Origin of the sequence: Streptomyces actuosus (assembly GCF_016921115.1) — a bacterium.
In the GTDB taxonomy this organism is placed as follows: Bacteria; Actinomycetota; Actinomycetes; order Streptomycetales; family Streptomycetaceae; genus Streptomyces; species Streptomyces actuosus_A.
Genome location: NZ_JAFFZS010000033.1, coordinates 1 through 57,213 on the forward strand (window position 1 = coordinate 1; position 57,213 = coordinate 57,213).

At 71.9% G+C, this 57,213-nt stretch carries 51 protein-coding genes and 2 pseudogenes; 29 read left to right on the plus strand and 24 right to left on the minus strand.

Translation table 11 applies throughout. From position 1 onward, the window contains the following. Positions 1-137 precede the first annotated feature (137 nt). A pseudogene (locus tag JS756_RS28920) lies at positions 138-278 on the plus strand (PadR family transcriptional regulator); the annotation flags it as partial. A 131-nt stretch (positions 279-409) separates the two neighbouring features. Here the strand turns inward: JS756_RS28920 and gad are convergent. Both gad and JS756_RS28930 read right to left on the minus strand, forming a co-directional pair. After that, positions 410-1,822 (minus strand): glutamate decarboxylase, encoded by a 1,413-nt coding sequence (gad, locus tag JS756_RS28925; protein WP_205386195.1) that lies wholly within the window; start codon positions 1,820-1,822, stop codon positions 410-412. 273 nt (positions 1,823-2,095) lie between these two features. Continuing rightward, positions 2,096-2,461: a YbjQ family protein gene (locus JS756_RS28930; protein WP_205386196.1), complete on the minus strand. Its 366-nt coding sequence runs from the start codon at positions 2,459-2,461 to the stop codon at positions 2,096-2,098. 132 nt (positions 2,462-2,593) lie between these two features. On the opposite strand from JS756_RS28930, the gene JS756_RS28935 reads away from it, so the two are divergent. Continuing rightward, the gene (locus JS756_RS28935; protein ID WP_205386197.1) at positions 2,594-3,724 is read left to right on the plus strand and encodes a DedA family protein; all 1,131 of its coding nucleotides are present in this window, start codon (positions 2,594-2,596) and stop codon (positions 3,722-3,724) included. 121 nt (positions 3,725-3,845) lie between these two features. Here the strand turns inward: JS756_RS28935 and JS756_RS28940 are convergent, their stop codons facing one another. Further along, positions 3,846-5,507, minus strand: coding sequence for a threonine/serine exporter family protein (locus JS756_RS28940; RefSeq protein WP_205386198.1), 1,662 nt, complete (start codon positions 5,505-5,507; stop codon positions 3,846-3,848). Between the two features lie 173 nt (positions 5,508-5,680). Further along, positions 5,681-6,172 (minus strand): inorganic diphosphatase, encoded by a 492-nt coding sequence (locus tag JS756_RS28945; RefSeq protein ID WP_205386260.1) that lies wholly within the window; start codon positions 6,170-6,172, stop codon positions 5,681-5,683. Positions 6,173-6,251: 79 nt separating this feature from the next. On the opposite strand from JS756_RS28945, the gene dacB reads away from it, so the two are divergent. From dacB to folE, 6 genes are all read left to right on the plus strand, one after another. After that, entirely contained in the window at positions 6,252-7,856 is a 1,605-nt protein-coding gene (gene dacB, locus JS756_RS28950) for a D-alanyl-D-alanine carboxypeptidase/D-alanyl-D-alanine endopeptidase (protein WP_205386199.1), read from the plus strand. A 437-nt stretch (positions 7,857-8,293) separates the two neighbouring features. Continuing rightward, on the plus strand, positions 8,294-9,418 hold the full coding sequence (locus JS756_RS28955; protein ID WP_205386200.1) for a zinc-dependent metalloprotease: 1,125 nt from the start codon (positions 8,294-8,296) through the stop codon (positions 9,416-9,418). Positions 9,419-9,611: 193 nt separating this feature from the next. Further along, complete coding sequence (gene tilS / locus JS756_RS28960; RefSeq protein WP_205386201.1) at positions 9,612-10,655, plus strand: tRNA lysidine(34) synthetase TilS; 1,044 nt, start codon at positions 9,612-9,614, stop codon at positions 10,653-10,655. Positions 10,656-10,732: 77 nt separating this feature from the next. Continuing rightward, positions 10,733-11,293: a hypoxanthine phosphoribosyltransferase gene (gene hpt, locus JS756_RS28965; RefSeq protein WP_205386261.1), complete on the plus strand. Its 561-nt coding sequence runs from the start codon at positions 10,733-10,735 to the stop codon at positions 11,291-11,293. Between the two features lie 184 nt (positions 11,294-11,477). Continuing rightward, positions 11,478-13,517 carry an ATP-dependent zinc metalloprotease FtsH gene (ftsH, locus tag JS756_RS28970; protein ID WP_205386202.1) on the plus strand — a complete coding sequence of 680 codons (2,040 nt, stop codon included), beginning with the start codon at positions 11,478-11,480 and terminating at the stop codon, positions 13,515-13,517. A gap of 153 nt (positions 13,518-13,670) precedes the next feature. Continuing rightward, the gene (gene folE, locus JS756_RS28975; protein ID WP_205386203.1) at positions 13,671-14,276 is read left to right on the plus strand and encodes a GTP cyclohydrolase I FolE; all 606 of its coding nucleotides are present in this window, start codon (positions 13,671-13,673) and stop codon (positions 14,274-14,276) included. Positions 14,277-14,667: 391 nt separating this feature from the next. On the opposite strand, the gene JS756_RS28980 is transcribed toward folE, so the two are convergent. The 6 genes from JS756_RS28980 to JS756_RS29005 form a co-directional block, all read right to left on the minus strand. Next, on the minus strand, positions 14,668-15,156 hold the full coding sequence (locus tag JS756_RS28980; protein WP_205386204.1) for a DUF3180 domain-containing protein: 489 nt from the start codon (positions 15,154-15,156) through the stop codon (positions 14,668-14,670). 82 nt (positions 15,157-15,238) lie between these two features. Further along, a complete protein-coding gene (gene folK, locus JS756_RS28985; protein WP_205386205.1) occupies positions 15,239-15,850 on the minus strand; it encodes a 2-amino-4-hydroxy-6-hydroxymethyldihydropteridine diphosphokinase in 612 nt (203 codons plus the stop codon). Continuing rightward, a complete protein-coding gene (folB, locus tag JS756_RS28990) occupies positions 15,847-16,206 on the minus strand; it encodes a dihydroneopterin aldolase (RefSeq protein ID WP_205386206.1) in 360 nt (119 codons plus the stop codon). The genes folK and folB overlap by 4 nt, the downstream gene beginning before the upstream one ends. 258 nt (positions 16,207-16,464) lie before the next feature. Next, positions 16,465-16,968 carry a nuclear transport factor 2 family protein gene (locus JS756_RS28995; RefSeq protein ID WP_205386207.1) on the minus strand — a complete coding sequence of 168 codons (504 nt, stop codon included), beginning with the start codon at positions 16,966-16,968 and terminating at the stop codon, positions 16,465-16,467. Beyond that, positions 16,965-18,002, minus strand: a complete 1,038-nt coding sequence (gene folP, locus JS756_RS29000; RefSeq protein ID WP_205386208.1) for a dihydropteroate synthase — start codon at positions 18,000-18,002, stop codon at positions 16,965-16,967. Before folP ends, JS756_RS28995 begins: the two co-directional genes overlap by 4 nt. Positions 18,003-18,129: 127 nt before the next feature. Continuing rightward, positions 18,130-19,941: a phosphatidylglycerol lysyltransferase domain-containing protein gene (locus JS756_RS29005; protein ID WP_205386209.1), complete on the minus strand. Its 1,812-nt coding sequence runs from the start codon at positions 19,939-19,941 to the stop codon at positions 18,130-18,132. A gap of 225 nt (positions 19,942-20,166) precedes the next feature. Between JS756_RS29005 and JS756_RS29010 the strand changes: the two genes are divergently transcribed. After that, positions 20,167-21,288, plus strand: a complete 1,122-nt coding sequence (locus JS756_RS29010; RefSeq protein WP_205386210.1) for an alpha/beta hydrolase — start codon at positions 20,167-20,169, stop codon at positions 21,286-21,288. A gap of 324 nt (positions 21,289-21,612) precedes the next feature. After that, complete coding sequence (locus tag JS756_RS29015; protein WP_307791173.1) at positions 21,613-22,884, plus strand: hypothetical protein; 1,272 nt, start codon at positions 21,613-21,615, stop codon at positions 22,882-22,884. 70 nt (positions 22,885-22,954) lie between these two features. Here JS756_RS29015 and JS756_RS29020 read toward each other — a convergent pair whose 3' ends face one another. Together JS756_RS29020 and JS756_RS29025 are read right to left on the minus strand one after the other, a co-directional pair. Further along, positions 22,955-24,325, minus strand: a complete 1,371-nt coding sequence (locus tag JS756_RS29020; RefSeq protein WP_205386212.1) for a PH domain-containing protein — start codon at positions 24,323-24,325, stop codon at positions 22,955-22,957. After that, positions 24,322-24,852 carry a PH domain-containing protein gene (locus JS756_RS29025; protein WP_205386213.1) on the minus strand — a complete coding sequence of 177 codons (531 nt, stop codon included), beginning with the start codon at positions 24,850-24,852 and terminating at the stop codon, positions 24,322-24,324. The genes JS756_RS29020 and JS756_RS29025 overlap by 4 nt, the downstream gene beginning before the upstream one ends. 31 nt (positions 24,853-24,883) lie before the next feature. Between JS756_RS29025 and JS756_RS29030 the strand changes: the two genes are divergently transcribed. Beyond that, complete coding sequence (locus JS756_RS29030) at positions 24,884-26,035, plus strand: NADH-quinone oxidoreductase subunit D (protein ID WP_205386214.1); 1,152 nt, start codon at positions 24,884-24,886, stop codon at positions 26,033-26,035. A gap of 80 nt (positions 26,036-26,115) precedes the next feature. On the opposite strand, the gene JS756_RS37090 is transcribed toward JS756_RS29030, so the two are convergent. Further along, the gene (locus JS756_RS37090) at positions 26,116-27,309 is read right to left on the minus strand and encodes an SAM-dependent methyltransferase (protein WP_307791176.1); all 1,194 of its coding nucleotides are present in this window, start codon (positions 27,307-27,309) and stop codon (positions 26,116-26,118) included. Between the two features lie 118 nt (positions 27,310-27,427). Between JS756_RS37090 and JS756_RS29045 the strand changes: the two genes are divergently transcribed. The 3 genes from JS756_RS29045 to JS756_RS29055 all read left to right on the plus strand — a co-directional run bounded on the left by JS756_RS29045 (position 27,428) and on the right by JS756_RS29055 (position 30,041). Then, the gene (locus JS756_RS29045; RefSeq protein ID WP_205386215.1) at positions 27,428-28,630 is read left to right on the plus strand and encodes a sensor histidine kinase; all 1,203 of its coding nucleotides are present in this window, start codon (positions 27,428-27,430) and stop codon (positions 28,628-28,630) included. Positions 28,631-28,704: 74 nt separating this feature from the next. Next, positions 28,705-29,376, plus strand: coding sequence for a response regulator (locus tag JS756_RS29050; RefSeq protein WP_205386216.1), 672 nt, complete (start codon positions 28,705-28,707; stop codon positions 29,374-29,376). Positions 29,377-29,408: 32 nt separating this feature from the next. Continuing rightward, positions 29,409-30,041, plus strand: a complete 633-nt coding sequence (locus JS756_RS29055) for an AAA family ATPase (RefSeq protein WP_205386217.1) — start codon at positions 29,409-29,411, stop codon at positions 30,039-30,041. Between the two features lie 153 nt (positions 30,042-30,194). On the opposite strand, the gene JS756_RS29060 is transcribed toward JS756_RS29055, so the two are convergent. Next, a complete protein-coding gene (locus JS756_RS29060; protein WP_205386218.1) occupies positions 30,195-31,445 on the minus strand; it encodes a threonine aldolase family protein in 1,251 nt (416 codons plus the stop codon). Between the two features lie 184 nt (positions 31,446-31,629). Between JS756_RS29060 and JS756_RS29065 the strand changes: the two genes are divergently transcribed. From JS756_RS29065 to JS756_RS29110, 10 genes are all read left to right on the plus strand, one after another. Then, on the plus strand, positions 31,630-32,595 hold the full coding sequence (locus JS756_RS29065; protein WP_205386219.1) for a Rossmann-like and DUF2520 domain-containing protein: 966 nt from the start codon (positions 31,630-31,632) through the stop codon (positions 32,593-32,595). Beyond that, complete coding sequence (panC, locus tag JS756_RS29070; RefSeq protein WP_205386220.1) at positions 32,592-33,584, plus strand: pantoate--beta-alanine ligase; 993 nt, start codon at positions 32,592-32,594, stop codon at positions 33,582-33,584. The genes JS756_RS29065 and panC overlap by 4 nt, the downstream gene beginning before the upstream one ends. Beyond that, entirely contained in the window at positions 33,581-35,347 is a 1,767-nt protein-coding gene (locus tag JS756_RS29075; protein ID WP_205386221.1) for an L-aspartate oxidase, read from the plus strand. The genes panC and JS756_RS29075 overlap by 4 nt, the downstream gene beginning before the upstream one ends. Then, positions 35,344-36,327 (plus strand): carboxylating nicotinate-nucleotide diphosphorylase, encoded by a 984-nt coding sequence (nadC, locus tag JS756_RS29080; protein ID WP_205386222.1) that lies wholly within the window; start codon positions 35,344-35,346, stop codon positions 36,325-36,327. Before JS756_RS29075 ends, nadC begins: the two co-directional genes overlap by 4 nt. Before the next feature lie 5 nt (positions 36,328-36,332). Further along, positions 36,333-37,130 (plus strand): type III pantothenate kinase, encoded by a 798-nt coding sequence (locus JS756_RS29085; RefSeq protein WP_205386223.1) that lies wholly within the window; start codon positions 36,333-36,335, stop codon positions 37,128-37,130. A 193-nt stretch (positions 37,131-37,323) separates the two neighbouring features. Further along, positions 37,324-38,007, plus strand: a complete 684-nt coding sequence (locus JS756_RS29090) for a hypothetical protein (RefSeq protein ID WP_205386262.1) — start codon at positions 37,324-37,326, stop codon at positions 38,005-38,007. A 51-nt stretch (positions 38,008-38,058) separates the two neighbouring features. Further along, positions 38,059-38,238 (plus strand): hypothetical protein, encoded by a 180-nt coding sequence (locus tag JS756_RS29095; RefSeq protein WP_205386224.1) that lies wholly within the window; start codon positions 38,059-38,061, stop codon positions 38,236-38,238. A gap of 217 nt (positions 38,239-38,455) precedes the next feature. Continuing rightward, the gene (locus JS756_RS29100) at positions 38,456-38,860 is read left to right on the plus strand and encodes a BlaI/MecI/CopY family transcriptional regulator (RefSeq protein WP_240204541.1); all 405 of its coding nucleotides are present in this window, start codon (positions 38,456-38,458) and stop codon (positions 38,858-38,860) included. Positions 38,861-38,869: 9 nt separating this feature from the next. Further along, positions 38,870-39,418 (plus strand): amino-acid N-acetyltransferase, encoded by a 549-nt coding sequence (locus tag JS756_RS29105; RefSeq protein WP_205386226.1) that lies wholly within the window; start codon positions 38,870-38,872, stop codon positions 39,416-39,418. A 257-nt stretch (positions 39,419-39,675) separates the two neighbouring features. Then, positions 39,676-40,011: a histone-like nucleoid-structuring protein Lsr2 gene (locus tag JS756_RS29110; protein ID WP_205386227.1), complete on the plus strand. Its 336-nt coding sequence runs from the start codon at positions 39,676-39,678 to the stop codon at positions 40,009-40,011. Here JS756_RS29110 and JS756_RS38590 read toward each other — a convergent pair. After that, positions 39,990-40,904, minus strand: a complete 915-nt coding sequence (locus JS756_RS38590; protein WP_205386228.1) for an SCO3374 family protein — start codon at positions 40,902-40,904, stop codon at positions 39,990-39,992. The genes JS756_RS29110 and JS756_RS38590 overlap by 22 nt on opposite strands. 430 nt (positions 40,905-41,334) lie before the next feature. Here JS756_RS38590 and JS756_RS29120 point away from each other — a divergent pair, with 430 nt between their 5' ends. Continuing rightward, entirely contained in the window at positions 41,335-43,860 is a 2,526-nt protein-coding gene (locus JS756_RS29120) for an ATP-dependent Clp protease ATP-binding subunit (RefSeq protein ID WP_205386229.1), read from the plus strand. Positions 43,861-43,993: 133 nt separating this feature from the next. Here JS756_RS29120 and JS756_RS29125 read toward each other — a convergent pair whose 3' ends face one another. After that, positions 43,994-44,635 (minus strand): HAD family acid phosphatase, encoded by a 642-nt coding sequence (locus JS756_RS29125; RefSeq protein WP_205386230.1) that lies wholly within the window; start codon positions 44,633-44,635, stop codon positions 43,994-43,996. 450 nt (positions 44,636-45,085) lie between these two features. Between JS756_RS29125 and JS756_RS29130 the strand changes: the two genes are divergently transcribed. Further along, positions 45,086-45,766 carry a M23 family metallopeptidase gene (locus JS756_RS29130; RefSeq protein ID WP_205386231.1) on the plus strand — a complete coding sequence of 227 codons (681 nt, stop codon included), beginning with the start codon at positions 45,086-45,088 and terminating at the stop codon, positions 45,764-45,766. 12 nt (positions 45,767-45,778) lie between these two features. Here the strand turns inward: JS756_RS29130 and JS756_RS29135 are convergent, their stop codons facing one another. Further along, on the minus strand, positions 45,779-46,357 hold the full coding sequence (locus JS756_RS29135; protein ID WP_205386232.1) for a TetR/AcrR family transcriptional regulator: 579 nt from the start codon (positions 46,355-46,357) through the stop codon (positions 45,779-45,781). A 133-nt stretch (positions 46,358-46,490) separates the two neighbouring features. Here JS756_RS29135 and JS756_RS29140 point away from each other — a divergent pair, with 133 nt between their 5' ends. Then, a complete protein-coding gene (locus tag JS756_RS29140; RefSeq protein WP_205386263.1) occupies positions 46,491-48,113 on the plus strand; it encodes an MDR family MFS transporter in 1,623 nt (540 codons plus the stop codon). 367 nt (positions 48,114-48,480) lie between these two features. Beyond that, positions 48,481-48,937 (plus strand): annotated as a pseudogene (locus JS756_RS29145) (helix-turn-helix transcriptional regulator). Between the two features lie 21 nt (positions 48,938-48,958). On the opposite strand, the gene cseC reads toward JS756_RS29145, so the two are convergent. The 5 genes from cseC to JS756_RS29170 form a co-directional block, all read right to left on the minus strand. Next, positions 48,959-50,302: a two-component system sensor histidine kinase CseC gene (gene cseC / locus JS756_RS29150; protein ID WP_205386233.1), complete on the minus strand. Its 1,344-nt coding sequence runs from the start codon at positions 50,300-50,302 to the stop codon at positions 48,959-48,961. A gap of 17 nt (positions 50,303-50,319) precedes the next feature. Then, positions 50,320-51,024: a two-component system response regulator CseB gene (gene cseB / locus JS756_RS29155; RefSeq protein WP_205386234.1), complete on the minus strand. Its 705-nt coding sequence runs from the start codon at positions 51,022-51,024 to the stop codon at positions 50,320-50,322. A gap of 239 nt (positions 51,025-51,263) precedes the next feature. Further along, entirely contained in the window at positions 51,264-51,917 is a 654-nt protein-coding gene (locus JS756_RS29160; protein ID WP_205386235.1) for a hypothetical protein, read from the minus strand. After that, a complete protein-coding gene (locus JS756_RS29165; RefSeq protein ID WP_205386236.1) occupies positions 51,905-52,444 on the minus strand; it encodes a SigE family RNA polymerase sigma factor in 540 nt (179 codons plus the stop codon). Before JS756_RS29165 ends, JS756_RS29160 begins: the two co-directional genes overlap by 13 nt. Before the next feature lie 251 nt (positions 52,445-52,695). Beyond that, positions 52,696-53,637, minus strand: a complete 942-nt coding sequence (locus tag JS756_RS29170; protein WP_205386237.1) for an HhH-GPD family protein — start codon at positions 53,635-53,637, stop codon at positions 52,696-52,698. A 619-nt stretch (positions 53,638-54,256) separates the two neighbouring features. Here JS756_RS29170 and JS756_RS29175 point away from each other — a divergent pair. Continuing rightward, positions 54,257-55,075 (plus strand): hypothetical protein, encoded by an 819-nt coding sequence (locus JS756_RS29175; protein ID WP_205386238.1) that lies wholly within the window; start codon positions 54,257-54,259, stop codon positions 55,073-55,075. A gap of 328 nt (positions 55,076-55,403) precedes the next feature. Here JS756_RS29175 and JS756_RS29180 read toward each other — a convergent pair whose 3' ends face one another. Both JS756_RS29180 and JS756_RS29185 read right to left on the minus strand, forming a co-directional pair. Next, on the minus strand, positions 55,404-55,616 hold the full coding sequence (locus JS756_RS29180) for a hypothetical protein (protein ID WP_205386239.1): 213 nt from the start codon (positions 55,614-55,616) through the stop codon (positions 55,404-55,406). Positions 55,617-55,629: 13 nt separating this feature from the next. After that, positions 55,630-56,712: a glycosyltransferase family 2 protein gene (locus tag JS756_RS29185; RefSeq protein WP_205386240.1), complete on the minus strand. Its 1,083-nt coding sequence runs from the start codon at positions 56,710-56,712 to the stop codon at positions 55,630-55,632. Between the last annotated feature and the right edge of the window lie 501 nt (positions 56,713-57,213).

Genomic DNA, 57,213 nt, shown 5'->3' on the forward strand with positions numbered 1-57,213 from the left:
GCACGCACTCTCGCTGCACCGGACGAAAGCCCGAGTACATCCAGTACGAGGGCTTCCGGCCGGCACACCGGGAGCACGCACCGGACGCCGCTCCTCGACGGGCGAACGTTGCCTGCCGCGGCACTAGTCTGGAGCGCATGTCAGCGATCCGTCTCCTCGTGCTGGGCGCCGTCCGCCAGTACGGGCGGGCCCGCGGCTACCAGGTGCGCAACGACCTGGAGTGCTGGGGCACGCACGAGCGGTCCAACGCCAAGCCCGGGTCGAACTACCACACCCTTGGCGGTGCGGAGTCGCCGCGCTCAGCCGTTGACCGCCGCAGCCCGGAGGGCCCGGACGGCCCCGAGGGCCCCGAGGGACCGGAAGGGGTGAGGGGGTTGATGGGGCTGCAGGGCCAGGTGGGTCAGGAGGGTCAGTGGTGGAAGCTGGTGGCCGCCGCCCGGTCCGACGTCTGCGGACGGGGCTGCCGGCGCAGCTCCGGCAGCAGCTGCGACAGGTCGTCGAGGAACAGGTCGCCGAGGTCCGCGGAGAAGCCGTTGCGGCACACGACCCGCAGCACGGACAGGTCCTCGCGGTGGGGCGGGAACGTGTACGCCGGCACCAGCCAGCCCTTCTCGCGCAGCCGCCGGGAGACGTCGAACACGTCGTAGGCCCGCACCTCCGGTGCTGTGGTGAAGGCGAACACCGGCAACTCGTCGCCCCGGGTCAGCAGCCGGAAGTCGCCGAGCGCCTCCACCCGCTCGGCGACGCTCCGGGCCACGTCCCGCGAGGCCTGCTGCACCGTGCGGTAGCCCTCGCGGCCCAGCCGCAGGAACGTGTAGTACTGCGCGACGACCTGGGCGCCCGGGCGGGAGAAGTTGAGTGCGAAGGTCGGCATGTCGCCGCCCAGATAGTTGACCCGGAACACCAGGTCCTCCGGCAGCGCCTCGGCGTTTCGCCACAGAGCCCAGCCGACCCCTGGGTAGACCAGCCCGTACTTGTGCCCCGAGGTGTTGACGGACGCCACCCGCGGCAGCCGGAAGTCCCACACCAGTTCCGGGTCGAGGAACGGGGCGATCATGGCTCCGGAGGCGCCGTCGACGTGCACCGGGATGTCGAGTCCGGTGCGCTCCTGGAGGGCGTCCAGCGCCGCGCACAGCTCCTCGACGGGTTCGTACGACCCGTCGAAGGTGGAGCCGAGGATGCCGACGACCCCGATGGTGTTCTCGTCGCAGAGGTCCGCCGCCGCCTGCGCGTCGAGGTGGTAGCGGTCGCCCTCCATCGGCACCTGGCGGGCCTCCACCTCCCAGAAGTTGCAGAACTTCTCCCAGCACACCTGGACGTTCACGCCCGTGATCAGGTTGGGGCGGGCGCCCCCGCCGGGGTACCGGTCCGCGTTCCGCTCGGCCCACCGTCGCTTCAGGGCCATCCCGGCCAGCATGCACGCCTCACTGGAGCCGGTCGTCGAGCAGCCGACCGCGGACGACGGGTCCGGCGCGTTCCACAGGTCCGCGAGCATCGCCACGCAGCGGCGCTCCAGTTCCGCGGTGCGTGGGTACTCGTCCTTGTCGATCATGTTCTTGTCGCGGCACTCGGCCATCAGGATGCCCGCCTCGGGCTCCATCCAGGTGGTGACGAAGGTGGCCAGGTTCAGGCGGGAGTTCCCGTCCAGCATCAGCTCGTCGCGCACGAGCTGGTGGGCCGTCATGGGCGGCATGGGCGCCTGCGGCAGCCGGTGCTTGGGCGGCGCCTCCGCCATGCCGCCCAGCGGATTCGCCACCCCGTAGAAGGGGTTCACGGACACGAGGCGCTCGTCGGGCTTCTCGGGACCTTTGTGCAACGCCATGGGTGCGTCTCCCAGTTCTCTGAATTCTCCCGGTACTCCAGGATCTGCCGGTCCGCCCGGATCTCCCGGCCTTCCCGGGCGGCTGTCTCCCGGCGTCACCGGGCGGTGGTTTCCCCGGGCTCGTCCGGGGTGCGGTCGGCCCGCCCGGTCCCACCGCTCCGACCGGTCCCGCCGGGTGCCGTTCTCCGGGTCCCCTTGCGCTGCCGGTACGTTCGGCGAGGGCCGCCGACCGACGTGGGCCGCGGCGCCACCGGTGCGCCCGCCCGGCGCGGACTACTCCGGGGCGAGGACCACCGCCGTGCCGTACGCGCACACCTCGGTGCCCACGTCGGCCGCCTCGGTCACGTCGAAACGGAACATCAGCACGGCGTTCGCACCCCGCGCGCGTGCCTGCTCGACGAGCCGCTCCATGGCCTGGCTGCGGGTCTGGACCAGCGTCTTGGTGAGCCCCTTGAGCTCGCCCCCGATCATCGATTTCAGACCGGCGCCGATCTGGCTCCCCACATGGCGGGACCGCACGGTCAGTCCGAAGACCTCGCCGAGGACCTCCTGGACGCGATGGCCTGGGACGTCGTTCGTCGTCACCACGAGCACGTCCGGCCGAGGGCTCTGGCCGCCGCCGTAGTCGTCAATACCCATGGCTCACAGCTTTGCCCCAGCCCGGCCACAGTGCATCCTGGGAGCGTCCGTGGAACCTGGGCCACGACCGCTGCGTTGATACTTTTGGGCAGCCAACCCCGCCCGTCCCCCATCAGCAGGAGCCACAGTCCCGTGACCACGCTTGCGCTCGGCCCCGAGTGGCTCAGCCCGGACTACCTGATCCAGACCTTCAGCCTGGCCGGCATCCTGCTGATCGTCTTCGCCGAGTCCGGCCTCTTCGCCTTCCTGCCCGGCGACTCCCTGCTGTTCACCGCGGGCCTCTTCGTGGCGCAGGGGCAGTACATCAGCCAGCCGCTGTGGCTGGTGTGCACCCTGATCGTGCTGGCCGCCGTCCTCGGCGACCAGGTGGGCTACATGATCGGCAAGTTCTTCGGCCCGAAGCTGTTCAGCCGGCCCGACTCACGGCTCTTCAAGCAGGAGAACCTGGACAAGGCCCACGAGTTCATGGAGCGGTACGGCCCCAAGGCGATCGTCCTGGCCCGTTTCGTGCCGATCGTGCGGACGTTCGCGCCGATCGTGGCGGGCGCCGGGCGGATGAAGTACCGCACGTTCCTCACGTACAACGTCGTCGGCGGCGCAGCCTGGGGTACGGGTGTCACCCTGGCGGGTTACTGGCTCGGCCAGATCGACCTCATCAAGAGCAACGTCGAGGCGATCCTCGTCCTGATCGTGCTGGTCTCCGTGGTACCGATCGCCATCGAGTACCTGCGCGAGCGCGCCAAGAGGAAGCGCGCCGCAGCGCAGCCCGCCGCCGTGCAGTCCGCCCCCGGGCAGCCCACCGGCGGCCTGCCGCCGGTCATGGACGACGCCACGACCCAGCTGCGGCGCGTCGACCCGGCCCAGCCGCCCCAGCAGGACCAGGGCGGCACCAGCGCATACGGCGGCCGGTACGGTGCCCAGCCCGCCCACGGCCGGCAGCAGCCGTACGCCCCCCAGTCCCCGGCCCCGCAGCCGTACGCCCCGCAGCCGCAGCAGCCGTACGCCCCCCAGTCCCCGGCCCCGCAGCCGTACGCCCCGCAGCCGCAGCAGCCCTACGCCCCCCAGCCGCAGCCGCAGCAGCCGTACGCCCCCCGGACCCACCAGGGCTACGGTCAGGGCGACCAGGACTACGGCCGGCCCCCTCAGGGCTACGACCAGTCCCCGCAGGGCCACGGTCAGCACCAGCAGGGCGTGGGCCCGTCCCAGCAGGGGTACGGCGGTCGGCAGCCCTACGACGGCCAGTACCCGTACGACCAGGGCTGACAGCCCGCCGTGAGAAGGGTGCGGGGCGCCCGCGCCCCGGGCCGTCACAGCCGGAACCCGCTCCCGCACCGCCGCACGTGGCCGCTCGGGCGGCCTGCGGGACGCCGAGGGCCCCCGGACCTCAGAAGCCTCGCGTCCGCTTCGCGGCCCGTCGCTTCTCCGCGGACCCGACCTGCAGGAACAGCCGGGAGATCTCCGACCCGAGGTTGACCCCGATGGCGATCGCCATGGCGAGCGCCGCCGCCTTGGTCAGGAACGCCAACCCCTTGTCCACCTCGTTCTGCGCGATGGCCAGCAGCCCGAAGTAGGTGGCCGAACCCGGCAGCAGCGGTCCGATCGCGGCGGTCGTGTAGGGGAGCGCGGAGGCGAACCGGTAGCGCGACAGCAACTGCCCGAACAGCCCCACCAACCCCGCCGCCACTGCCGTGGAGGCGACCGGCGACAGGTCGCCCGTGTAGCGCATCGCGCCGTACACCGTCCAGGCGACGCCGCCGTTCAGGGTCACGGCCAGCACGGTGGACCGTTCCTGCTGGAGCAGCACCGCGAAGGTGAGCGACAGCAGCATCGACGCGCCGATCTGCCACAGCGGCCGTTGGGAGACGCTCAGGGCGGCATCGGGATTGAGGTGGGCGTCCAGCTGCACCCCCAGGTAGAGCACCACCAGCACGCCGACGACGATGCCCACGAAGAGATACAGGACCTCCAGCAGCCGCGCCGAGGCGGTGATGTAGAAGCCGGTCAGCCCGTCCTGCACACCCGCCACCAGCGCCCGTCCCGGCAGCAGCGCGAAGAGTCCACCGGTGATGACCGCGGACGCCTTCACGTCGACGTGCGCCAGCGTCAGCGCGACGCCCATCGCCGCGGGCGGCATCGCGGCCACCGTGAACTGGTAGAACTCCGGAAGCCCGCGCCCCGCGGACAGCCACGCCAGCCGGTCGCCGAGCATCGCGCCGACCGCCGCCGCGACGAACACCAGCGCACCACCGCCGACCAGCACCGAGGCCGCGCCGGCGAGCAGCCCGCTCGCCAGGGTCAGCACCCAGGTCGGATAGGGGTGCCGGTTGCGCCGGATCTCCGCGAGCCGCCGGTACGCCTCCTCCAGGGAGACATGGGTCTCGGGGTCGCTGAGGTCGTCCACGAGCTGGAACACGGCCGCCAGGCGCGTGTAGTCGGTGCCGCGCCGCCGTACCGTCCGGGACGCCGTCACCGGGTCCTCCACCAGCGACGGCTGGTAGGAGATCGCCAGCAGGGTGAAGGTCACGTTGGGTTCGCAGCGGTCCAGCCCGTAGGAGCGGCAGACGGCGAACATCGCCGCCTCCACGTCCTCGGCGCCTTCGCCGCCGGCCAGCAGCAGCTCGCCGATACGCAGCGTCAGGTCGAGCACGCGCGGGACGGCCGGGCCGCCCTCCTCCACCCGCAGCACCGGCTCCGGCGCCGGCCGCTCCGTCACCGACATCCGCAGCATGGTGCGCATCCGGTCCTGCCACGGCACGTCCTTGGTCAGACTGACCGCGGGGACCCCGGCGGGCGGGGTGAAGGCCGCCGGTGCGCCCTTGGCGCTGTAGGTCCTCGGCGCGTTGAACGCCGATCCCTCCGGCTCGGCCTGGGGCACCTGCGGCACGTCCAGACCCCGGGGCACGGCGAACTCCGACGTCGTCTCCGGCTCCGCGCCGCCTCTCGGCACGACCAGCCCCCGCGGAACGGCGAACTCGGACGTGATCTCGGAGTCGTAGGAACTCCGTGCCTCGTCCGACTGCGGCTTGCGGTCCTCCGTCTCCGTCACTTGCGCGGCACTCCCTCTACGACACCTCCGTCAGGCCTCAGTATGCGCACACACGCCGGGTCGGGTGGCCACCCGGATACGCGGGATCCGTGGGACAGCCGGATACCCGGGACACGCGGATACGCGGACGGGCCGCACGCGTGCGCGTGCGGCCCGTTCCGACAGCCGGTGGCTCAGTGACCGCCCTGCTCCTCGAAACGCTTGTAGGACCGCTCGATCTCGGCCTCGGCGTCGGTGCGGCCGACCCAGTCGGCGCCCTCGACGGACTTGCCGGGCTCCAGGTCCTTGTACACCTCGAAGAAGTGCTGGATCTCCAGGCGGTCGAACTCGGAGACGTGGTGGATGTCGCGCAGGTGCTCCACACGCGGGTCCGTCGCCGGGACGCACAGCAGCTTGTCGTCGCCGCCCGCCTCGTCGGTCATGCGGAACATGCCGATGGCGCGGCAGCGGATCAGGCAGCCCGGGAAGGTGGGCTCGTCCAGGATGACCAGGGCGTCGAGCGGGTCGCCGTCCTCGCCGAGGGTGTTCTCGACGAAGCCGTAGTCGGTCGGGTAGGCGGTCGAGGTGAAGAGTCGACGGTCCAGGCGGATCCGACCGGTCTCGTGGTCCACCTCGTACTTGTTGCGCGAACCCTTCGGAATCTCGATCGTGACGTCGAACTCCACCGGTGGCTCCTCCATGATCAGCACATACTTCGGGTGATTAAGTGTCCCTCACGCTGGTGTGTGATCGCGAAAGGGGCTGGTGGTCGTGCCGGAACTGAGGCCTTGGCGGGGCACGCGACCGCGCGTGGCACGGTTCACCGCCGCCGTACGGCCGCGTCTCGCACGTGCCGCGACGGCCGTCCGGCCGCGGGTCGCGCGGCTTGCACAGACCGCGAAACCGCACGTCACACGCATGACGCGGCCGAACGCCAACAAGACCTGGCAGTACACCGCGGGCGCGGCCACCGCCGGTCTGGCGCTGGCCGCCGGTGTGGTGACCGCCGTGGGTCCCTGGGACGCCACGGGTCAGCGTACGGCCGAGCGGGAGTGGGCGGCCGCGCAGGAGCACACGGGTGGCGCAGATCACGGCCGCCCCTCGGGCACCGCAACCGCAGGTCCCCGGCCCGCCCCGAGCGCCGCCGTCGTCCTCACGGGCCTCGGCGGCGGCGTCAACACCGTGAAGTCGGCGCCGACGACCCTGGACGCCGCCGCCCTCGCCGGGGTGCTGGGCCCGCTGCTCGACGCGCCCGGACTCGGTGCCCGGCACGCCGCCGCCGTCGTCGACGTCGCCACCGGTGAGCGCCTGTACGGTGCCGGTGCCGACCAGGGTCTGACGCCCGCCTCGACCACCAAGATCGCCACCGCGGTCGCCGCGCTGTCCGCCCTGGGGCCCGACCACCGCTTCACCACCCGCGCCGCGCTGGAGCCCGACACCGGCGAACTGGTCCTGGTCGGCGGCGGCGACCCCACGCTCACCGCCCGCGACAAGGCCGAAGGGTGGGCCGACCTGCGCACGCTGGCCGCGGACGCCGCCGCGGCCCTGAAGAAGCAGGGCGTGCGGAAGGTCACGCTGTCGTACGACACCACCCTGTTCGCCGGGCCCGGACTTCACCCCATCGGGGTCAACGGCAACGTCGCCCTCGTCACCGCCCTCGCGGCCGACGAGGGCCGCACCGACGACTCCACCAGCGGACCCACGCGCCGCGTGCCGGACCCGGCGGCGGCCGCGACGCGCTCGTTCGCCGGGTTCCTGGCGGAGCACGGCATCAAGACCACCTCACCGGGCCCCTCGAAGGCCACCGGCCGCGCCCGGACCCTCGCGACGGTGTCCTCCCCGCCGCTGTCCCGGATCGTCGAGCGGATGCTCACCCACAGTGACAACGACATCGCCGAGGCACTCGCCCGCCAGACCGCCGCCGCGACGGGCGAGCGCACCGACTTCGCCGGCGCGGGCCGGGCCGTCCGCGCCCAGCTGGAGAAGCTGGGCCTGCCGCTGAAGGGAGCCGTCTTCCACGACGGCAGCGGCCTCGACCGCACCGACCGGCTCACCGCGGACCTGCTGACCGCCCTGCTCGTCGAGGCGGGAGACCCTGCGCGGCCCGACCTCCGGCCGGTCCTCACCGGCCTGCCGGTGGCGGGCTTCACGGGTACCCTCACCAGCCGCTACACCGACGGGGCGGCCGGCGTCGTGCGCGCCAAGACGGGCACCCTGACCGGAGTGAACACCCTCGCCGGGACCGCTGTCGACCGGGACGGCCGCCTCCTGGCCTTCGCCTTCCTCGCCTCGGGGACGACGGATCCCTGGGCGGCGCAGAAGGCGCTGGACACGGCGGCGACGGCCCTGGCGGGCTGCGGCTGCCACTGACGCCGCACGACCGGGGCCCGGCGCGGCGGCGGCCGACGGCGTTCCGCGAAGGGCGGTCGACGGCGTCCCCGGTGGCCTCGTCTCGGCTCACCGCGGTGGCCGGGCGGGCCGGCGGCTCGTCAGTGGCGGCGCCGCGGACGACGGCGCGGTCGGCCACGGCGCGAGCGACCGGCTACCGGGCGTCCCGGCCCGCGCGGCGCACGCGACCGGCCGGGTGCACGTGCGGCAGTCGACGGACGGTCCGGCGCAGCGGCAGGCCCTGCGGGGCGGCAGCGCCTGCGGACCGCGGTCAGCGGCTCCGCTGCGGGCGGGGCGGCGCTCGTCCCGGCGACCGGGGCGCGTCCCGGCGGCGACTCGGGCGCCGTCGGCGTCGGGCCCGGCCCCACCGGGGCTCCCGCGGCCTGCCCCCAGCGCCGGAGCTCACGTACCGTTGACGCATGACGAGCATCGGTGGAGCCGAGATGGTCGACTGGAATCTCGCGGTGGCGACCGCGACCCGGCTCGTACGGCCGGGCCCCGAGGTGAGCCGAGACGAGGCCAGGGCCGTCGTCGCGGAGCTGCGCCGGCACGCCAAGTCCTCGGAGGAGCACGTCCGGGGCTTCACCCGGATGGGCACCGACGTCACCCACGACACCCCGGTCCTCGTCGTCGACCGTCCCGGCTGGGTGCGGGCGAACGTCGCCGGATTCCGGGAGATCCTCAGGCCGCTGCTGGAGAAGATGCAGGAGCGCCGCGGCAACAGCGCCGGCGGCGCGGTCCTCGGAGCCGTCGGCGGCAAGGTGACCGGGGTCGAACTCGGCATGCTGCTGTCCTTCCTGGCCTCCCGCGTGCTCGGCCAGTACGAGACCTTCGCCCCCGCCACCCGCGACCTGCCGACCGGTGAGAACGGCGGCGGACGGCTGCTCCTCGTGGCCCCGAACATCGTCCACGTGGAGCGCGAACTCGACGTGCAGCCGCACGACTTCCGCTTGTGGGTGTGCCTGCACGAGGAGACGCACCGCACGCAGTTCTCCGCGGTGCCGTGGCTGCGCGACCACCTGGAGGGCGAGATCCAGGCTTTCCTCGCCGAGACCGACGTCGACCCGACGACCGTCCTGGAACGGGTCCGGGAGGCCGCCCAGACACTCGCCGGCGGCCGTCCCGAGGGCGAGGAGGACGACGGCGGCCGGTCCCTGGTCGAGCTGGTGCAGACCCCCGCCCAGCGGGAGGTCCTGGGGCGCCTCACCGCCGTGATGTCCCTGCTGGAGGGGCACGCCGACTTCGTCATGGACGGGGTCGGACCGGACGTCGTGCCGACCGTCTCCGAGATCCGCGAGAAGTTCCAGCAGCGCCGCGCCAAGGGCGCCTCCCGCCTCGATCTCGCCCTGCGCAAGCTGCTGGGCCTGGACGCCAAACTGCGGCAGTACCGGGACGGTGAACGCTTCGTGGCGGCCGTCGTGGACCAGGTCGGCATGGACGGCTTCAACCGCGTGTGGACCTCGCCCAACACCCTCCCCACCAAGGCGGAACTCGCGAAACCGGCGGAGTGGGTCGCGCGGGTCCACCACACGCCGGAGGCGTGAGCCGCCCGGCGAACGTCGTGCGACACGTCCGGCCCACGGCAGACGAACGCCCTCCCAATCACCCGTCCGAGGGACCGTGGGCCGTGGACAGGCGTGCAATGCTCAGGGAACCGCCCGTTTCTGTCACCATCTACACACTCTGAGTGACCGACTCGGGCTCACCCCCCGAAAAACTTCATGAAGGGAACCGGACATGGGTCCCCATCCTGCGGTCGCGGCGATACGCCTGGCGGTCCGCCGCGTCCTCCACGACATCCTCACCGAACACAGCGACACCGACGCCCCCGCAGCGGCGCCGGCGCACCGCACGCCCGTGAGCCCGAGCGCGCCGCTCGTCCTCGTGGCCTGCTCCGGCGGCGCCGACTCCATGGCCCTCGCCTCCGCCCTCGCCTTCGAGGCCCCCCGGCTCGGCCTGCGCGCGGGTGGCGTCACCGTCGACCACGGGCTGCAGTCCGGCTCCGACACGCGCGCCGCGGACGTCGTCCAGCGCCTGCGGGAACTCGGCCTGGACCCGGTGATGTCGGCCGCCGTCACCGTCGGCCGCGGCGGCGGTCCCGAAGCCGCCGCCCGCGACGCCCGCTACGCCGCCCTCGACGCCGCCGCCGAACACCACGGCGCCACCGCGGTCCTGCTCGGCCACACCCGCGACGACCAAGCGGAAACCGTCCTGCTCGGCCTCGCCCGCGGCTCCGGCACCCGCTCCCTGTCCGGAATGGCCGCGGTCTCGGGGGCCGGCGGCCGTTACCGGCGTCCCTTCCTCCAGCTCGACCGGCAGACCGCCCGCAAGGCCTGCATGGTCCAGTCCCTGCCCGTCTGGGACGACCCGCACAACTCCGACCCCGCCTACACCCGCTCCCGGCTGCGCCACGAGGGACTGCCCGCTCTGGAGAAGTGCCTGGGCAAAGGTGTCGTCGAGGCCCTCGCCCGTACGGCCCAGCTCTCCCGCGACGACGCCGACGCGCTCGACGCGTGGGCCGGCCAGGCCGAGGCCGGCGTCCGCGACGCCGCCGGCCTGCTGGAGTGCGCCAAGCTCTACGCCCTGCCGCCCGCCGTCCGCCGCCGCATCCTGCGCCGCGCCGCCATCGAGGCGGGGGCCCCGGCCGGCTCGCTCTTCGCCCGCCACATCGAGGAAGTCGACCGGTTGATCACCGGCTGGCGCGGTCAGGGCGTCATCAATCTGCCCGGCAAAGTCGTCGCCCAGCGGCAGGGTGGCAGACTGGTGATTCGGCAAGGCTGAATCCGGAGCTCCCACCGGCCCGCTGACGCGGGTCCCGGAGGTCCGGCACAGGCCGGTGGGACGACCGACCGAAAGTGATGCGGGTGGACGCGAAAGACATGGGTGCCGACCTCAAAGAGGTGCTCATCACCAAGGAAGAGATCGACGCGAAGCTGGCCGAACTGGCCGCGAAGATCGACGCGGAGTACGCGGGCAAGGACCTGCTGATCGTCGGCGTCCTCAAGGGCGCGGTGATGGTCATGGCCGACCTCGCCCGGGCGCTGTCCACCCCGGTCACCATGGACTGGATGGCCGTGTCGTCGTACGGCGCGGGCACCCAGTCCTCCGGCGTCGTACGGATCCTCAAGGACCTCGACACCGACATCAAGGGGCGGCACGTCCTGATCGTCGAGGACATCATCGACTCCGGTCTGACGCTGTCCTGGCTGATCAACAACCTCGGCTCCCGCGAGCCCGCCTCCCTGAAGGTGTGCACGCTGCTGCGCAAGCCGGACGCCGCCAAGGTCGCCATCGACGTGGAGTGGGTCGGCTTCGACATTCCCAACGAGTTCGTCGTCGGCTACGGCCTCGACTACGCCGAGAAGTACCGGAACCTCCCGTTCGTCGGTACGCTCGCGCCCCACGTCTACGGTGGCTAGCACAGCGCCGTAGGACGCGGGTCGAAGACCGGGAACCCCGGCGGCCGTCGCGCCGTTGGACCATGCAGACGGGATTGCCAGCCGTCCTGTGCGGCTTCGGGCCACAATGCTGGGGTACCGTCAGAAGAACTGTCTTATCAAACTCACTGTGGCAGGAGGGACGGGGCGGCACCGCTCCGTGTGGATGGACGTGAAGCGATACTTCCGTGGGCCGGTCATGTGGATCGTGCTGGCCGTCCTTGCCGTGGTCGTGTTGATGCAGGTCGTCGGCTCGTCCGGCGGCTATAAGACGGTGGACACAGGTCAGGTTGTCCAGGCGATCAACGAGAACAAGGTCGAGTCGGCCAAGCTCACCACCGGTGACGAGCAGACCATCAAGGTCACGCTCAAGGACGGCGAGAAGATCAAGGACAGCTCGAAGATCCAGGCGAGCTACATCGGCGACCAGGGCGTGACCATCGCCAGCACGCTGCAGAGCAAGTTCGAGCAGAAGCAGATCCCGCAGGGTTACACGGTCTCACCGTCCAAGCAGAACCCGTTCGTCGGCATTCTGCTGTCCCTGCTCCCCTTCGTCCTCATCGTCGTCGTCTTCCTGTTCCTGATGAACCAGATGCAGGGCGGCGGCTCCCGAGTGATGAACTTCGGGAAGTCGAAGGCCAAGCTCATCACCAAGGACACCCCCAAGACGACGTTCACCGACGTCGCGGGCTGCGACGAGGCCGTCGAGGAGCTCCAGGAGATCAAGGAGTTCCTCCAGGAGCCGGCCAAGTTCCAGGCCGTCGGCGCCAAGATCCCCAAGGGCGTGCTGCTGTACGGCCGTCCCGGTACCGGCAAGACGCTCCTCGCGCGCGCCGTCGCCGGTGAGGCCGGGGTGCCCTTCTACTCGATCTCCGGTTCCGACTTCGTCGAGATGTTCGTCGGTGTCGGTGCCTCCCGGGTCCGCGACCTCTTCGAGCAGGCCAAGGCGAACGCCCCGGCGATCGTCTTCGTCGACGAGATCGACGCGGTCGGCCGCCACCGCGGCGCCGGCCTCGGCGGCGGTCACGACGAGCGCGAGCAGACCCTGAACCAGCTGCTCGTCGAGATGGACGGCTTCGACGTCAAGGGCGGCGTCATCCTGATCGCCGCGACCAACCGGCCGGACATCCTCGACCCGGCGCTGCTGCGCCCGGGCCGTTTCGACCGGCAGATCGCCGTCGACCCGCCGGACCTGCAGGGCCGCCTGGAGATCCTCAAGGTCCACCAGAAGGGCAAGCCGGTCGCCCCCGACGTCGACCTGAACGCCGTGGCGCGTCGGACCCCCGGCATGACCGGTGCCGACCTGGCGAACGTGCTGAACGAGGCCGCCCTGCTGACGGCCCGCAGCAACAACAAGCTGATCGACAACAAGATGCTGGACGAGGCGATCGACCGCGTCGTGGCCGGCCCGCAGAAGCGGACCCGGATCATGTCGGACAAGGAGAAGAAGATCACCGCGTACCACGAGGGCGGTCACGCCCTGGTCGCGGCGGCCTCCCCGAACTCCGACCCGGTGCACAAGATCACCATCCTGTCCCGCGGCCGGGCGCTCGGCTACACGATGGTCCTGCCCGACGAGGACAAGTACTCGACCACCCGCAACGAGATGCTCGACCAGCTCGGTTACATGCTGGGCGGCCGTGCGGCGGAGGAACTGGTCTTCCACGACCCGACCACCGGCGCGGCCAACGACATCGAGAAGGCCACGAACGTGGCCCGCGCGATGGTCACGCAGTACGGCATGACCGAGCGTCTCGGCGCCATCAAGTTCGGCGGTGACAACAGCGAGCCCTTCCTCGGCCGTGAGATGGCTCACCAGCGTGACTACTCGGAAGAGGTCGCCGCGCTGGTGGACGAGGAGGTCAAGAAGCTCATCGAGAACGCGCACAACGAGGCCTGGGAGATCCTGGTCGAGAACCGCGACGTCCTCGACAACCTCGTCCTGGCCCTTCTGGAGAAGGAGACCCTGGGCAAGGAGGAGATCGCCGAGATCTTCGCCCCGATCGTGAAGCGCCCGCCCCGGCCCGCCTGGACCGGATCCTCGCGCCGCACGCCGTCCACCCGTCCGCCGGTGCTCTCCCCCAAGGAACTCGCGCTGACGAACGGTGCCAACGGCGCCACTCCGGCGATCAGCACCGTCAAGTCCACGGCGGCCGAGTCCGCCCCGGCCGCCGAGCCGGCCACGGAGGACCGCACGGACGGCTGACGCCGAAGCGACCGCGCCGGGCCCGGTGGCCCACCGGGCCCGGAATGGATGCCGCGCCCCCCTGGTTCTAGCCTGGGGGGCGCGGCATCTTCGTATGTCCGCGGATCGGACGCGTGGCCCCCACGCGCGAAAGGCACAGGAACGAGGCACCAGATGACCGACCCCGTGACGCTGGACGGCGAGGGAACCATCGGCGAGTTCGACGAGAAGCGCGCCGAGAACGCCGTTCGCGAACTGCTGATCGCGGTCGGAGAGGACCCGGAGCGTGAGGGGCTCAGGGAGACGCCGGCCCGGGTGGCCCGCGCCTACCGGGAACTTCTGGCCGGCCTGCGGCAGGAGCCCGAAGACGTTCTGACGACGACGTTCGACCTGGGCCACGACGAGATGGTCCTGGTGAAGGACATCGAGATCGTGTCCCTGTGCGAGCACCATCTGCTGCCGTTCCACGGTGTGGCCCACGTCGGGTACATCCCGGCGGAGACCGGCAAGATCACGGGCCTGTCGAAGCTGGCACGGCTCGTCGAGGTGTTCGCGCGCCGCCCGCAGGTGCAGGAACGACTCACCACGCAGATCGCCGACTCCCTGATGAAGATCCTGGAGGCGCGGGGCGCGATCGTCGTCGTCGAGGCCGAGCACATGTGCATGTCGGTGCGCGGCATCAGGAAGCCCGGTGCGAAGACCACGACGTCGGCGGTGCGGGGCCAGCTGCGGGACGCCACGACGCGGGCAGAGGCGATGAGCCTGATACTGGCACGCTGACCAGCCACCCAGCCACCCAGCCACCAGCCACCAGTCACCAACCGATTGGCACCAGCCGATCGGCCGACCCGTCGGCGCCGGATGCCGGGGACGGGCCGCGCATCTGGCGTGGGGTCGTGCTTCGGCAGGTCACGGCAGGTCATGGCAGGGAGCGCGCCGGGATCCTCCACGGCGCGGTCCGTCCTGGGGCGGCCGAGCTTCACCGCGGTGGTCCGAGCGGCCGTGCCGCACGACGGTGGTCCCGGCCGGGGCGCCCTTGACCGCTGCGTACCGGACCCCGGAAGGCGTGTCGGAAGGCGTGACGGGACCCACGGCCCCGGGGGGCGTCGGCGGGGGCGGCTCGGGGGTGGCCCGCTGCCAGGGGCCCGGTGGGCCGCGACCGCGACCGCGGTCAGGACGCCGGAGAGGTTCCCGCGCCGTTGTGCTCGTCGTCCTCCGGGAGCTTGCAGACGCGCTCCAGGAAAATGGCCGCCGCTATGACCGCGATGCCCGCCAGGACGGAGAAGCCTGCGTAGATGGCCTGGTCGCGGCGGGCGGGGATGTCCAGGTACTCCAGCAGGAACACCCCCGTGCCGCCGTACATGCCCGCGACCAGGGCGGCGACCAGGGCACTGGCCTGGCCGAAGACGACCGCGCGGGCCGCCATCAGGGGGTCGACGCCCTTGGCGTCGGGACGCCGCTCGCGCTGTGCCTTGAAACGGGCCCGCAGGGACACGGCCGTCGCCAGCAGCACGACGGCGATCAGGGCGAGCACGATGGGGGCGGCCAGGGGCACGCGGGGGAGTGTCCCCACCGCGTTCCACAGCCGGGCGCCCGCCCAGGACAGCACTCCGGCGACGACGAACACACCGGCCAGCACCCTGATGCGCAGCTCTTTCACGGTGTCCTTTCAGCTCCCCGGACATGGTCGAGGACGGCCCGCCCGAGGTCCGGCCGTCCCGTGGTCGTCTTGACCTTAACGACTACTCGGGCAGCTGGAGTTCCAGGTCCTCGCGCGGGGTCACGCCGTCACGGGTGACCGTGTCGAGCAGCTCGGCGACGGGTCCGCGGCCGTGCAGCAGGGCCTCCGGGTCCACGTCGTGCCAGGGCGCGAGAACGAAGGCGCGTTGGTGGGCGCGGGGATGGGGGAGGGTGAGCTGCGGGTCGTCGGAGACGACCGAGGCGTAGGCGACGATGTCGACGTCGAGGGTGCGCGGGCCCCAGCGCTCGTCGCGGACGCGGTGGAAGGCCTCTTCCACCGCGTGCGCCCGCTCCAGCAGGGAGGACGGCGGCAGCGTGGTCCTGAGGACGACGACCGCGTTGAAGTACGACGGCTGGCTGCCCGGCTCCACCCCCCACGGTTCGGTCTCGTACACGGGGGAGACCGCCTTGACCCGCACGCCGGGGGTGTCCTCCAGCGCGTCGACGGCTCCCTGGAGGTTCTCCAGGCGGTTGCCGAGATTGGAACCGAGGGCGATCACGGCCCGCTGGGGGTTCTGGAGCGTGGTGTCGGCGGCGTCCACCGTCTCGACGACGGAGGCGGGCACCGGCTGGACGGTCGGGTCGCTGTGACCCCCGGTGAAAGGCGCGGTCATACTCGGCTCCGGGTGATGGTGACGGTCACGTCGTCGAAGGGGACGGTGATCGGCGCGCTCGGCTTGTGAACGCAGACCTCGACCTCCTCGACCCCCTTGTGCTTCAGACAGGCCTGGGCGATGCGCTCGGCGAGCGTCTCGATGAGGTCGACGGGCTCGCCCTGCACGACCGCGACCACCTCCTCGGCCACGATGCCGTAGTGCACGGTCTTCGCCAGGTCGTCGTCGGCCGCGGCCGGCCGGGTGTCCAGGCCGAGGACGAGGTCGACGACGAAGGTCTGTCCCTCCTCGCGCTCCTCGGGGAACACTCCGTGGTGCCCGCGGGCCTTCAGGCCGCGCAGCGCGACACGATCCACGCGAATCACTCCTGCAATCGTCGGTAGCGGCCGGTGTCTGCCGTGTGCGGGCGGCAGGTCGGCCTCGGTCGAATCTACCTGCGGGCACCGACGGCACCGGGCCGAGGGGGCGCGACGCCGGTCCGGGGCGCTCAGGGTTCATCGCACGTTCCCCTTGGGGAACCTGCCGCTCACGGTTTGGTAGCCGCGTATACCCGCGGCACGGTGATTCCAACCGCTCCTTGGTCCCCGCGGAGGGCCTCCCCGGGGACCGCGCCCTCATGCGGGTGACCCGTCGTCCTCGTCCTCGTCGTTCTCGGCCAGCACGGGGGAGGCGTGGTGGGACCAGAGCTTCCAGCCCTCGGGCGTGCGGCGGAACACGTTGGTGGCGACCACCAACTGGCCGACCAGGGGCCCCAGCTGCTCCCCCTCGCCGGGTGCGGGGCCCCCACTGAGGATGTTCTCGGTGCAGGTCACCAGAGCGGTGTCGCCGGTGACCGAGACGTGCACGTCGGTGAGGAAGAACTGGATGTAGTCGGTGTTCGCCATGATCAGCGCGTACGACCTGAGGACCTCGCCGCGTCCGGTGAGCACCGGCCAGCCCGGGTGCACGCAGGAGATCACGCCGGTGTCGGCCGGATCGTGGTACTCCTCGTCGACGCCCAGGTCGGACGGGGTGAGCCAGAGGGCGGAGACCTGCTCGAAGTCGCCCTGCTCCAAGGCCTCGTAGAAGGCGGTGTTGGCGGCCTCGACCTGCTCGACGTCCGTGTGGGGGGCGCTCACCGGGGTCCTTCTGCGCTGCGGGCGCCCTCTGCGCCGTGCCGCGCGGCGCGGCCGGCAGTGTCCGCGCCCGGCGTGACCTCGGTGGTACGCGCCCCGCGCACTGCGTCCGCGCCCGGCGCGCGCTCCGACGGGCGCGCCTCGGTAGGAAGTCCCGCGCCCAGCGCGTGCCCTGTGGCCCGCGCCTCCTCCACGGCCTGAGCGACCCGTACGGCGTCGGCCGTGGCGCGCACCTCGTGCACGCGCACAGCCCAGGCGCCCGCGTGCGCCGCGAGCGCGGAGACGGCCGCGGTCGCCGCGTCGCGCTCCCGGGCCGGCGGCGGGGAACCGTCACGCCCGGCGAGCACGCGGCCGAGGAACCGCTTGCGGGAGGCGGCGACGAGCAGCGGATGGCCCAGGGCCAGCAGCCGGTCGAGGTGGGAGAGGAGGGCCAGGTCGTGCTCGGCGTTCTTGGAGAAGCCGAGACCGGGGTCGACGACGATGCGCTCGGGCCCGATTCCGCCCTCCAGGACGGCCTCCACGCGCGCGCGGAGTTCCTCGGCGACCTCGGTGACGACGTCCTCGTAGACGCCCTGCACGTTGCCCCCCTCCAGGAAGCCGCGCCAGTGCATGACGACGAACGGGGCGCCGGCGTCCGCGACCGCCGGGATCATCGCCGGGTCGGCGAGGCCGCCGCTGACGTCGTTCACGAGGGCGGCGCCGGCCCCGAGGGACCGCTCCGCCACACTGGCGCGCATCGTGTCGACGGAGACCACGACGCCCTCCGAGGCGAGGCCCCGCACCACCGGGATGACGCGCCGCAGCTCCTCGGCCTCGTCCACCCGCGTGGCGCCGGGTCGCGTGGACTCCCCGCCGACGTCGACGAGGTCGGCGCCCTGCGCGACCAGGTCGAGGCCGTGCTTGACGGCGGCTGTCGTGTCGAACCAGCGGCCACCGTCGGAGAAGGAATCCGGGGTCACGTTCACGACGCCCATGACGGCGCAGCGGTCCCATGCCGGAAGGCCCGCGACGCTCCCGCGTCCGCTGTGGTTGCTCATATGTTCAGCGTAGGCCCCGTACCGGGGCCTCAGCGCCGTGCGGCCCGGACGGAAGTCCCCGGCTGGAGGGGGAGGGGCTTCCGTCCGGGCCAGTCCGGTGCGTCCGCTGCCATCCGGATGTCTGCGATCAGGCGGCGCGGACGTCCCGCTCGGCCACCGCGTGGGCGCACGGGCGGGCGCCCGGCGTCCGCCGGCGCAGGAAGCGCGGCAGCGCAAGAGCCAGGTCGACGAAGCCCTCCGCCTGCATGGCGGCGAAGCCGATGCGCGGCAGGTCGGCGGAGGCCCGGTAGACGACGAAACGCGGTTCCCAGCGGGGCTGGAACTTGGCGTTGAACTTGTACAGGGACTCGATCTGGAACCAGCGCGAGAGGAAGACGAGCAGCCCGCGCCAGGCCCGCAGCACCGGGCCCGCGCCGATCTTCTCGCCGCGGGCCAGCGCCGAGCGGAACATGGCGAAGTTGAGGGACACGCGTGTGATGCCGAACTTCGGGGCCGCCTGCAGAGCGGCCACGATCAGCAGCTCGTTCATGCCGGGGTCGGCGGCCCGATCGCGGCGCATGAGGTCCAGGGAGGCCCCGTCCCCGCCCCACGGCACGAAGTGCAGGATGGCCTTCAGATCGCCGTACGGGCCCGGCTCGGTGTCGGCCTTGTGGGCGGTGGCGATGAGGCAGTCGCCGTCGGAGGGGTCGCCGATGCGGCCGAGCGCCATGGAGAAGCCGCGTTCGGTGTCGGTGCCGCGCCAGTCCTCGGCGGCCCGGCGGATCCGGTCCAGCTCGGCCTCGCCCAGGTCACGTACACGACGGACCCGGGTCTCGTAACCGGCCCGCTCGATGCGCTTGACCATCTGGCGCACGTTGCGCATCGCGCGGCCGGCGAGCGAGAAATCCGCGACGTCCACCACCGCCTCGTCGCCGAGTTCGAGGGCGTCGAGCCCGGTCTCCCGGGTCCACACCTCGCCACCGGTCTCCGAGCAGCCCATCACGGCGGGCGTCCAGGAGTGCGCCTTGGCCTCGTCCATGAAGCGCTCGATGGCGCCCGGCCAGGCCTCGACGTCACCGATGGGGTCGCCGCTGGCGAGCATCACGCCGGAGACGACGCGGTAGGTCACCGCGGCCTTGCCGCTGGGGGAGAAGACGACGGCCTTGTCGCGGCGCAGCGCGAAGTGGCCCAGGGAGTCGCGGCCACCGTGCTTGTCCAGCAGGACCCGCAGCCGCTCCTCGTCCTCCTCGGTGAGGCGGGCGGCCGGGTGCTCGGGCCGGAAGGCGAAGTAGACGGTGGTGACCGCGGTCAGCAGGCCCAGGGCGCCGAGGGAGAAGGCGACCGTCCAGGAGGTGCTGTCCTGGTAGTCCACCGGGCCCTCGAAGCCGAACAGGCCGTAGAGCACGTGGGTGAGGCGGTCGGCCAGGCTCGGGCTGCCGACCATGCGATCGGGGTGGACGCTGACGATCACGCAGCCCAGGGCGAGGGAACCGGCGCTCATCAGCACGAAGTTGGCGAGCGCGCGCCAACGGCTGCGCGGGTCGGGCAGTGCCGCGAACTGGTCGCGGTGGACGAGCAGCGGCGCGAGAAGCGCCAGCGAGATGATCACCCCGAGGAGCGAGTGCCGGTAGGTGAACTGTGCCGCCGCGCCCAACGGCAGCAGCGCCACGGCGGCCCGCCAGGCCCGGCGCTTGCCGCGCTTGAGGCCGTGCGCGAGCAGCAGGAGCAGGACGCCCGCGCTCAGCGAGAGCGCCGCGGCGAACGGGCCGAACGATCCGGGCAGTACCTCCGCGAGGGCGTGCATCCGGCTGTGCCGGAAGCGCGGGAAGACGCCCGCGGCGACGTCCAGCAGGCCCACGACCGTGCAGGCCCGGGCGACGAGGACGGGAACGGCCTCGGGGCGCGGACCCCGCACCAGGTGACGCACGCGGCTTGATCGACTCGGAACCCCGCCGGACATTTCCCCATCTTCCCTGACAGACATCGCATCCCGTAGTTCTGCGAGAGACCTTGAATCCGGTGCCACTTCGGGCATCCGGCGACATTGCGCCCTCTAGGACGGTGTCTCGGGGGGAGAGGTTCACTCACCCCGTCAAAGCCGGTTCAAAGGCCGGGGAAAGTCCAGGGCAAGTCCTCGCGAAGGGGCGGGAGGCGGCCGGGACGGAAAGCGCAGGCAGGAATCCTCATGGGGCTCATGAGCAAAAAGGTGCTGGTACTGGCGGTCCTCGTCGCCGTACTGCTCTTCGTCGGCACGGTGTGGCTGTGGCCGCGGCTGGCCAGGCGGAACTGGCGGGCCGTCAGCGGGCGCGTCGGTCTGCTCTTCGCCACACAGGTGTCGCTGTTCGCCTGCGTGGGTCTCGTCGCCAACCAGGCTTTCGGTTTCTACGCCAGCTGGGCGGACCTGTTCGGGCAGGAGACCGCGCAGGGCGTGGTGGTCGACCACACCGTGGGCCGAGGCCAGGACGGCCCCCTGCGTGTCCTTGACACACGGCGCGTGGCGGCGCGGGGCGGTGTCCGGCCCGAGACCGGGGGCCAGATACAGAAGGTCGCGATCGCCGGCCGCACGACCGGTATCGCGACCCCCGCCTACGTCTACCTGCCGCCGGAGTACTTCCAGGCGCAGTACCGCACACGTACGTTCCCCGCGGCGGTCGTGCTGACCGGGTACCCGGGTACGGCCGAGGCGCTCGTGGACAAGCTGCACTACCCGCGCACCGCACGCGCACTCGCGCGTGACGGCCGCATGCAGCCGATGATCCTGGTGATGCTCCGGCCGACGGTGGCGCCGCCCCGCGACACCGAGTGCGTCGACATACCGGGCGGGCCGCAGACGGAGTCGTTCTTCGCGAGGGACCTGCCCGAGGCCGTCGGCGGTCACTACCGGGTGGGCACGGAGGCCGGCAGCTGGGGCATCGTGGGCGACTCCACGGGCGGCTACTGCGCGCTGAAGGTGGCCATGCACCACCCGCGGACCTTCGCGGCGGGAGTCGGCCTGTCGGCGTACTACAAGGCGCCGATCGACCCGACCACGGGAGACCTCTTCCACGGTGACACGTTGCTGCGCAACCGCGCGGACCTGTTCTGGTGCCTGGAGCACGAGGCGGCGCCCGACACCTCACTGCTCGTCACCAGCAGCAAGCTCGGAGAACCCAACTACAAGGCCACGACGAAGTTCATCCAGCGGGTGAAGGCGACCGGCCGGACACGGGTCTCGTCGATCGTCCTCGAATCCGGCGGGCACAACTTCAACACGTGGCGGCGCGAGATCCCGCCGGCCCTGGAATGGCTGAGCGGACGCCTCTCCTGAGCCGCCGCCGACGCCCCGCCCGGCGCTGGCCCCCTGCCGTCGCAGCGTCCTGCCGACGGCGCTCGCGACGCCGTTCCCGACGCTGTCCCGGGCGCGATTTCCGGGTGCTTCGGAGCGCACGGCCGCCGTCGTCCTGTGAGGCGTCGTGCGTTGGCTGTTTTTTGCGGGGCCGGGCACCACGATTCGCCTACGCGCGGTAAGTTTCTGGCCATGCCACGTGGACGTCACCGCCATTCCCCGCCCTTGCACAGGCTGATGCCTCCTTCGGCGATCGCCGGCGTGTCACTGGTGTGCGCGTTCGGCCCGTGGGTGTTCACGGAACCCATGGTGCTGCGCACCCTGGCGGCCGTCGCCGCAGCGACGGCCGGCGTGGGCGCGGCCGTCATGCGGCGGTGGGACGGGCAGGCGGGCAAGCAGGTGGCCGACCTCGCGCGGGCGCGTGCCAGTGACGAGTGGCGGCACGAGGAGCGGATCGCCGAACTGGAGACCGATCTGGAGGAGTCGCGCGAGCTGCGCGGCAAGCTGGAGAAGCGGCTGCGCGCGAAGCGGGCCGAGCTCGCGGGCCTGCGCAACGAGCACGCGTCCCTGCTGCGGCGTTACGCCACCGCCGAGACCGAGCGCGCCAGTGCCCTGGAGGGCCGCCGACTGCTGGAGATAGAGACCGTGGCACCGTCCACGGCCCCTGCCCTGCCGCCCGCGCCGGTGCGTGAGAAGGACCCGTCCGGGACGGGCAGGGCGACGGGAACGGCCGAAGCCGCCGAGGCCGAGTCCGAGTCCGAGGAGGCCACCGACGCCGCGCACACCGAGGACGGCACCGACGCAGCGGACGACAGCGACGCCGTGGAGGGCGCGGACGCCGAGGACGCCGCTGAGGACGAGGCGCCGGGGCCGGCGCCGACGGTGTTCTCGCCCGAGGGCTCCCAGCTGTTCATGCGCGCGCAGGCGGCGCTGGCCCGCCTCGACGCCGCCGACCCGGCCGCCGCCGAGCAGGAGAGCCCCGCCGGGCAGGGGACGGAGAGCGCCCTGGACGTCCTGATGCAGGCCGCGCCTCCTGCCCCGGCCGAGCCGGCCGAACGGTTCGAGCAGGTCGAGCAGGTCGAGCAGGTCGAGCAGAGTGTCCCCGTCGGGGACACGGTCGGTGTGCCGGCCGAGGACGCGCGGGAGGACGACGCCCAGGGGAAGCCCGAGGCGGTCGACGCCCACGCGCGTGCGACCGCCGCCCCCGAGCCGCCGAAGGACCCCGCCACGGCGCCTCGGCCCGCCGCCCAGCAACCGCCCTCCGGGCACTTCACCGTGCCGACCGCGGTGGCCGTCGCGCCCGCCGCACCGCCCGTCCGGCGCCCGGCGACCGAGGGCGGGTTCGACTTCTTCGGCGCGAAGAACGCGCCGACGGCCGACGCCCTGGAGGCCGTGCAGAACGAAGACCTCGCCGACGTCGTCGGTCAGGAGGCCCTGGCCCTGCACAAGGCCGAGACCGAGGGCGGATTCAAGCAGGCCGGCGCACAGACGCGCGGCGCGGGCCAGGTGATCGACCTGACGGCCCACGACGAGACGCAGCAGATCGACGTCCAGGGGCTGCGCAGCGCGGCGTCCTGACCGCGGCCACGAGCGTGGCCGCGGTACGCCGTGCCTCCGGCGGGCCGCAGCCCGAGCCGCGGCCCGCCGCTCACGTCATCCAGCGGTCCGGGCGTGCGTCCCTGCGGCCCGTCCGGGACCGCTCCGCCTGCCCGCGCAGCAGTTCCGCGGCCTCCCCGGCGTCCCGCAGGCGCGCCGTCACCGTGCCGCCGGCGCCGCTGTCCACCCGCAGGTCGGCAAGGCCCCACCAACGCTGCCACGGCCCCTGGGTGAGCCGTACGCTCTGCACCTTCGCATGCGGCACCAGCGCCAGGACACGCCCCAGCAGCCCGTGCCGTGCCGCGAACACCCCGCCGGTGACGGCGATGCCGTATCCACGCCACCACAGCGGCACACACCGGCCCGCGCGCCGTGGCGCGGGCGACAGCGACGCGGCGCGGGGCACGGTCACGCCGGGCAGCCCGCGCGCGACGATCTCCTCTGCGGCCTCCCGGGGGGCGACGGGCACCAGCACCGAGTTGTCGGATCCGGCCACGTCCAGTTCGACCCGCACCCAGCTCCCCCCGCGCTGCGCCCGGCCCCGACGCCGCGCCCCCCACCATCGCCACAGCAACGGCTCGATGATCCGCACACTCTGCACCCGCCCCGGCGGCACCGTCTCGTGGGCGCGGTCCAGCAGCCCGTGATCGATGCGCAGCCCGTCGGGTGATGCGCTCACCGACCAGTCGTACTCGCCGACGAACCGCCCCACGCTGCTGGCCCCCGCCGCGCCCAGCAGCGGCAGCGCGGTCGCGAGGACGGTCCACACGCTCCCGGTGGCCAGCCACAGCACCGAGGGAACGACGAGCGCGGCGAGCAGCGAGCCCCAGGTCGCTCCCGTCAGTACGAGTGCGACGGCGAGCACACGCGGGGGCACACGCAGCAGCTCGCGCGCCGGTGCCTCTCCCACGTCGTGCGCCGTCTCGGGCGCGAACCCGGCGGCGCGCGCGAGCAGCTCCGCGCGCAGCGCACGCGCCTCGCGCTCTCCCAGGAAGGCGAGTTCGTCCTTCTTGCCGGTGCCGACGACATCGAGCCGCAGTTTCGCCACACCCGCCACGCGCGCGAGGAGCGGCCGCGTGACGTCGATCGCCTGGATGCGCTCCAGCCGGATGTGCGCGGTGCGGCGGAAGAGCAGGCCCGTGCGGATCCGCAGGTCCGTGCCCGTCACGGCGAAGTGGGTGAACCACCACGACAGGAAGCCGTACAGGGCGGCGGCGGGGACGATCACGGCGACCGCGATCAGCAGAGTGGTCGTCGTGAGCCGGGTCAGCTGGCGCTGCGCCTGGTCGGGGTCGTGCACCGCCCAGCCGACGATCACCGCGAAGGGCGCCCACGCCCGCCGCAGCGGCGTCACCGGGTGCAGCCGCCGCTCGGTCACCGGCTCCGCCCCGCGCACCTCGTCGTCGGGTTCGCGGGTCGTCACAGCCCCGCCGATCGGGCCTCGCCCAGTTCACTGAGCCGGTCCCGCAGCCGTTCCGCCTCGGCGGGGTGCAGCCCGGGGATGGCAGCGTCGGTGGCGGCGGCGGCCGTGTGCAGCTGGACGCTGGCCAGGCCGAAGCGCCGCTCGACCGGTCCCGAGGTGACCTCGACCAGTTGCATGCGCCCGTACGGCACGACGGTCTCCTCGTGCCACAGCACACCCCGACTGATCAGCAGGTCGTCGGCGCGCTCGGCGTACCGCCAGGACCGCCAGTTGCGACCGAGCAGCACCCAGCCCCACGCCGCCGGCGCGAGCGGCAGCAGGGTGAACGCCGCCCAGGCGGGACCCACGAGGATGCCCGGCACCAGCCCGGCGGCCAGCGCCAGCAGGCCCAGCCACACCACCAGCAGCATCCGGCGCATCCGCAACAGATCGGGTGGCAGTCCCGTCCACACCGGCTCGTCCACCGGAGCCCGAGCTGTCTCTTCCGCCCCGCTTCGCCCCGCAGCGGGCGCGCTCCCCGTCTCCATACCGCCAGCCTACGTAGGGGAGACTGTGTCCATGACTCCTACGACGGAGACCATGGTCGGTATCGGCGGTGCCGCGGAGAGCACCGACATGGTGCTCAACATCGGGCCCCAGCACCCCTCCACGCACGGCGTGCTGCGGCTCCGGCTCGTGCTGGACGGAGAGCGCATCACGCACGCGGAGCCGGTGATCGGCTACATGCACCGCGGCGCGGAGAAGCTGTTCGAGGCGCGCGACTACCGCCAGATCATCATGCTCGCCAACCGGCACGACTGGCTGTCGGCGTTCTCCAACGAGCTGGGCGTGGTCCTCGGCGTGGAGCGGATGCTCGGCATGGAGGTCCCCGAACGCGCGGTGTGGACGCGCACCCTGCTCGCCGAGCTCAACCGGGTGCTCAGCCACCTGATGTTCCTCGGCTCCTACCCGCTGGAGCTGGGCGGGATCACCCCGGTGTTCTACGCCTTCCGGGAGCGCGAGGTCCTCCAGAACGTCATGGAGGAGGTCTCCGGAGGGCGCATGCACTACATGTTCAACCGTGTCGGCGGCCTCAAGGAGGACCTCCCGGCCGGATGGGCGGCACGTGCGCGTGCCGCCGTCGCGGCCGTGCGCTCCCGCATGGACGTCTTCGACGACCTGGTGCTCGGCAACGAGATCTTCCGGGGGCGCACGCGCGACGTGGGCGTCCTCACCCCGGAGGCCGTGCACGCCTACGGCGTGAGCGGACCCATCGCACGTGCCTCCGGCGTCGACTTCGACCTGCGCCGCGACGAGCCGTATCTCGCCTACCCGGAGCTGCAGGACGTGCTGAAGGTGGTGATCCGGACCGAGGGAGACTGCCTCGCCCGGTTCGAGTGCCTCCTTGAGCAGACGCACAACGCCCTCGACCTGGCCGACGCCTGCCTCGACCGCCTCACCGGCCTTCCGCCCGGCCCCGTCAACCAACGGCTGCCGAAGGTGCTGAAGGCGCCCGAGGGCCACACCTACGCCTGGACCGAGAACCCTCTCGGCATCAACGGCTACTACCTGGTGAGCAAGGGCGAGAAGACCCCGTACCGGCTGAAGTTGCGGTCCGCGTCGTACAACAACATCCAGGCGCTGACGCAGCTGCTGCCGGGGACCCTGGTCGCGGACATGGTGGCGATCCTGGGGTCGATGTTCTTCGTGGTCGGCGACATCGACAAGTAGCGGGCCGGTCCGGTGCTACGGCCGGCCGGCGCCGGCCGACGCGGTGGTGCCGGCGGTTCGGGCGGTGGCGTCGGCAGGTGTCAGCGTACGGCGGTCGTGGGACCCAGCGGGTCGTCCGCGCCCACCGGCTGCACCAGCCACCCGAAGTCGCCCAGACCGCCCTCCGCGGTCAGCTCGGCGGCCTCTCCGGCGCTCGCGAGCGCCCGCACGTACGCCGCCGGATCGGTGGAGGCGAGCGCGAGCGGGGGGCGGGCGCCGCCCACGCCCAGGACGCGCAACGCATGGCGCTGCCGTAGCAGGCGCGCCTCCGGGAGAGCGTGTGCGCGGTCCGGACCCGCCGGGCGTGCACTTCTGGGCGCGGAGCGCGTGTTCGGTGTGTGCGCCGGGCGCTCGTACTGTGCGCGCGCTGACGGAACATCCTCCCGCGCCCCCGGGCTCGCAGCCGTTCCCGGGCTCGCGGTCGTCCCGGGCGCCCCGTGCTCGTTCCGCCCGCGCGCCGCGCAGGCGTCCAGCGCGACGTGCGCCGTGATGTCACACGACCCGTCCGGCACGGGCGCCGTCTCGCGCCCCTCCCGGAAGCCGGTCAGCGTGCCGAACGGGGGGCGCGCGTCCGCCGTGTGCGCGTAGTCCACGGCCACTGCCACCCCCCGGTCCACGCGTGCGACCACGGACGCCCAGGCCTCGTCCCGGGGCCACCCGATCTCCGCGCGCAGGCCCTCCTCCGACGGCAGCGGCCACCACTGCCGGAGCCACTGCGCGTCCGCCCCCGACACCGGCTCGCCGAGCTGTTCGGTCCCGTCCTCCCGGACGAGGACGAGCCGCGCGACACCGGCGGGGTCGGTCTCGGCGACGTCGACCGGGATGTTGTCGAGCCACTCGTTGGCGAACAGCAGGCCCGTGATCCCGTGCGGTACGTCGGCCCGCCAGACGATGCGCGGGTCGAGGCCGTCGGGCCGGGGTCCGGCGATCTCGACGGCGCACACCCGCGTGCGGGCGGCCACGCCCGCGGGCAGGGCGGCGAGCACCCCGGCGGCCAGTTCACCCCGTCCGGCCGCCATGTCCACGAAGTCCAGCCGGTCGGGCCGTCCCAGTGCCTCGTCGACCAGGCACAGCAGCCGCGCCACGGCCCGCGCGAACAGCGGCGAGGCGTGCACCGACGTGCGGAAGTGCCCGGCCGGGCCCTCCGGCCGGCGGTAGAAGCCGGCCGGTCCGTACAGGGCCGTCTCGCCCGCGGTCCGCCAGCCGCACCACTCGTCCGTCGCCTCGTGCACCACCCGGACAGACTAGGCGCACAGGAGATCGCCGCCTCCACCTTGCGGAGTACACGCATCCGATCCGGATCGGCCCTCCGGTTGACCCCTGCACGCATCCGCCTTCCCTACTCTGGGTTACGTGCAGCGCCTCTACGATTTTCTCCGCAGGCATCCGACCTGGGTCGACGGCTTCTGGGCCGTCGTCCTGCTCGGGATCTCGCTCGTGGCGGAGACGGCGAACCCGGAGACCACGGGAACCGGCTCCCCGGTCGTGGTCCTGCCGGTCGTGGTGCTGCTGTGCGCCACGGTCGCGCTGCGGCGCCGCTGGCCGGAGCGGATGCTGCTGCTGGCCATCGCGCTCGGCGTCGTCCAGGTGGCGCTGGACGTGGAGACGCGCGTCACGGACTTCGCCCTGCTGGTGATCGTCTACACGGTCGCCGCGACCGGTGCGCGCTGGGCGTCCCGGCTGGCACTGGCGACGGGGCTGGGGGCTGCGACCCTGGCGCAGCTGCGCTGGCCCAACGAACACACCGGCGTGCTGGGCGATCTCGCCATAGTGGTCTTCCAGACGGTGCCGTTCGCGCTCGCCTGGGTGCTCGGCGACTCGATCCGCACCCGGCGCGCGTACTACGCCCAGCTGGAGGAGCGGGCCACCCGTCTGGAGAAGGAGCGCGAGGCGCAGGCGAAGGTCGCGGTCGCCGCCGAGCGCGCCCGGATCGCGCGGGAGCTGCACGACGTCGTGGCGCACAACGTGTCGGTGATGGTGGTGCAGGCCGACGGCGCCGCCTATGTCCTCGACGCCGCGCCCGACCAGGCGAAGAAGGCCCTGGAGACGATCTCCTCCACCGGTCGGCAGGCCCTCGCCGAGATGCGCCGCCTGCTCGGCGTGCTGCGCACCGGTGAGCACCAGGAGGCCGGTGAGTACGTTCCGCAGCCCGGCGTCGAGCAGATCGAGGACCTGGTGGAGCAGTGCCGCGGCTCCGGCCTGCCGGTCGACTTCAAGGTCGAGGGGACGGCCCGCCCGCTGCCCAGCGGTGTGGAGCTGACGGCGTACCGCATCGTGCAGGAGGCGCTCACCAACACCCGCAAGCACGGTGGGGCGAACGCCGGCGCGAGCGTGCGGCTGGTCTACTTCGACGACGGTCTCGGTCTGCTGGTCGAGGACGACGGCAAGGGCGCCCCGCACGAGCTGTACGAGGAGGGCGGCTTCGACGGCCAGGGCCACGGCCTGATCGGGATGCGCGAGCGGGTCGGTATGGTCGGCGGCACCCTGGACGCGGGCCCGCGTCCCGGCGGAGGATTCCGCATCAGCGCCCTGCTGCCGCTCAAACCGGCGCACTGACGCCACCGCACGCCCCTTGTCGACACCTGTAACGGCCGTGCCGAACGGCCTGGACGGACACGGAAGAGGACCCGATGACGATCCGCGTGATGCTCGTCGACGACCAGGTGCTGCTGCGCACCGGGTTCCGGATGGTGCTCGCCGCCCAGCCGGACATGGAGGTCGTCGCGGAGGCGGGTGACGGGGTCGAGGCCCTGCAGGTGCTGCAGTCCACCGCCGTCGACGTCGTACTGATGGACGTGCGCATGCCGAAGCTGGACGGTGTGGAGACCACCCGCCGGATCTGCTCGGCACCGGATGCGCCGAAGGTGCTGATCCTGACCACCTTCGACCTCGACGAGTACGCCTTCTCCGGGCTGAAGGCGGGCGCCTCCGGATTCATGCTCAAGGACGTGCCGCCCGGCGAACTCCTGGCCGCGATCCGTGCCGTGCACAGCGGCGACGCGGTCGTCGCCCCGTCCACCACGCGCCGCCTGCTGGACCGGTTCGCACCGATGCTGCCCGACACCGGTCAGGAGCCCCGCCACAAGGAACTGGACCGGCTGACCGACCGCGAGCGCGAGGTGATGGTCCTGGTCGCCCAGGGCCTGTCCAACAGCGAGATCGCCGGCCGCCTGGTGCTGTCCGAGGCGACGGTGAAGACGCACGTGGGCCGCATCCTGACCAAGCTCGGCCTGCGGGACCGCGTCCAGGTGGTCGTCCTCGCCTACGAGACGGGCCTCGTACGGGCCGGCGGACACGGCTGACCGGAGGCTGCGCCGTCGGTAGGGTCTCCCGCATGCTCCTGTGGATCAACGGCCCCTTCGGGGGCGGCAAGACACAGACCGCACACGAGATCCAGCGCCGTCTGCCCGGCAGCGTGGTCTGCGACCCGGAGCACGCCGGCTTCGGTCTGCACCGCATGCTCCCGCCCGAACTCCGCGGGGACTTCCAGGACCTGAGGTCCTGGCGGCAGGGCGTGGTGGAGGTCCTCGACCTCGCCCTCACCCGCCGGGACGGCGTGGTGATCGCGCCCATGACGGTCACCGACTCCGGCCACTTCGCCGAGACCGTCGGCCGGCTGCGCGAACTCGGCCACGACGTACGCCACTTCGCCCTGCTCGCCGAGCGGGAGACCGTGCTCGCACGGCTGCGGGAGCGCGGCTTCGGGCATGCCCTGCGCCACGTCGCCGGGAAGGAAGCCGCGCTGCGGCGGGAGAGCTGGGCCGTGCAGCGGCTCGACCACTGCCTGGAGCGGCTGAGCGGGCCGGAGTTCGCCGAGCACCTGTGGACCGACCGGTCGACGGTCCCGAAGACCGCCGACCGGATCGCCGTCCTGGCCGGCCTGCGGCTGAGGCCCCACACCGAGGGGCGGGTGCGGACACGGCTCCAGCAGGCACGGGTGGGCCTGGGGCACATCCGGCGCGACTGAGTGCTGTGGGCATGTCCAGCAGGTCCCGCCGGGCCCGTGGCGCCCGGCACCGCACCTCGCCGCGTTGACGGAGTCGTCCATGTACGCCCCGTACGGGGAACCTCCGGTGCCCTGTGATGCGCGGCACCGGATGTCGCGGCGGAGCAGGCCGAGTCAGGCTTCCGAGGCCAGCCGGCGGACGAAGTCGGCGACCGCGGACCTCACGTCCTCAGGCGTCCACTCCAGGCCCGCCGCCCGCACGTACACCTCGGTGCAGGCCAGTCCCGGACCCTTGGCGTCCCAGCCGCCGGCGAAGAGGGCGATCCCCGTCTCCTCGACCGTCCGCACCGCCGCCTCGGCGACGACATCGGCGTCGTAGGGCAGCCACACCTGGAAGTCGTGGGTGTGCGGCACCTCGGGATGGACGCGCGCCCACGGCACCCCGGCCGCCGCGAACCCCTCGCGCAGGGCCCGGGCGACCACGCGCGCGTGCGCCACGTACTCGGGCAGCCGGGGCAACTCCCGCTCCAGCCCGATCAGCGCGGACAGGGCGGTCGGGAACTCCTGGAAGACCTGGCCGCCGTACCGGTGGCGCCACACCTTCGCCTCGGAGACGAGCCCCCGGGGGCCCGCGAGGACCGCGCCCCCGAGCCCGTCGAGCGATTTGTACAGCGAGACGTACACGCTGTCCGCCAGGCCCGCGATCTCCTCCAGGGGCCGGCCGAAGTGGACCGTGGACTCCCACAGGCGGGCGCCGTCGAAGTGCACCACCGCGTCGCGTTCCCGCGCCGCCGCCACCACCTCGGTCAGTTCCTCCCAGGACGGGAGCACGAAACCCGCGTCCCTGAGGGGGAGTTCCAGCATCAGGGCGCCGAACGGCTCGTCGAAGTCCCGGATCTCGGCTGCGGTCGGCAACCGGGGCTCGGTCGTGACCCTCACCGGCCGCAGACCGCTCACCTGGCTGAAGGCGTCCTGCTCGTGCCTTTCGGGATGGGAGAGCCCGTGCAGGGCGACGGTCGGGCTGCCGGTGCGGCCCGCCCAGCAGCGCAGGGCGATCTGCTGGGCCATCGTGCCCGTGGGGAAGAAGGCGGCGGCCTCGGTACCGAGCAGGGCGGCGACCTTCCCCTCCAGGGTCTCCACGACACCGCTGCCGTACATGTCCGAGCGCTCGTCGAGGTCGTACACGTCCCGCGCCGCGTCCAGCAGCGCCAGCCGTTCGCGGAGCGTGCCGAGGAACCCGAGGCGGGCGAGCGAGCGCGACGCGGCCCGGCACGCGGCGACGCGGCGCTCCCGCAGGTTCCTGAGCCGTTCCGCGTCCGGCAGCAGGCCCGTCGCCCGCTCCGTGCGGTCCGCGGTCCCCTCCGCCGCCCGGTCCTGCTGGTGCCCGGCCGCCTGCGGCCCGTGCCGCTCCGTCGTATCGCTCATGGCCGGGATCATCCCGCGCCCGCGTCCGGACGCGCACCCGCATTCCGGCCCCGCGCCTGTGCACGTACGGCGTGTGAACGCCCACAGCCTGTGGACGACCGGACGCCCTCCGAACCGATCGCGTTAACATGACGAGAAATCGTCCGGTACCCGGAGCGGACTGGAACGGGAAGGCTTCCGTCGCGTGAGTACAAGCCAGCAGCCAGATCCCCAGGGGCGCCCCGCGCGGCTCACCGTCGGCGTCGTCGGCGCCGGCCGAGTCGGCCCCGCACTCGCCGCCTCCCTCCAACTCGCCGGGCACCGCCCGGTCGCCGTCTCGGGCGTCTCCGACGCCTCCCGGCGGCGTGCCGAGCTGATGCTTCCGCACGTGCCCCTCGTCTCGCCCGCCGAGGTCCTGGAGCGCGCCGACCTGGTCCTGCTGACCGTCCCGGACGACGCCCTGCCCGGCCTGGTCACCGGCCTGGCCGAGACGGGGGCCGTACGCCCGGGCCAGTTGCTCGTGCACACCTCCGGGCGGTACGGCACCAGGGTCCTCGACCCGGCCCTGCGTGCGGGCGCGCTGCCGCTGGCCCTGCACCCGGCGATGACCTTCACCGGCACACCCGTCGACGTGCAGCGGCTGGCCGGCTGCTCGTTCGGCGTCACCGCCCCCGAGGAGCTGCGGCTGGCCGCCGAGGCCCTCGTCATCGAGATGGGCGGCGAACCGGAATGGATCGCCGAGCAGATGCGCCCGCTCTACCACGCGGCCCTCGCACTCGGCGCGAACCACCTGGTCACACTGGTCGCCCAGGCGATGGAGCTGCTGCGCGCGGCCGGTGTGGAGGCGCCCGACCGGATGCTCGGCCCCCTGCTCGGTGCCGCCCTCGACAATGCCCTGCGCTCCGGCGACGCCGCACTGACCGGGCCGGTCGCGCGCGGTGACGCCGGCACGGTCGCGGCCCATGTCGAGCAGCTGCGCACCCACTCGCCGCAGACCGTCGCCGGATATCTGGCGATGGCGCGGGCCACCGCCGACCGGGCCCTCGCCCACGGCCTGCTGAAGCCGGAACTCGCCGAGGACCTGCTGGGCGTCCTGGCCGACCGCCGTAGCGGCGCCGACGGCATCGACGGGACCGATGGCACCGACGGCTCCGAAGGGGATGCCCGATGACCACCACCCTGTTGCGCACTGCCGGCGAACTCCACGCACGCACGCGTGCGGGCCGCCGCGCCGTCGTGATGACCATGGGCGCCCTGCACGAGGGGCACGCCACGCTCGTCCGCTCAGCGCGGGAGATCGCCGGCCCGGACGGCGAGGTCGTGGTCACGGTCTTCGTCAACCCGCTGCAGTTCGGCGAGGGCGAGGACCTCGACCGCTACCCGCGCACCCTGGAGGCCGACCTGAAGGTCGCCGAGCAGGCGGGTGCCGACGCCGTCTTCGCGCCCTCCGCCGAGGAGGTCTACCCCGGCGGTGAGCCGCAGGTCCGCATCAGCGCGGGCCCCATGGGCGAGTGCCTGGAGGGGGCCTCCCGGCCGGGCCACTTCGACGGCATGCTCACCGTCGTCGCCAAGCTGCTCCACCTGACCCGTCCCGACGTGGCCCTCTTCGGACAGAAGGACGCGCAGCAGCTGGCGCTGATCCGCCGCATGGTGCGGGACCTCGACTTCGGCATGGAGATCGTCGGCGTCCCCACCGTGCGGGAGGACGACGGCCTGGCCCTGTCCAGCCGCAACCGCTACCTGTCCGCGCAGGAGCGCCGCACCGCGCTCGCGTTGTCCGGCGCGCTCTTCGCGGGCCGCGACCGGCACGCGGCGCAGGAGGCGCTGCGGGCACGCGCGCGTGAGGTGCCCGCCACGCACGCGCGTGCCGAGGCCCTCAGCGCCCTCGGCGAGTCCCGCGCCGCCGCCGACGCGCACGCCGTGGCGAAGGCGTCCCCGGGCGGACCGGCGGCCGTGCGCGCCGCGGCCCGCACGGTCCTCGACGACGCCGCGCGCCTGAACCCCCCGCTCGAACTGGACTACCTCGCGCTCGTCGACCCGTCCGACTTCACCGAGATCGGGGACGACTTCACCGGCGAGGCCGTCCTCGCCGTCGCCGCCCGGGTCGGGACGACCCGGCTGATCGACAACCTCCCCCTCACCTTCGGAGCCGCCTCGTGACCAGCACAGGCATACGACTGCACGCGCCCGCGCCCGGGTGGTCCATCGACGCCGACGTCGTGGTCGTCGGATCCGGCGTGGCCGGTCTCACCGCGGCCCTGCGCTGCGAGGCGGCCGGGCTGAACACCGTCGTGGTCACCAAGGCCCGCCTCGACGACGGCTCCACGCGCTGGGCCCAGGGCGGCATCGCCGCCGCGCTGGGCGAGGGCGACACCCCCGAGCAGCACCTCGACGACACGCTGGTGGCGGGCGTGGGCCTGTGCGACGCCGACGCGGTGCGCATCCTGGTCACCGAGGGCCCCGACGCCGTACGGCGGCTGATCGCGACCGGCGCCCGCTTCGACGAGTCCTCGGCCGGAGGCCTGGACCTGACCCGTGAGGGCGGCCATCACCGCCGCCGCATCGCCCACGCGGGCGGCGACGCGACCGGCGCGGAGGTGTCCCGAGCGCTCGTCGAGGCCGTGCACGCGGCCGGGACGGACGAGCGCGGCACGCTCCCGGGCCCGGAGGGCGGGCGGCGGCGGGCGGGGCTGCGCACGATCGAGAACGCGCTCGTGCTGGACCTGCTCACCGACGCCGACGGCCGCACGGCCGGCGTCACCCTGCACGTGATGGGCGAGGGCCAGCACGACGGCGTGGGCGCCGTGCACGCGCCCGCGGTGGTTCTCGCCACCGGCGGCATGGGGCAGGTGTTCTCCGCGACCACGAACCCGTCCGTGTCGACCGGTGACGGCGTGGCGCTCGCCCTGCGTGCGGGCGCGGAGGTCTCCGACCTCGAATTCGTGCAGTTCCACCCGACGGTGCTCTTCCTGGGACCGGACGTCGAGGGTCAGCAGCCGCTGGTCTCCGAGGCGGTACGCGGCGAGGGCGCCCACCTGGTCGACGCCGACGGCGTGCGGTTCATGGTCGGGCAGCACGAACTGGCCGAGCTGGCCCCCCGGGACGTCGTCGCCAAGGGCATCCTGCGCCGCATGCGGCAGCAGGACGCCGAGCACATGTTCCTCGACGCCCGCCACTTCGGCGCGGAGATGTGGGAGCACCGCTTCCCGACGATCCTCGCCGCCTGCCGCGCCCACGGCATCGACCCCGTCCACGAGCCGATCCCGATCGCCCCGGCCGCCCACTACGCCTCCGGCGGCGTGCGCACCGACTCCCACGGCCGTACGACCGTGCCCGGCCTGTACGCGTGCGGCGAGGTCGCGTGCACCGGTGTGCACGGCGCGAACCGGCTCGCCTCCAACTCCCTCCTGGAGGGCCTGGTCTACGCCGAGCGCATCGCCGACGACATCACGGGGGCGCACGCCGGGAACGGCCTGCGCGCGGGTGTGCCGCAGCCGGTCCCCCACCCGGAGCGCCCCGCGCACCCGCTGCTGGCGCCGGAGGCGCGGTTCGCCATCCAGCGGACCATGACCGACGGCGCGGGCGTGCTGCGCTCCGCCGAGTCGCTCCGGCAGGCCGCCGACCGGCTCCAGCGACTGCACACCGAGGCCCGCGACGCGCTGGAGGAGAACGGCAAGACCGCCGAGCCGGGAGTGGACACCTGGGAGGCCACCAACCTCCTGTGCGTGGCCCGTGCCCTGGTCGCCGCGGCGAGCGCGCGCGAGGAGACCCGCGGCTGCCACTGGCGCGAGGACCTGCCGGACCGCGACGACGCCCGCTGGCGCCGCCACATCGTCGTACGGCTGAACCCGGACCGCACCCTGGCCGTGCACTCCACGGACTCCGCCGACTTCCCCCCGACCCAGCGTCCCCAGGAGCAGTGACAGAAGTGAGCAACGACCTTCCCCTCGTCCAGAGCGGCGGCTGCGGCGACGGCTGCGGCTGCGGCGACGGCACCGACGAGGCATACCTGGAGTGCGGGCTCGACCCCGCGCTCGCGCAGCTCCTGGCCGACGCCGGACTCGACCCCGTCGAGGTCGAGGACATCGCCAACGTGGCCGTCCAGGAGGACCTCGACCACGGCGTGGACGTGACGACCGTCGCGACCATCCCCGAGGACGCGGTCGCCACCGCCGACTTCGTCGCCCGGGAGGCGGGCGTCGCGGCCGGTCTGAGGGTCGCCGAGGCGGTCCTGTCCGTGGTGTGCACCGACGAGTTCGAGGTCGAGCGGCACGTCGAGGACGGCGACCGGGTGGAGGCCGGGCAGAAGCTGCTGTCGGTCACCTCGCGCACCCGCGACCTGCTCACCGCCGAGCGCAGCGCCCTGAACATCCTCTGCCGCCTGTCGGGCATCGCGACCGCCACGCGCGCATGGGCGGACGCCCTGGAGGGCACCAAGGCGCGCGTGCGTGACACCCGCAAGACGACCCCGGGGCTGCGCTCCCTGGAGAAGTTCGCGGTGCGCTGCGGCGGAGGCGTCAACCACCGCATGTCGCTGTCCGACGCGGCTCTGGTGAAGGACAACCACGTGGTCGCCGCGGGCGGCGTCGCCCGGGCCTTCGAGGCGGTACGGGAGGCCTTCCCGGAGGTGCCGATCGAGGTCGAGGTCGACACCCTGCACCAGCTGCGCGAGGTCGTCGACGCCGGCGCGGACCTGATCCTGCTGGACAACTTCACGCCCGGCGAGTGCGAGGAGGCCGTCGGGCTGGTGGGCGGGCGGGCGCTGCTGGAGGCGTCGGGCCGGCTGACGCTCCGGACGGCGCGCGCCTACGCCGACACGGGCGTCGACTTCCTCGCCGTAGGCGCTCTGACCCACTCGTCGCCGATCCTCGACATCGGCCTGGACCTGCGCGGGGCGGAGTAACAGCCATGCTCCTCACGATCGACGTCGGGAACACGCACACCGTTCTGGGCCTCTTCGACGGTGAGGACATCGTCGAGCACTGGCGCATCTCCACGGACGCGCGCCGCACCGCCGACGAGCTGGCCGTACTGCTCCAGGGCCTGATGGGCATGCATCCCCTGCTCGGCGACGAGCTGGGTGACGGCATCGACGGCATCGCGATCTGCGCGACCGTGCCGTCGGTGCTGCACGAACTGCGCGAGGTGACGCGCCGCTACTACGGCGACGTGCCGGCCGTCCTCGTGGAGCCGGGCGTGAAGACGGGCGTGCCGATCCTGACCGACAACCCCAAGGAGGTCGGCGCCGACCGCATCATCAACGCCGTCGCGGCCGTCGACCTGTACGGCGGGCCGGCGATCGTCGTCGACTTCGGCACGGCGACGACGTTCGACGCTGTCAGCGCGCGCGGGGAGTACGTCGGCGGTGTCATCGCGCCCGGCATCGAGATCTCCGTCGAGGCACTGGGCGTCAAGGGCGCCCAGCTGCGGAAGATCGAGGTGGCCCGGCCGCGCAGTGTGATCGGCAAGAACACCGTCGAGGCGATGCAGGCCGGCATCGTCTACGGGTTCGCCGGGCAGGTCGACGGCGTCGTCAGCCGGATGGCGCGCGAGCTCGCCGACGACCCCGCGGACGTGACGGTGATCGCCACCGGCGGCCTCGCCCCGATGGTGCTGGGAGAGTCCGCGGTGATCGACGAGCACGAGCCGTGGCTGACGCTGATCGGCCTCCGCCTGGTCTACGAGCGGAACGTGTCCCGCATGTGAGCCCCCGCCCGTCCCGGTGCACGCGCCGACCGCGCGTGCGCCGGGACGGGGTGGTGACCGTCTGTGGTCGGGACCTCCAGGCGGGTGGCTCGCGGCGCCACGCCCGCGCGTCACACCCGCACCATGTGTCGGGTTTGTCCGATTAGCGCGTATCGTCGGCTGCATGCCCACGCCATACGGATCCCGCGGCGGCATGGCGTTCGGTGTGGAGGAGCTGCGTGTGCTCCGCCGCGCCCTCGCCCTCGCCCTCCATCCCGGTACCGCCTCAGCCGAGGACGTGCAGGACTGCCTCCGGCTCGCCGAGTCGCTGGACGAGGCGACGCGGGAGGGGGTCAGGCTGCGCGCCTTTCTCGTGGCCGACCTCGGCCGCTACCGTGCCGCCCTGCCCGGAACCGCCGCCGGCTACCTCACGCTCCTGGAGGAAGCGCTGGGTGCCGGGTACCGGCCGGTCGCGGACGACCTCGCCGCGCTGCGCGCGCTGCGTGGAAACCCGGCGGCGGCGGTCCTGCTGGAGCGCTGCCAGGCCCTCGCCGAACAGGACGTACGCACGCGCCTGGCGCGCGGAACGGCCCGTCCCGGCGCCCTCCCCGACGTTCCCGCCGTTCCCCCCTCACGCGCGCGCCTGCTGGCCCTTCCGGGCGGCCTCGCCGCGGACCTGCCCGCCGCCGTGGGGGAAACGGCCGGAAAGCCCGCCGGGAACGGTGAGCCGCAGCGGAAGCCCTCCGAGAAGCCCGCCGGGCCCGGCCCCCGCCCCGCGGCGCCGAAGCCGGAGCCGGGACCCGCCCGCAAGCCCGTTCCGACGCCGGGCGAGGTCTTTCCCCGCCGCAAGCCGACGCCGCCGCCGGAGCACCCGCCCCAGCAGCTCGCGGCAGGCTGATTCGCCCCACCCCGCCCGAAACCCCCCACCCCGCGTGGCTACTCTTGAGCCATGGACTACGTCTCCGCGCTCGTGCCCCCGCTCGTCATGGCCGTGTTCTTCGTCGGCGTGATCCGGGTGATCGTGAAGACCCAGGGCGGGTCCAACAAGGCCAAGGAGGACGCGGCGGTCGACGCCGTGCTGGCCCGCGCCGAGGGCGCCCGCCGGACCTCCCCCGGCACCGACGCCTGAGGCCGGCGCGCCGCAGGGCGTGCCGACCTCAGGGGCCGCCTCGCCGGCGGCCCCTCGACCGGCGTACGGTGTCCGCCCGCGTGCGTACCCGTGGAGTCGTACGCCCCTTTCGCCCCCGTTCGGGCCTGAACGTGCACGTCCGGCACGCCAGGGCCGACATCTCCCACTATGGTGCTGAGTTGTGCCTCGCCCATTGGGAGAACTCGAAGACGCGGTCATGACACGGGTGTGGAAGTGGAACCGCCCTGTCACCGTTCGAGAAGTCCTGGAAGACCTCCAGCAGGAACGGTCGATCGCCTACACCACGGTGATGACCGTTTTGGACAATCTCCATCAGAAGGGCTGGGTCCGCCGTGAGGCGGAAGGCCGGGCCTATCGATATGAGGCGGTCTCCACCAGGGCCGCCTACGCGGCGGCGCTCATGAACGACGCCTGGGCGCAGAGCGACAACCCCGCCGCCGCGCTCGTCGCCTTCTTCGGCATGATGAGCGACGAACAGCGCCAGGCCCTGCGTGATGCACTGCGCATCGTCGGTGACGGCGAAACATCCTCGGAACCCGCACCCGGCGGGGAAGCCGGTGCGGAGAACCCCGGCTCGGCATCCGGGGGTGGCGGGCGATAGCGTCCGCTCATGTCAGCAGAGAGTCCCTCCGCCGAGAGTCGCGAGGCCACGACTAAAGCCATCACGGTCCGGCGGGCCCGCACCAGCGATGTTCCCGCCGTCCGCCGGCTCCTGGACGCGTACGTCCGCGGCGGCATCCTGCTCGACAAAGCGACGGTGACGCTTTACGAGGACATCCAGGAGTTCTGGGTCGCGGAACGGGACGACAACGCCGAGGTCGTCGGCTGTGGCGCCCTGCACGTGATGTGGGAAGACCTGGCCGAAGTCCGCACTCTCGCGGTGAAGCCCGGCCTGAAGGGCGCCGGCGTCGGTCATCGGGTGCTGGAGAAGTTGCTGCAGACCGCCCGCTGGCTCGGTGTTCGCCGCGTTTTCTGTCTGACCTTCGAAGTCGACTTCTTCGGCAAGCACGGCTTCGTGGAGATCGGCGAGACGCCGGTCGACACCGATGTCTACGCAGAGCTGATGCGTTCCTATGACGAGGGCGTCGCGGAGTTCCTCGGCCTCGAACGAGTGAAACCCAACACCTTGGGCAACAGCCGGATGCTTCTGCATCTGTGATCGTCAACGGGCGCCGGCATCTGACAGAGGGATCTGCCGCCTATTCCGCTCGGCTGCGCCTGCCCCGGTTCCCTATGTCCGAAACGCGCACCTTTCCGGTCCGGAGGAGGCAGCCGGTCTCCGCCGGGGGTTTGTGTTTTTCCAGCAAAAGCGGTTTGCTTTCCGACGTACTGCAGTACTGCATATAACAAGGGGCGGCGAAACGGCGGGACGCCGCGGGGCCCCATGCCCTCACGTTATCGATGAAAGGAAATCCGGTGGCACAGAAGGTTCAGGTCCTTCTTGTCGACGACCTCGACGGCGGCGAGGCGGACGAGACCGTGACGTTCGCGCTGGACGGCAAGACGTACGAGATCGACCTCACGACCGACAATGCGGACAAGCTGCGCGGCCTTCTCGAGCCCTATCTGAAGGGCGGTCGCCGTACCGGAGGCCGCGCCTCTGGCGGGCGTGGAAAGGCGCGTGCCGCTTCCGGCGGCAACCAGGACACGGCTGCGATCCGCGCCTGGGCGAAGGAGAACGGTTTCGAGGTCAACGACCGCGGCCGTGTCCCGGCGTCCATCCGCGAGGCCTACGAGAAGGCCAACGGCTGAGCACAGGTACGCCTCAGCCGGATCCGGTGGCAGTGCGTGGCCACCGTGTCCACGAGCCGTACCAGATCCGGGGTGCCGCCGGTGCTCCCCAGGGCGGTCAACGACGGGAGCGAGGCCTCGACCTCGCGTCCCGGCACGGGGGGCCGCAGCCACACGGTGGTCGGCTGCACCGTGTCCGAGCGACTCAGGGTCAGCGATTCCGGTTCGGGGGAGCCGGACGCCGGCCCGGGGTCCGGAGGTGCAGGCGCCGGCCCGGGGTCCGGAGGTGCAGGCGCCACGGAGCGGGGGCCGTATGCCTCCGCCGCGTCCCACGCCGCGGTGCGTGCCGACGCCGTGCCCCGTGATCCCGGTGCCGCATGTGCCGCGCTCGGTTCGGTGTCGTGTCCGTCCTGTCCGTTGCGCCTGTCCTGCGTGTCCGGGCCCCTGCCGGGGCCGCGGTGCGCGGTGTGCGACGGCCCGGAGGCCGGCCGGGGCCAGGAGCGCCGGGAGGGCTCGGGGATCCCGGAGGGCCTGGTGAGTCCGGCGGGTGGCGGCGGCGCGTCCATCTTCGCGCCCGTGCCGAGGGCCCTCAGGTCCAGCGGCAGGCCACCCCACTCCAGCCACTCCAGCAGGCCCGGCAGCTCCTCCGCGCTGCCCGCGGCCACGAGCAGGGCCATCCGGTCGCCCCTCAGGGCAACCGGACAGCCCGCGGGCACACGCTGCAGCGCGGCACGGCCCGCCTGCGCCGGAACGTCCAGTACGTCGAAGCGCACGCCCAGCGGCAGCCTCAGCGGCTCCCCGGGCACCGTCGGCCACCCCAGTTCGTTCTCGTACCAGCGCCGCACCCGGGTGTTCGCCCCGGGCGGTCGGCGGGGAGGAGGGACCGTGGGCCATGGAGGTGCTGCGCCAGCCATGCCACGTGCAACCGCCGGAAGGCCGTTCGGGTTACGCTGGGTGTTCCGCTGTGCGCCGAGCGTGCTGTTCGAGCGGGCGGGCCGGGGTGCCGGGAGGCGCAAGGTTGTTCGCCCATAGCGGAGGGGACCGGTGCACGCGGCATGGACCGTCGGTGGCTGCGGGTAAGACATCCCTAGTGGGAGGGGGCGACACGCAGGGCAGGCCGTCTCACGTTCGCCATCGGCGTACTGGCGACTGGGGTATCTGCCTGGCCTGCGGGAACATCGTCTCGCACCATCGGGTTGGAGGAGATGTCGGCGTTCGGGGTCAGGAGGCCATCGACGGTGTCGGCAGTTGGAATGAGCGGTCCCCGCTTGCGGGACTAAGCTGCGGAAGGACAGGGAGGGGAAGTTCCCCCCACTGCCTGACCGCTCTGAGGAGCGATTAACGATGTTCGAGAGGTTCACCGACCGCGCGCGGCGGGTTGTCGTCCTGGCTCAGGAAGAAGCCCGGATGCTCAACCACAACTACATCGGCACCGAGCACATCCTCCTGGGCCTGATCCACGAGGGTGAGGGTGTCGCCGCCAAGGCCCTTGAGAGCCTCGGGATTTCGCTCGAGGCGGTCCGCCAGCAGGTGGAGGAGATCATCGGCCAGGGCCAGCAGGCGCCCTCCGGCCACATCCCCTTCACCCCCCGTGCCAAGAAGGTCCTGGAGCTGTCGCTCCGCGAGGCCCTTCAGCTGGGCCACAACTACATCGGCACGGAGCACATCCTGCTCGGCCTGATCCGCGAGGGCGAGGGTGTCGCCGCCCAGGTCCTCGTCAAGCTGGGCGCAGACCTCAACCGGGTGCGGCAGCAGGTCATCCAGCTGCTCTCCGGCTACCAGGGCAAGGAGGCCGCCACCGCCGGCGGTCCTGCCGAGGGCACGCCCTCCACGTCCCTGGTCCTCGACCAGTTCGGCCGGAACCTCACCCAGGCCGCTCGCGAATCCAAGCTCGACCCGGTCATCGGGCGCGAGAAGGAGATCGAGCGGGTCATGCAGGTGCTGTCCCGCCGCACCAAGAACAACCCGGTCCTGATCGGTGAGCCCGGCGTCGGCAAGACCGCCGTCGTCGAGGGCCTCGCCCAGGCCATCGTCAAGGGCGAGGTGCCCGAGACCCTCAAGGACAAGCACCTCTACACCCTCGACCTCGGTGCCCTGGTCGCCGGCTCCCGCTACCGCGGTGACTTCGAGGAGCGCCTGAAGAAGGTGCTCAAGGAGATCCGCACCCGCGGCGACATCATCCTGTTCATCGACGAGCTGCACACGCTGGTCGGTGCCGGTGCCGCCGAAGGCGCCATCGACGCCGCTTCGATCCTGAAGCCGATGCTGGCCCGCGGTGAGCTGCAGACCATCGGTGCGACCACGCTGGACGAGTACCGCAAGCACCTGGAGAAGGACGCGGCCCTGGAGCGCCGCTTCCAGCCGATCCAGGTCGCCGAGCCGTCCCTGCCGCACACGATCGAGATCCTCAAGGGCCTGCGCGACCGGTACGAGGCGCACCACCGCGTCTCCATCACCGACGAGGCGCTGGTCCAGGCCGCGACCCTGGCCGACCGGTACATCTCGGACCGCTTCCTGCCGGACAAGGCGATCGACCTGATCGACGAGGCCGGTTCGAGGATGCGCATCCGCCGGATGACCGCGCCGCCGGACCTGCGCGAGTTCGACGAGAAGATCGCCGGTGTCCGCCGGGACAAGGAGTCGGCGATCGACTCGCAGGACTTCGAGAAGGCCGCTTCCCTGCGCGACAAGGAGAAGCAGCTCCTGGCCGCCAAGGCCAAGCGGGAGAAGGAGTGGAAGGCCGGCGACATGGACGTCGTCGCCGAGGTCGACGGCGAGCTGATCGCCGAGGTCCTCGCCACCGCCACCGGCATCCCGGTCTTCAAGCTGACCGAGGAGGAGTCCAGCCGCCTGCTCCGCATGGAGGAGGAGCTGCACAAGCGGGTCATCGGCCAGAACGACGCCGTCAAGGCGCTGTCGAAGGCGATCCGCCGCACGCGTGCCGGTCTGAAGGACCCGAAGCGTCCGGGTGGCTCGTTCATCTTCGCCGGTCCGTCCGGTGTCGGTAAGACCGAGCTGTCCAAGGCGCTCGCCGAGTTCCTCTTCGGTGACGAGGACGCGCTGATCTCCCTCGACATGTCGGAGTTCAGCGAGAAGCACACGGTCTCGCGTCTCTTCGGTTCGCCCCCCGGCTACGTGGGCTACGAGGAGGGCGGTCAGCTGACCGAGAAGGTCCGCCGCAAGCCGTTCTCCGTCGTGCTCTTCGACGAGGTCGAGAAGGCTCACCCGGACATCTTCAACTCGCTGCTGCAGATCCTGGAGGACGGTCGCCTGACCGACTCCCAGGGCCGGGTCGTGGACTTCAAGAACACGGTCATCATCATGACGACCAACCTCGGCACCCGGGACATCTCCAAGGGCTTCAACCTGGGCTTCGCCGCCCAGGGCGACACGAAGAGCAACTACGAGCGCATGAAGAACAAGGTCTCGGACGAGCTCAAGCAGCACTTCCGGCCCGAGTTCCTCAACCGTGTCGACGACGTCGTCGTCTTCCCGCAGCTGACCCCGAACGACATCCTCCGGATCGTCGACCTGATGATCAGCAAGGTGGACGAGCGGCTGAAGGACCGGGACATGGGCATCGAGCTCTCCCAGTCCGCCAAGGAGCTGCTCTCCAAGAAGGGCTACGACCCCGTGCTGGGCGCCCGGCCGCTGCGCCGCACGATCCAGCGCGAGATCGAGGACACGCTCTCGGAGAAGATCCTCTTCGGCGAGCTGCGCCCCGGTCACATCGTGGTCGTGGACACCGAGGGCGAGGGCGACGAGGCGACCTTCACCTTCCGCGGTGAGGAGAAGTCGGCGCTGCCCGACGTCCCGCCGATCGAGCAGGCGGCCGGCGGTGCCGGGCCGAACCTGAGCAAGGACGCCTGAGCGTCGTGGTCAGCCCCGAGGGGGCCGGTGCTTTCGAGCACCGGCCCCCTTCGGCGTGTTCCGGGCGGCCCGCTGCCGACGGCCCGGCAGCGGGCCGCAGTGGGCGCCGAGCGGCGTCCGGGCCGCGCAGCCGTCAGGACAGCTGGCCGTCGTAGTCCGGCAGCTTGAACGTCCGCTCGGCGTGGCCGCCGGACAGGTCGGTGGCGCTGTTGCCGATGTTGGCGATGATCGTGTAGCCCCGGGACTCGATGGCGGTGCGCTGCGCGGTCTTGTAGGCGGAGACGCTCTTGAAGAGGTCGAACAGACCGCGGACGTACAGGCCGGAGACCCGGTAGCCGTCGTGTTCGAGGTTGTACTCGGTCGGCAGGTAGATGATGCCGGGGCGGGCGGTGACGAAGAAGAGGGCGACGCCGTGCTCCTGGGCGTACCGGGCCACCTCGCGGACCGGCTTGTTGGCCGGCTGCGGGAAGGTGAAGCCGAAGTCGGTCTCCAGGGTGGTGTTGTCGACGTCGAAGACGATCGCCTGCTTCTCGCCCGGCCGGCTCTGCGCGATCCGCTGCCGCAGGTACGGCAGCGCCTCGTCCATGACGGCCCGGCAGTCCTGCTGCCAGGTGTCGTAGTCGACCTTGTCCGAGGCCGAGGTCTGGACGGCGGTGACGGCCGCGGGGGCGCCGGAGGGGGGCGCCGCCTCTGCCGGGGCGGTGACCGCCACGAGGGCGGTCGCGGAGGCGGCGACCAAGGATGCTCGCTGCCACCAGGTGCGTCGGTGGGTCATGTGGGGGGTCCTCTCACGTCCGTACGTTGCCGTTGATGAGTGCATGATCGGTGGTGAGGGTGGCGCGAGAGGAACCGTAGGGTTACCGGACAGTAAGTGGCTAGAGGCCTGCGCCACATTGAGGAACTCATTGATCTCGGTGTCCGGTGACATGCCGCACAGGCGATTTGTCCGTTACTACGCGGAATAGTGAGATCTTCGATTGCCTCCAATCCTGACCAAAGGGACATCGAGCCCCGAATCAGCTGGCTGTTTTTCAAGTCTTGTGGTGATTTGCCCCAAGTGGCTGGTCTGTCAAGGAGTCGGAAGTTTTGAGCTGATGTACTAGCTTCCGTCGTAGATCACACGTTTGGGACTGTGTGGGGGTCGGGGTTACCAAGGACGAGCCCATCCGGCGGACACCTGTCGCGTCGGGTGGCGTTTCTCTGTCCCCGTCCTCCTGAGGTTTCGATGTTCAAGCGCGTCACGTCCCGCACGTCCCGTACGTCCCCGCTCCGCACCCGCGCCGCCGTCCTGGCCGCCGGGCTAGGAGCCTCGGTCGTGCTGGGCTCCGGGGTTGCGGTCGCCGCCGACGCAACGTCCGCCACCAGCGCCGCCACGGCCGTCGAGGCCCAGGCCGCAGCCCAGGCCAAGGCCGCCAAGGAGGCCGCCGCCGCCAAGGCGGCCGCCGCGAAGAAGGCCGCCGAGGCGAAGAAGGCCGCCGCCAAGAAGGCGTCCTGGGTCGACCCGGTGAAGCACTACCGGCTGTCGGCGAGCTTCAACCAGGCCGGCGGCATGTGGTCGCACCGCCACTCCGGCCAGGACTTCGCCGTGCCGAGCGGCACCAACGTCGTCGCCGCGCACGGCGGCACCGTGGTCAAGGCCGGCGGCAACGGTGCCGGCGACGGTCCCGCCTACGGCAACGCCATCGTGATCAAGCACGGCAACGGCACCTACTCGCAGTACGCGCACCTGTCGCGCATCGACGTGAAGGTCGGTCAGGTCGTCGCCACCGGCCAGCACATCGCGCTGTCCGGCAACACCGGCAACTCCAGTGGCCCGCACCTGCACTTCGAGATCCGCAAGACGCCGAACTACGGCTCGGCCATCAACCCCGTCGCCTTCCTGCGCAGCAAGGGCGTGACCGTCTGACGCTCCGTCGTCTCAGGCGCCCTGGTGCGCCTGGGTCACCAGGTCCGTGGCGACCTCCAGGACGGCCTTGCGCTTCGCCTCGGGGTCGCCCTCCACGTCCTGCATGACGAACATGCCGGCGTGCAGCGTGAACAGGGCGCTGATGCATCGGACCTGGTCGACCAGTTCGGCATCCGGGTCGATGAGGATGTCGCGCAGGCGCAGCGTGCGGTCCTTGAACATCTCGCCGATGCGCAACTCCCTGATGGTCGCCTGGTTCTCCTGCATGAAGCGGAACAACGGGGCGGCTCCGGCCAGGGCCCCGCTGTAGCGGCGCACGATCTCCTGCTTCGTGGCGAGGGTGTGCGGCTGCCGTCCGCCCCACTCGATGAGGTCCTCGATCGGCTGGGAGAGGTCCTCGAAGATGCTGACGAGGATCTCTTCCTTCGTCTTGAAGTGGTAGTACAGAGCGGCCTTGGTGACGTCGAGGTGCTCGGCGATCTCACGCAGCGAGGTCTTCTCGTAGCCCTGCTCGGCGAAGAGTTCGAGGGCCACGTCCTGGATGCGCTGGCGGGTGTCCCCGCGGCGTCGCTGCTGGTGGGTGCCGTCCATGATGCCGCCCATCTTTCTACTGCCGCACAGCCTCGGGAAACTTACTTGACGCCCGGCTAGGAGCGCGCCTACCTTCCAGTGTAGACAACTAGCCGGGCGGCAAGTAAGTAGCACTTCCGGGGGAGTGGGAATGATGGCGGACACGCAACAACCGGCGCCGGGCGCGCAACCGGTGGATTCGGACGTACCGCAGACCGGTCCGGACGCGGGCAGGAAGCCCCGGAGCGTACGGGTCGTGCTGCTCGCCCTGATGATCACCATGATGCTCGCGATGCTCGACAACATGATCGTGGGCACCGCGATGCCGACGATCGTGGGCGAGCTCGGCGGCCTCGAACACCTCTCCTGGGTCGTGACCGCGTACACCTTGGCCACCGCCGCCTCCACCCCCATCTGGGGCAAGCTCGGCGACATGTACGGCCGCAAGGGCTCGTTCATGACGTCGATCGTGATCTTCCTGATCGGCTCCGCGCTCAGCGGGATGGCCCAGGACATGGGGCAGCTGATCGGTTTCCGCGCGATCCAGGGCCTGGGCGCCGGCGGTCTGATGGTCGGTGTCATGGCGATCATCGGCGACCTGGTGCCACCCCGCGAGCGCGGCAAGTACCAGGGCATGATGGCCGGCGTCATGGCGCTGGCGATGATCGGCGGCCCGCTGGTCGGCGGCACCATCACCGACCACTGGGGCTGGCGCTGGGCCTTCTACATCAACCTGCCGCTCGGCGTCGTGGCGCTCGGCCTGATCAGCGTCGTACTGCATCTGCCGAAGAAGCTGTCGCGGGCGCGCATCGACTATCTCGGGGCGGGTCTGCTCACCGTCGGCATCACCTCCATCGTGCTGGTGACCACCTGGGGCGGCACCGAGTACGCCTGGACGTCCGCGCGGATCATGGAACTCATCGGCATCGGCGTCGCCGCGCTGATCGGGTTCGTGTTCTGGCAGACCAAGGCCGCCGAGCCGGTCGTGCCGCTGCACATCTTCCGCAGCGGCAACTTCACGCTGATGTCCGTCATCGGCTTCATCACCGGCTTCGCGATGTTCGGTGCCACACTCTTCCTGCCGCTGTACCAGCAGGCCGTGCAGGGAGCGTCCGCGACCAACTCCGGACTGCTGCTCCTGCCGATGCTCGGCGCGATGCTCGTGACCTCGATGGTCGCCGGGCGGGTCACCACCAACACCGGACGCTACAAGGTCTTCCCGATCGTCGGCGGTGTGCTGATGGTCGTCGGCCTGTACCTGCTGTCGACGATGGACACCGAGACGACCCGCTTCACCTCGGGCCTCTACATGGCCGTCCTCGGCGCGGGCATGGGGTGCCTGATGCAGATCACCATGCTGGTGGCGCAGAACAGCGTGAGCATGAAGGACATGGGCGTCGCGTCCTCCTCCACCACCCTGTTCCGCACGCTCGGCTCCTCCTTCGGCGTCGCGATCATGGGCGCGCTGTTCAACCACCGGGTCCAGGACGTCATGTCCGCGCGGGCCGGCGCGCTCGGATCGAAGATCACCGAGCATTCCGCGCAGCTGGACGCGGCCAGCCTCGCCAAGCTGCCGGCCGCGGCACGGGAGGCCTACCAGCACGCGGTGTCCTCCGGAACGCACAGCGCGTTCCTGCTGGGTGCGGCGGTCGCCGTGATCGTCCTGGTCTCCTCGCTGTTCGTGAAGGAGGTCCCGCTCAAGGGTGCGGGACCGGTCGAGGACGAGGCCGGCCAGGATGCTGCCGGCGCGCAGGCGCCGGTCGTCGAGGCGGTGTGAGCCGCGCGGCCACTTTCGCCGTCACGGCGTCGCACCCGCCGACAGGGTGCCGCTGAGCCACTGAGTCACAGAGCGGCCGAGGTATCGAGTCGCTGTGCCGAAGGCCCCCGGGCGGAGAGCGCTTGAGTTCCAGCGATCATCGCCCGGGGGCCTTCGCCCTGCCCGCGCCCGCTCGCCCGGGGCGTCCGCCACGACACCGGTGAGGTGCGGGGCGCGCGGGCGTCCGCCGAGCGGACCGAGCGCCGGGTGCCGGCCCGGGTGGCGTCAGAACCCGGACGTGCCGGTGCCCGGGAGCACGGCATGGCGCGGCTTCCCGTGTCGGCCCGGCGGTGTCAGCGCCCAGTGCCACCATCGACGGATGGACACGATGCGGCAGCTGCGGCTGTCCCAGGACGCGATGGACCGCGACCGGGCCGACCCGGAGCTGAACCTGGACGCGGTGGCCGCGCACGCCGGGCACTCGCGCTACCACTTCGTCCGGGCCTTCGGACAGGTCTGCGGCCTCACTCCCGGCCGGTACCTGACGCACCGCCGCAGCGAGCGTGCCGAGCAACTGCTGCGCGCCGCCCAACCTCACCGTGACGGAGATCTGCCACCTGGTCGGCTTCAGCAGCCGCGGCATCTTCTCGGCCCGCTTCGAGGCCCACACGGGCCCCAGCCCGACCGCCTGCCGGGTCCAGCACGTCGGCCGCGGCGCCTCCTCGATCTCCGGCTGCCACGCGACGCTCCTCCACCCGTCCGCGGCGCGCCCCGCACGGCACCGTCCGCGGGCCCGCGCCACCGCAGTTCGCGGGCCCCGCACGCCCGTCGTCCGGAGGTCCTGATCCGCCGTCGGCCCCGTGTGCCTACGGCAGCATCGGGTAGCTGCCGGTGTTGGTGGGGGCGTGTTCGGGCAGCCACAGGACGGCGACCGCGCCCTCTGCCGGTATGTGCGGGGGCGTGCCCGCGGGCCGGATGTTGCGGAACGTCAGACGGGCTCCCAGCACCCGGGCCTGGCCGGCGGCGATGGTCAGGCCGAGCCCGTGTCCGTGTCCCGCTCGGTCGCTGCTGCCGGTGCGGAAGCGGCTCGGCCCCTCGGCGAGCAACTCCTCCGGGAAACCGGGCCCGTGGTCGCGGACCCGGACGACACGCCCCTCGACGGTGACCTCGATGGGCGGCTCGCCGTGCCGGGCGGCGTTGGCCAGCAGGTTGAACAGCACGCGCTCCAGCCGGCGCGGGTCGGTGGTGACCTCCGACTCGTGCACCACCCGCACCTCGACGGCCGGGTCCTTCGCCGCCACCCGCCGTGTGACGAACTCGCCCAGCATGATGTCCTGAAGTTCCGCCCGCTCCGAGGCGCCGTCGAGCCGGGCCACCTCCAGCACGTCCTCGACGAGGGTGCGCATCGCCTTGGCCCGGTCCAGGACCAGCTCCGTCGGCCGTCCCGGCGGGAGCAACTCCGCCGCGGTCAGCAGTCCCGTCACCGGGGTGCGGAGTTCGTGCGCGATGTCGGCGGTGACCCGGCGCTCCGCCTCCAGCCGCTGCTGGAGCGCGTCGGCCATCGCGTCCACCGCGCTGGCCAGGTCGTAGGTCTCGTCCCGCACGACCCCGCCGATGGCGTCGCGCACCCGCACGTCCGTCTCGCCGTTGGCGACCTGGTTGGCGGCGGCAGCGGCCTTGCTCAGCCGGCGCGAGAGCTGCCCCCCGATCAGGACGCCCAGAGCGCTGCCCCCGACGACGACCGCGATGGACCCGATGACCAGGGCCCGGTCGAGGTCCTTGAGGATGTCGGTGCTGCGGTCGGTGATCCCGGTGTGGAGCGACAGCACGTGACCGTCCTTGACCGGCACGGCCGCCCAGATGTCCGGGCCGCCGCCCCTGCGGTCGGAGACGAAGGTGGCCCGGCGGCCGTCCTCGACCTTCTGGTGCAGCTCCTGCGGCAGCCGCGGGTCGTCCATCTTGATGTTCGGGAAGTTGGGCCGGCCGGACAGCTCGTAGTTGCGCTGGGCGGTCTGCATGCGTTCGTCCGCGAGGTCACGCGCGTTGTCCAGCATCGACACCCGCGCGGCGTTGTGCACGACCAGGCTGAGCACGATCGTCACCAGCGCGCCGACCAGCGCGATGGCCGCGCTGAGCTTCCATCTCAGGCCCGTGCGGATGCCCGCGCGCTGCACACGCGCCGGGACCGGACGCCGGAAGTACCCCCGCATGTCGCCGCCCGCCCCGCTCAGGCCTTGAGCTTGTAGCCGAAGCCGCGAACCGTCTCGATGCGGTCCTGGCCGATCTTGGTGCGCAGCCGCTGCACATGGACGTCGACGACGCGGGTGTCCCCGCCCCAGCCGTACTCCCACACCCGCTCCAGGAGCTTGTCGCGGGAGAGCACGGTCCCCGGCGCCGAGGAGAACTCCAGAAGCAGGCGCATCTCGGTGGGCGTCAGCGCCACCGGCTGCCCGGCACGGCGCACCTCCATGCCCTCGGTGTCGATCTCCAGGTCTCCGAAGGCCAGCGTCCCGTCCGTGTCGGAGGGGGCCGCCTCCTCCGCGCGGTCGCCGCCTCCGGCATGGCCGAAGCGGCGCAGCACCGCCCGGATACGGGCGACGAGGACGGCGCCGTCGAACGGCTTGGTCACATAGTCGTCGGCGCCCGCCTCCAGGCCGAGGACGACGTCGATGGAGTCTGCACGCGCGGACAGCATGATCACCGGGACCGTGGACTCGTCCCGGATGCGCCGGCACAGGCTCACGCCGTCCAGGCCGGGGACCATCACGTCCAGCAGGGCGATGTCGGGGCGGTTCGCCCGGAACGCCTCCAGGCCGGACAACCCGTCGGGCATGGCGGTCACCGCGAAGCCGTCCCGCTCCAGGGCGAGCTGTGTGGCCTCGCGGATGACGTCGTCGTCCTCGACGAACAGGACGTGGGTCTGCTCTGCCATCCGGTGCTCTCAGTCCTCGTGTCGGTCTCGTGCGGGCTGTGCCGGCTCTGCCTGTGCCTTTGCGCCCGCGCCTGCTTGTGCCTGCCTGCGCCTGTGCCTGCCTGCGCCTGTGCCTGTCTGTGCCTGTCTGCGCCTGTCTGCGCCTGCGCCTGTCTGCGTCGGCGTCTGTTCGTGTGCTGCCTTCACTCGTACATCGGATCGAGTGGCCCGTTCGGTTCACGCAGACGGAGAAGAAGTCCTCAACCGCTCTCGGACGCCGCCGCCCCGCCCGAGCCGACGGCCGTGCTGTACTCCGTGCGGTGCAGGTCCCGCTCGACGAAGCGACCGGCGATCCAGGAGTACGTGATCACGACCTCGCCGGACGGACTCGAGACCGGGTCGTTCTTCTCGTACACCTGCTTGGTCACCACCAGGTCGCCGCGGTCGATCTCCGCGTAGACCGGGGACTCCTCGGCCGTGAACACGTTCGCATAGGCGCCGTCCTGCTCGTGGTACACGTAGGACCCGACGCCCACGGCGTCTCCGCAGGTCAGCACATTCACCACGACGTCCTCGGCCGATCCGCCGGTGAGGTCGCCGTACGACACGTCCACCGGGTACTCGTCGCCGACGCAGGGCTGGAGGTCCTGCTTGACGGAGGGCGACACCTGCGGGTCCTCCTTGACGAGCTGCACCGGGTCCACCCGCGGCCGGCTCGCCGACGGCCCGGACGACGGTGTGGACGCCGCGCCCACGACCGAGTCCGCGTGTGCGGGGCCCTCGTCCCGCGCGCCGGTCCCGCCGGTGGAGCAGGCGGACACCAAAAGGGCGACGGCGGCGAGCGCGGCCACCGCCGCGATCGCCGCCTGGTAGGTCCGGGCCGGGGTGGGCCCCGCGCCGCTCAGGCCGCGCAACGCTCCTGCTCCTCACGCTCCAGCGCACGCGAGTCGAGATCGCGCGCCTGCAACTCCTCGCGGAGCCGGGCGAGCGCACGGTGCAGCGTGCTCTTGACCGTTCCGGCCGACATGCCGAGGGCCGCGGCCGTCTCCTCCGTGGACATCTGCTCCCAGTGTCGCAGCACGACCACACTGCGCTGCTTCGGGGCGAGCACCTTCATGACGTCCATCAGCAGGGCGCGGTCGGCGTGCTGCTCGGTGGCATCGTCGACGCAGGCGTCCGGGAGCTGCTCGGTGGGCACTTCCTCCAGCTTGCGCGCCCGCCACCACTCCGTCCGCGTGTTGATCATCACCCGGCGCAGGTAGGCGTCCGCGAGCCGCTTGTCGGCGATGCCGTCCCAGCGGTGGTACGTCCGCACCAGGGCGGTCTGCAGCAGGTCCTGGGCGTCGACCGGGTCCGGGACCAGCCGACGGGCGCTGCGCAGCAGCGCGTCCTGCCGGGTGCGGACGTACTCCTCGAATTCGAGCACCTCTCCCTGCGCCATGATCAACCGCCTCCGATTCCCCGCTTTTTCCCCGTTTCCCGACGAACCTGCCGCCGTCGGGATTCACTGCCTGTGGTCTGTAGCCGTCCCGGTCTCCCGGGTGCGCAATCGAAGCTACGGAGGCGTTGTCACGGCGTTGTCCGAGGAAGCACGCGGCTAGCAATCGGCTGTCCGTCGGTTGTGTAACGGAAGGAGGAACCGGGCATACAGGCCGGTTGTTTGGTGGCGCTATGGGGTGTTGTACCGGTTGGTCAGGTCAGCGGCAGCCGATACAGGCCGCCCGGCAGAGGCTCCACCAGGCCGTCGGCGACGAGACCGTCCAAGGCACGCGCACGTTGCACCGGTTCGTGCCAGACGCGATCGAGGTCGGCCTGCGGCACGGGCCCGTGCGCCTCGCGCAGCACGGCGAGCAGCTTCCCGCGGACCTGCCGGTCCGTGCCGGCGTACGTCTGCCCGCGCCGCGGCGGTCCGTCGTGCTCCGGCTTGCCCGCCTGCCGCCACGCGCACTGCGACGCGATGGGGCAGCGGTGGCAGCTCTCGTTCTTCGCCGTGCACACCAGCGCCCCGAGCTCCATCGACGCGGCGGCCCAGCGGGCCGCGGTCCGCTCGTCCTGCGGCAGCAGGGCGCGGGCCAGCCTGCGCTCGGCCGCGGTGGTGGCGTTCGGCGGGTACTGCACACCGGTGACCGCGCGGGCGAAGACCCGGCGGACGTTCGTGTCGAGCACGGCGTGCCGCTGCCCGTGGGCGAAGGACGCCACCGCCGCCGCGGTGTACTCACCGATGCCGGGGAGCGCGAGCAGCTGGGCGTGGTCGGACGGCACGTCTCCACCGTGCCGTTCCGTTATGGCGACCGCGGCGCCGTGCAGGCGCAGGGCGCGGCGCGGGTAGCCGAGTCGGCCCCAGGCGCGCACCGCCTCGCCGGGCGCCTCCCCGGCCAGGTCGGCGGGGCGGGGCCAGCGGGCCAGCCACTGCTCGTAGACCGGCAGGACGCGGCTGACCGGGGTCTGCTGGAGCATGAACTCGCTGACCATCACACCCCAGGCGCCCGCTTCCGGGCGCCGCCAGGGCAGATCGCGCGCGTGCTCGTCGAACCAGGCGACGACGGGGGAGTGGAGGGGCTCGCCGAGGACGCCTTCGGAGTCGGAGCCGGCGGGGCCGCTGGTGCTGTGCGGGAGCTTCGTGGGCGCAGTCATGGCACTTCCGATCCTGCCATGAGCGCACGCGCGCGCGTGCGCACCGACAACGGAGCGGGGTGGCGCGGGGCGCGCCGGGGGCGCACACCACACCTCGGCGCGCGGCGGCGCTGGGGCTCCAGGCAGGAGCCGGCGGGCGTGCCGGGCATGTGGAGGGCGGGGGCGGGTTGTTCGGGCGGGTGCGTGGGGCGCGGGGAGCGCCGTCGGGCGGGTGTGCGGGGGCGCGTGCGCCGGTAGTCGTGGGGCGCGGCATCCGGACGGGGCGCCCCAGCCGTGGCCAGAGGTGCAAGGGGCGCGATCGCGAAGGTGCGGGGCGGCGGCAGGACGGGACCGCGCCTGCGATGGCGGGCGATGGCGGCAAAGGGGACCTGACGCCCTACCGGCGTCGGCGTGCCCTGGGCGGCGCCAGTGGCGCCGGAGTGCCACCGGCGCCACCGGGGGCCGGGGCGCCGGTGGAGGAGAGGGAGGAACGTACGGTCGCAGCCGGGGCACCTGCGGTCCGCTCAACGCAAGTCGACGGCACGCGGAAACCCTTCCGGAATGATGATCCGGAAAAGTTTGTGACGTTGCGCGGCGGGTGAGGCGGGCGCGGGCGACGATCTCTCGTACAGTTTGCGCCGTGGGATCTCTGCGCAATCCGGTCGGGCCGCTTCCCTCCTCCATCTACTGGCGTCGGAGGGCGGTACTGCTGTCCGTGCTGGCGCTGTTGGCTCTGCTGGCCACTTGGAGCATGACCTCCGGCGGGGGCGGCAGGAACAACGCCGACGGGGCGAACGGCAAGAATCCCGCTCCGTCGATCACGCCCGGGCCGTCCGGTTCCGGACCCGCGATCAGTGAACACCCCGGAGGGCGTGACGAGTCGGGCGGCGGGGACGGCGGCGGTTCCGGCTCCGGCGGCGACTCCGGGGGCGGTTCGGGGTCCGGCGACCCCGGCGGTTCCGGCGACTCGGCCGGCGGCGGATCCGACGACGGTGCCAACGGCAGCGGCAGCGGTGGGGGCGGCACGGGCACCGCTCTCCCGGTGGGCTCCACCCTTCCCAACTGCACAGCGGGCGCGATGACGTTGACGCTGAGCAGTGTCCGCAACACGTACACCCCGGACCAGACGCCGGCCTTCCGGATCGTCGCGAAGAACTCCTCCGGCAACGACTGCAAGGTCGACCTCGGTCCGCGCGGAGCGGTGGTGACGGTCACTCAGGCAGGCAACACCGATGCCTACTGGTCGTCGGACGACTGCCCGAAGGGCGCGAGCCACCTGCTGTACAGGGTCCCCGCCGACAGCAGCATCACCTACACCGTGAAGTGGGACCGCAGGCCGAGCGCGCCCGAGTGCGGGACGCCTCCGGCCGGCTCCGCGACGCCGGGCACCTACCTGGTGGAGGCGAAGGCGCCGGGGTACACCAAGGCGCAGACGTCGTTCGTGCTCTCGGCGGACTGACTGCCCCGGTCCGGCGGGCCCCACCTCACCTTGCCGCGCGCCGCACTGCACGGCACCGCCGGTCCGGTGAGGAGGCACCGGGGGTTGTGCCGCTGGTTGCGATGCCTCCACCGTAGGACGCGATTGCCGTCGTCCGGTGATCCCTTCCCCGGGCCGCGCGAGCGGTTCGGGACGGGCAGCGCCGGTAACGTGACGGCCGCCGAGGCTCGGACCCGCCCGGCAAGCCATGCGTCCGCACGGGCCGCCCTTGGGGGAGCCCGGCGGACGCTCAGGCGGCGGGGTGAGTTCAGCGCAAGCCGCGAGAGCCCCGGGGGTCGGTGGCAGGCAGTCAGGAGCCGCCCCGGCGGGACCCACCCCGCCCCCGTGCCACCCGGCGGTCGTGGAGCCGGCGCTTGATGGACAGCAGGTAGGTGAGCACACTGACGGCCACGATCGTCACCGTCAGGATGAGCACGAACTGGTCGAGGTTCGTTACCTCGGTCACGGCGTAGGCGATGCCGGCGAGGGCCGCGCAAGCGCCGAGTCCCCTGAGGACGTTCATCTTTCTCCCCCGCCTACTTCCAGGCGGACACGCGGGTCACGTAGGACTTCAGAATGGATGAGACGAGCCAGTACGCTCGTACGACGGTGTAGACCAGTTCGGGGAGCAGGAGGGCTTCGACGAGCATCGCCTTCCAGCCCAGGTTTCGCACCCGGAGTGCCGGATAGACGATCCAGAAGCCGAACAGGGCCCACAGCAGCGGGTGATGGGAGAGGCCGTGATGAGCGACCACGGCGAGCTGCCGCCCACCCCAGAGGAAGATGTAGGCGAAGCCGATCAACCCGATGATCATGGTGGTGATGGAGTGCCAGGTGAACTTGGTCCAGCCACGGCGGCGCAGCGTGTCGACGGTCCCTCGGCTCCACCGCTCCCGCTGCTGGATGAGTTCGCGCAACGTGGGCATGAGGTCGGTGTAGGCGATGCAGAGCTGGTTCGCGGTGACCTTCCAGCCGGACTCCTTGAGCGCCAACGTGGTTTCGTAGTCTTCGACCAGGTTGCGATGGTCCTCCCAGAAGACCTCGCCTCGCCAGTCGATCAGGCCCTGCAGGGCCTCCGCGCGGTAGAAGGATCCGGCGCCCGACATGGTGTGGACGTCCTTGCGGTAGCGGGCATTGGCCGCCCGGCCGTATTCGATGATCTGCATGCCGAGCAAGAACCGCTGCCAGGGGTTGCGCCACAGATCGGTGCGGCCGAGGCAGGCGGCGCTGACACCTCCGATCTCGGGATCGGAGGCGATGACGTTGCGGGCCCGCTCGATGAACCGGGGATGCAGTTCGGTGTCCGCGTCCATGACGAGGACATGGCCCACCCGGCCGTCCAGCCGGCCTCCCACGGCTTCCCGGAGCCAGAAGAGGCCGTAATTCAGGGCGCCCGCCTTCTTGTGCGGGTTGTCTTCGAGCGTCAGGACGACCGTCTGCGGGGTGCTCGGATCGTCGGCGAACCGGCGTGCGTACTCCTCGGTGCGGTCCGTCGAGTTGTTGACCACCACGACGATGATGTCCGGCCGCCGAGTCTGTCCGGACAATGACTCCAGAGACGTGAGGACCCCGACCTCTTCATTGCGTGCTGGGACGAGTACGGCGGTTTCGTACGCCATTGTGGTGGCGGCTGCGGCGGTACTGCTGTGACCGACGCGGCCTCTTCGGTGACGGCTGTGTGACGCGCTCCGCGATCCCCCGCGCCCACGGCGTGCAATCGTGTCCGGCAAAACGTTCCTCTCCCCCTGGGCTCCACCAACACGTGGTCATCTAAGCTGTGGTGAAGCTGTGAAAGCTCTCCGGGAAGTTACATCAAGGCAGTTGAAGCCTGTGAAGGCGTCCGGGGGACGGGGGCATACCGGCTGTGCGCCGAGCGGAGGGCGAGTGAACTCGGCGTACCCCACGTGGGTGACAAGGGGGACATATGCGGACAACGGAGTCCGCATGTGTCCGGCGGAAATGTGATCAAGGCAACACAGGGGGATCAGTGCGGTCGCGCACGAAGGCAGCACCTTTGAAGGATTTGGTGAAGACCCGTCACGGGCGCATCGCCGCAGTCGACTTGGGAGAACGGGGCATCCGGTGACGCGCCGTAGACCGACCCCGCGTCGCGGGCGAAG

Coding starts and splice junctions, on each gene's coding strand:
- gad (WP_205386195.1), bottom strand. CDS start 1,822: ATGGCGTTGCACAAAGGTCCCGAGAAGCCCGACGAGCGCCTCGTGTCC.
- JS756_RS28930 (WP_205386196.1), bottom strand. CDS start 2,461: ATGGGTATTGACGACTACGGCGGCGGCCAGAGCCCTCGGCCGGACGTG.
- JS756_RS28955 (WP_205386200.1), top strand. CDS start 8,294: ATGACGAGCATCGGTGGAGCCGAGATGGTCGACTGGAATCTCGCGGTG.
- tilS (WP_205386201.1), top strand. CDS start 9,612: ATGGGTCCCCATCCTGCGGTCGCGGCGATACGCCTGGCGGTCCGCCGC.
- hpt (WP_205386261.1), top strand. CDS start 10,733: ATGCGGGTGGACGCGAAAGACATGGGTGCCGACCTCAAAGAGGTGCTC.
- ftsH (WP_205386202.1), top strand. CDS start 11,478: ATGGACGTGAAGCGATACTTCCGTGGGCCGGTCATGTGGATCGTGCTG.
- folE (WP_205386203.1), top strand. CDS start 13,671: ATGACCGACCCCGTGACGCTGGACGGCGAGGGAACCATCGGCGAGTTC.
- folK (WP_205386205.1), bottom strand. CDS start 15,850: ATGACCGCGCCTTTCACCGGGGGTCACAGCGACCCGACCGTCCAGCCG.
- folP (WP_205386208.1), bottom strand. CDS start 18,002: ATGAGCAACCACAGCGGACGCGGGAGCGTCGCGGGCCTTCCGGCATGG.
- JS756_RS29005 (WP_205386209.1), bottom strand. CDS start 19,941: ATGTCCGGCGGGGTTCCGAGTCGATCAAGCCGCGTGCGTCACCTGGTG.
- JS756_RS29010 (WP_205386210.1), top strand. CDS start 20,167: ATGGGGCTCATGAGCAAAAAGGTGCTGGTACTGGCGGTCCTCGTCGCC.
- JS756_RS29015 (WP_307791173.1), top strand. CDS start 21,613: ATGGTGCTGCGCACCCTGGCGGCCGTCGCCGCAGCGACGGCCGGCGTG.
- JS756_RS29025 (WP_205386213.1), bottom strand. CDS start 24,852: ATGGAGACGGGGAGCGCGCCCGCTGCGGGGCGAAGCGGGGCGGAAGAG.
- JS756_RS29030 (WP_205386214.1), top strand. CDS start 24,884: ATGACTCCTACGACGGAGACCATGGTCGGTATCGGCGGTGCCGCGGAG.
- JS756_RS29050 (WP_205386216.1), top strand. CDS start 28,705: ATGACGATCCGCGTGATGCTCGTCGACGACCAGGTGCTGCTGCGCACC.
- JS756_RS29055 (WP_205386217.1), top strand. CDS start 29,409: ATGCTCCTGTGGATCAACGGCCCCTTCGGGGGCGGCAAGACACAGACC.
- JS756_RS29060 (WP_205386218.1), bottom strand. CDS start 31,445: ATGAGCGATACGACGGAGCGGCACGGGCCGCAGGCGGCCGGGCACCAG.
- panC (WP_205386220.1), top strand. CDS start 32,592: ATGACCACCACCCTGTTGCGCACTGCCGGCGAACTCCACGCACGCACG.
- JS756_RS29085 (WP_205386223.1), top strand. CDS start 36,333: ATGCTCCTCACGATCGACGTCGGGAACACGCACACCGTTCTGGGCCTC.
- JS756_RS29090 (WP_205386262.1), top strand. CDS start 37,324: ATGGCGTTCGGTGTGGAGGAGCTGCGTGTGCTCCGCCGCGCCCTCGCC.
- JS756_RS29095 (WP_205386224.1), top strand. CDS start 38,059: ATGGACTACGTCTCCGCGCTCGTGCCCCCGCTCGTCATGGCCGTGTTC.
- JS756_RS29100 (WP_240204541.1), top strand. CDS start 38,456: ATGACACGGGTGTGGAAGTGGAACCGCCCTGTCACCGTTCGAGAAGTC.
- JS756_RS29105 (WP_205386226.1), top strand. CDS start 38,870: ATGTCAGCAGAGAGTCCCTCCGCCGAGAGTCGCGAGGCCACGACTAAA.
- JS756_RS38590 (WP_205386228.1), bottom strand. CDS start 40,904: ATGGCTGGCGCAGCACCTCCATGGCCCACGGTCCCTCCTCCCCGCCGA.
- JS756_RS29120 (WP_205386229.1), top strand. CDS start 41,335: ATGTTCGAGAGGTTCACCGACCGCGCGCGGCGGGTTGTCGTCCTGGCT.
- JS756_RS29125 (WP_205386230.1), bottom strand. CDS start 44,635: ATGACCCACCGACGCACCTGGTGGCAGCGAGCATCCTTGGTCGCCGCC.
- JS756_RS29130 (WP_205386231.1), top strand. CDS start 45,086: ATGTTCAAGCGCGTCACGTCCCGCACGTCCCGTACGTCCCCGCTCCGC.
- JS756_RS29135 (WP_205386232.1), bottom strand. CDS start 46,357: ATGGACGGCACCCACCAGCAGCGACGCCGCGGGGACACCCGCCAGCGC.
- JS756_RS29140 (WP_205386263.1), top strand. CDS start 46,491: ATGGCGGACACGCAACAACCGGCGCCGGGCGCGCAACCGGTGGATTCG.
- cseC (WP_205386233.1), bottom strand. CDS start 50,302: ATGCGGGGGTACTTCCGGCGTCCGGTCCCGGCGCGTGTGCAGCGCGCG.
- cseB (WP_205386234.1), bottom strand. CDS start 51,024: ATGGCAGAGCAGACCCACGTCCTGTTCGTCGAGGACGACGACGTCATC.
- JS756_RS29165 (WP_205386236.1), bottom strand. CDS start 52,444: ATGGCGCAGGGAGAGGTGCTCGAATTCGAGGAGTACGTCCGCACCCGG.
- JS756_RS29170 (WP_205386237.1), bottom strand. CDS start 53,637: ATGACTGCGCCCACGAAGCTCCCGCACAGCACCAGCGGCCCCGCCGGC.
- JS756_RS29180 (WP_205386239.1), bottom strand. CDS start 55,616: ATGAACGTCCTCAGGGGACTCGGCGCTTGCGCGGCCCTCGCCGGCATC.
- JS756_RS29185 (WP_205386240.1), bottom strand. CDS start 56,712: ATGGCGTACGAAACCGCCGTACTCGTCCCAGCACGCAATGAAGAGGTC.